Genomic DNA, 42,310 nt, shown 5'->3' with positions numbered 1-42,310 from the left:
CCGACACGACATCGGACCCTGAACACCCCCAGCAAAGGCCGCCACCCGTCGCTGCACCCACGCAAACCACCATTCTGTAACCATTAGCCTTCCGGGCAACAGATTACAGTATGGAAAACCACCGTCAGCGAAAAAATGTATACAGAAAAGGCTGATTATGTTTTTGCGGCGCCGTCTCGGGGCAGATTTCTGCGCGACAAGGGGCGGTTTTGAACACCGTGCAGGCGGTCGTTTCCCTGTCCGCCAGAGATCGTGTCCCATCCATTATTGCCGATGATGGTGTCCGAAACATCCGTGTCAGATGTGCCCGCAATCAACAGGTCAGGGCCGTTCCCGGCGCGGATCAGGCCCTGCCCGGCATTGATTTCAACCGCAGCGGTTTGGTCAGACAGGTTGATCCGGTCATCCCCGATCGACCCCAGATATTACAGCAAGGGCTGCCCCCCAAGGGCGACTAGCCAAGCTTTCGATCCGGCCGCGCAGGTCTACTTCTCCGTCGGTGGCCTGTTGCAGGCGGACGATGTCCTGAAAGGTGGTTGAACTGGCTCAGTTGCGCGACAGTGAGCTGCCCACCGCCGCGCAGAACCTCGATTGAACCAATGTCACCCCAAGACAGGTCATAGAGCGCGCCATTGTCCAAAATATCCTGCCCGTCACCGCCTGCAATGTGAAACCATTCAGGTTGCGGGTTTTCGGACAGGCGAAAGGTGTCATCACCGTTGTTCCCGAACATTTCGCTTTCGATACCTGCGGTCAGCAGATCATGCGCCTGCATGCCCCCCATGCCATTGATGGTGTCGTTTTCACTGGTTCCTTACAGAGTTTCGTCGCCCTCGGTGCCGGTAATTATGCTCATTGAAGTCTTCCTTGAATGAAAAGAGGGGCATCTTTTGGTTTGGGTCTGGGGTTAGGCCAGCAGGTCGTAGTCTATTCCGGCAAGGCGGATGTTGATGGCGTCCTGTGCGGCACCGTCCACGAGGGCCCACAGAATCTGCCCGGTGGGACGGAAGATCACGAAAGCCTCGTCAATGGTGGCGTCGCCCGCGCCGGGGGTGTTTGCGAGATTGACCTGAAACCAGCTTGCCTGTGCGCCGTCCCGGTTGGTGGTCAGGTGATCCCCCTCGACCGAGGAAAAATCCTGTATCCAGTCGCTGCCGTGATCGGGCAGCGATGCGTGAAAGAACGCGTCCGCTCCGGCGCCGCCATTCAGCCGGTCATAGCCCGAGCCACCATTGAGGAAATCACCCCCAGCGCCGCCAAACAGCACATCCCCCCAGGCCCCGCCGGTCAGTGCATCATTGCCCTCCTGACCAATCAGCGTATCTGCGCCGAGGCCACCATCCAAACTGTCATTACCCGTGCCACCATAGGCCAGATCATTGCCCATGCCGCCGCTGATCGTGTCATTTCCCTGACCACCAATGATCGTATCGGACAGGTCCGCCCCGATGGGTTGATAGGCGGCACGCAGGCTGGCGGTGAACAGGAAACTGTCATCCCCCATCAGCAGGTCGTCGCCATCGCCGCCGTTCAGGGCGTCGCGCCCGAACCCGCCGATCAGCGTGTCATTTCCCGCATCCCCGCGCAGCAGGTCATCGCCGTCAAACCCGATCAGGCGGTCATCGCCCGTTCCACCATCCAATGCGTCCGCCCCGTCGCCACCATCCAGCCGATCATTGCCCTCGCCGCCGGACAGGATATCTGTCCCCGTGCCGCCGATCAGCGCGTCATCGTCTCCAGATCCGGTCAGGCTGTCATTGCCGCCCTGTCCATTCAGGTGCCCGGCTTCGGTCAGGGTTTGGGCATCATCGCCGTCGCCCAGAAGGGTAAAGGCGGTGAGGTCGATTTCGCGGGTTTCCTCCAGATAGGTGACGACCAAACGCCCGTCCGCCGTCAGGGTCAGGAGGCTTTCGAAGCGGGACAACCCCATGTCATGCCAGACCACCTCGGGGCTGGTCAGGGCGGTGCCATCCTCGGCGAATTGTTGCAGTACCAGTTCATCATCGACAAGATGTGCCACCAGAAACCGCTCGTCGGACAGGGCGATGGCTTCGTGCAGGTAGCGGCCGATTGGCAGGGTGTACGCATCGCCGACCGGGGCGCCAGTGGCATCATAACGTTGTGCCTGTGTGGTCTCGGTGTTGAAGTGAAAGCCGCTTTGCCACAGGATGACGAACCCGCCATCCGAGGTCGGCGCGATGTCGCTGCGCCCGTTGTTGCTGCTGTTCTCCGGGCCCACCATGATCGGGCCACTGCGGGGGGTGCCGTCGGCTTCGACGATTTGCACCAGCACATTATCGGCTTGTACCTGTGAATAGGGCGGAACATCGGCCGACAGGGTGGTGTCTGTCCAGGAAACGGCAAAGGCTCCGTCGGCCAGTTGCACGATATCCTCGATATGGGTGCCAAAGCGATTGTCGCTTGTGACGGTCAAAAGCAGGATCGGAGCGGCCAGCGCGGTACCATCCGCCGCGTGATGCTGCAGATAGACATGTTGCGGTTCAAAGATATCGACCCAGAGCCGGGCAAAGGCGCCGGTGTCGCTGGGCAGGATTTGCGGATCGGCAAAGCTTTCATCTGCGAGCAGCGGAGTGCGGACCACATCCAGCAAATCCCGGGCGGCATCCAGCACCCGTACGTCCTGGGTTTCCACGTCATTGATGTTATCCGTGGTATAGCGCCGCCATGTCATTACCAGGCTGCCATCCTCCAGCGCGCCAAGCGCCAGATCGAAATGCAGGACGCGGCTGAGGGTGGGGTCGCTGGCTGAAATCAGGATTGGATCGGGCGTGTCACCGTCGGTCGGGTAGAGTTGCAGATAAAGGGCGGTCTGGAACCGATCGCCACTATCCAAGGAGTATAAAACCGCTGTGCCCCCTGAGGAGAGATCTATCCGGGCGGTTTGTGTCCCCAGATTGCTGAAATCGACTTGGGGAAGATAGGGAGCAGGGTCGGTCAGGAAATCAAAAGCGACAGTAATATCGGGCATGGAAAATCCCCTAAATTAGACAACAGCCTTATAATATCAGGCTGTGGTTTGTTATTTTAAAAGCAATTGAACCCTTTCATTTTACCACGCCAAGAGATCGTAATCTACCCCGGCGAGACGAAGGTTTATTTCATTCTGGCCGCCGCCATCCACCAGCGCCCAGATAATTTGTTGGGTCGGGATGTAGATTATGAATGCCTCTTGCACGCCGAGCTGTCCGGCATCGGTGGTTTCAGAAAAATTGGCCTGAAACTGATCGACCGTGGCGGCCGCCCCGAAGTGCAGCACATCCCCATCTGCGGCGGAATAGTCCTGTATCCAGTCTGACCCATGATCCGTAACCCCCAAATGGAAGAACCGATCCGCCCCCGCCCCGCCATTTACCCGGTCATAGCCAAAGCCGCCGTTGATGAAATCATTGCCGTTGCCGCCAAAAATTTCGTCTGACCAGGCCTGGCCGGTGAGCTGATCATCCCCGTCGCCGCCGATCACCGTATCCACACCATAGCTGCCGGCGATTACATCGTTGCCGACATCGCCGCGCAACTCGTCATTGCCGTAACTGCCGTCGATCGTGTCATCCCCATTGCCGCCATAAACGATATCGCGCAGGTCGGCCTGCGTGTCGCCCGCCAGTATCCAGTCATTGCCATCGCCGCCGATCAGCGTGTCATTACCATCGCCACCAGACAGGATGTCATCGCCCGCCCCCCCATCCAGCCTGTCCGCGCCGCCGCCGCCCAGCAGGGTATCGGCGCCTTCCAGCCCGCTCAGGATATCGTCCTGTTCTGTTCCTACCAGTTGCTCACTTTGGGCGCTGCCGTGCAGGATCAGGCCAGTGGCGAGAGCCAGTTCGCCCAAAGTGCCGCCGCGCATTTCATAGCCCCATAATCCAATGGCGCCCGTGTTGCCGGTGGTCGTGGCTAGGCTGTCCGGCGGTGTTTCAATCCATTCGGGTTCTGGCAATCGGGCCGAGGCCAGCCCTGCCTGCGCCCCGGTGTCCAAAAGCCCGCTGCCGATGGTCCATCCGATGTGTTCATACCGAAACACGATGTCGAAATCGCCCCCGCCCTGATCGATCAGTTGCAATTGAAACGTGTTGCTGACCGTCGCATTCCGTCGGTAAACGCCGACATCGTCCCAAGTGATGGTGACCGTATCGGTGCCGGTGTCGATATCAACCCAGATCCCCCCACTTTCGGCACCTTCACCATCCAGACGCGTATCCACATCCCCCCAAAACGGGGCAATCACATCCTGTGTGATCTGGACATTGTCCGCCGTGGGATAAGTCGGAAGAGGGGATACAAAAGACAGGGTGCCATTAGTGTTCACGAACACCGAGCTGGCGTCGTAAAATACGCCAAAATAGTTCAGCCCACCCTCGAAAACACCCGACAGATCCAGTTCCAGAGATCCGTCATCACTGCGTGGAATAGCGGTTTCCCCATATCCTTCTGCGCCGCCCAACCCGGTTTGTGCGACACCATTCCCTGTGACTGGCATGATCCCATCCTTTCTGTCGCACAGGATGGGCGCGGGATGTTCCGGGCGGGTTAATCGTGATTATCAAAATTCTGCATTTTTAAGACGAGTTTTAAAAAAACCGTCATGTCCAATTGCTAGCGCTGTGCGGGATTTTGTTTTTTTGAGGAACACTCTGATGACCTATACATTGCAATTGCTGCATGCGAACGATCTGGAAGGCGGAGTCGAAGCCTTGGGGCGGGCCGCCACCTTTACCGCGATCGAAGATGCGTTGGATGACACCTATGCCAACACGATCACCGTTTCGGCCGGTGACAACTATATCCCCGGTCCGTTTTTTTCCACGGCGGCGGATTTTTCGATGGGTGGGACACTAAGTGCCGCGCTGGAGCGTTATTTCGAAGAATTGCTGGGTTTTGACTTGGAAGCTGCAGGCATCACCATTGATGCAGGGCGTGGCGCGGGGCGTGTGGACGTGTCGATTATGAACGTGATCGGGTTTGATGCCTCGGCTGTGGGCAACCACGAATTCGACCCTGGCACGTCGGCCTTTGCGGAAATCATCGGGTCCGAAGGCGGCGATGGCGTGATCGAATGGATCGGCGCAACCTTTCCCTACCTGACCTCTAACATTGATTTCAGCGCGGACGGTGCGCTGGGGTGGGCGTTCACTTCGGATGTTCTGACAGCGGATGTGTTCAACGAAAGCGCAACCGATCTGGCGGCTGGACTTACCACGGCTGATATCGCGCCCTCGACCATCGTCGTTGAAAATGGCGAACAGATCGGGATCGTGGGGGCCACCACGCAGTTGATCGAAACGATTTCTTCGACTGGCGGAGCACAGGAAACCACGGGCGGGATCAATGATATGGCCGCGCTTGCCGCGGTGTTGCAGCCTGAAATCAATACGTTGATCGACATGGGCGTGGACAAGATCATCCTGACCACCCACCTGCAGCAGATTTCGCTGGAAGAAGAGCTGGCAACCTTGCTGGAAGGTGTGGACATCATCATTGCGGGTGGGTCGAACACGCTGCAGGCCGATGAAACCGACACCTTGCTGAACGGCGATGAGGCCGCGCGGAGCTATCCGGTCATGGCCACGGGTGCCGATGGGAACCCCACGGTGATCGTGTCGACGGATGGCGAGTACAGCTATGTCGGACGTCTGGTCGTGGAGTTCGACGATAACGGCGTGATCCTGCCCGACAGCATCGACGCTGCCGTTTCGGGCGCCTATGCCGCGCGCGATGACGTGTTGATCGCAACCGTCGGATCGGTAACCGGTGCGATTGGGATCGACACCACCGAAGCTGCTGAAGCCCCCGCCGGGACCGACACCGCCGCCACGGGCCAGGTCAGTATGTTCGTTGAGGGCAATATTCTGGTGGTTGAAGGCACGTTTGAAAACGTGGGCACCTTGCGCGATGTCAGTGCCGATGGGCTGGATGCCGAAGGCAACCCGGTTGATGCGGTTCATCTGCACACGGGCGCTGCCGGGGCGAATGGCCCGGTTATGCGGGCGCTGACCGTCACCGACAATGGCGACGGTTCGGGCCAGTACGAAGGTCGTTTCCTGCTGACCGGCGAAGAACTGGCTGAACTGGATGCGGGCAATGTTTACGTCAACATCCACACCGAAGCCGCCCCTGCGGGGCTGTTGCGGGCACAGTTGCCAGCTGCGGCTGACCTGACGGATGTCACCCCCACCGTCAACGCCGCGCTTGGTTTGTCGTCTGCCGCTGATATTGTGTCTGACCTGACCGACGCCGTGACCGAGATTGTCGAAGCTCGTGATGCCGTGACCTATGGCTATCACGAGGTTTATCTGGATGGGCGTCGCGCCACGGTGCGGACCGAAGAAAGCAACCTGGGTAATCTGGCAGCAGACGCCGCGCTGGAGGCGGCACAGGAGGCCGATGAAACGGTCACCGTATCGCTGCGCAATGGCGGAGGTATTCGCGCCGAGATCGGCGGGTCGGACAACGACGGGCTGAACGAAGGCGACGGGATCCTGTCGCAGTTGGATGTGGAAAACACGCTGCGGTTTAACAACAGTCTGGCACTGGTGACGGTTTCATCCGAAGGCCTGCTGATGCTGCTGGAGCATGGCGTGGCTGATACCGACACCGATGCAGGCAACACCCCCGGTCGGTTCCCACAGATTGGTGGGATGCGTTTCTCGTTCGACGAAAGCCAGACAGCACAGGAGCTGGCCACCGACGGGGATGGAAATTACCTGATCGACGCAGAAACCGGTATGCCGCAGGTCGCGGTTGAAGGGGGGCGCATCCAGACCGTCGCGCTGATTGATCCGGAAACCGGTGAAGACATCATCATCGTTGAAAACGGTGAACTGACCGACGCCGCTCCGGCGCAGATCCGCATGGTGACGCTGAACTTCCTGGCCGATAACAACGGCGATGGCTATCCGTTCCAGGAGCTGGCCATCGATATCCAGTACGTGACCGATGACGGGGGCGTGACCGCTGATGGGGATGCCGAAAACCTGTTGGGCGAACAGCAGGCCTTTGCCGACTATTTCACCGATCATTACGGCGATGAAGACGATGCTTATGCGACCCCGGAACTGGATGTGGCAAATGATACCCGCATTATACAGCTGGCCCGCAATGGCGGCGTAGACAACATCACGCTGGATCAGCCGGATGAAACCATCGCAATCACCCGTCTGGGCGAATTGCAAAGTGGCGAAACCGAATTGTTCACCGGTGGGTCCGAAGTGGTCAGCACCGATGCTGGGATGGCCTATGTCACCAACGGTGCGCAGGATTGGATTGACGTATTCGACCTGACCACGCAAGAGCGCGTGAATACGTTCGATCTGAGCGGGATCGCGAACTACGACGGCGTACAGTCGGTTGCTGTTTCGGGTGGTCTGGTTGCTGCGGCTGTCGCCCGCGAGGCCGCGGATGGCTCGGCCATGAATGGTGTTGTGGCGCTGTTCGATGTCGAGGGGGCATTGCTGGCCACCCTCGAGGTGGGCAACCTGCCCGACATGGTGACCTTTACCCCCGATGGCAGCCGTATTCTGGTGGCCAACGAAGGGGAGCCTACTGATGATGGCAACCCTGCTGGGTCGGTATCGGTGATCAGTGGGCTGGATACTCCGGCCGCTGCAACGGTCACCACTTTGGGCTTTGATGCCTTCAACGGCCAAGAAGCCGATCTGCTGGCGCAGGGTATTCTTTTGGAACCGGGCGTCAGCGTCAGCGCCGATCTAGAGCCTGAATATATCGCCGTCAGCCCCGATGGCACCACTGCATGGGTCACCCTGCAAGAGGCCAACGCCTATGCGGTGATCGACCTGACCACCAACACCATTACCGAACTGCGGGGGCTTGGCCTGGTGGATCACAGCCTGGCCGAGAACGCGATTGATGCGTCTGACCGGGATGGGGCGATCAATCTGCAGACCTATGAAAACCTGTATGGCATGCGTCAGCCCGACTCGATCACGGCCTTTGAATCTGGTGGTGTGCTGTATTTTGCCACCGCCAACGAAGGTGATGCACGTGATGACACAGAATCGCGCATCAAGGATCTGAATCTGGACCCAACCGCTTTCCCGAATGCCGACATTCTGCAGGAGAACGAAAACTTCGGCCGCCTGAACGTGCGCAGCGATCTGGGCGATGCTGACGGGGATGGTGATTACGATGCCCTCTATGCCTATGGCGGTCGCAGCTTTACCATCTACAGCGCAGACGGCGAGATCGTGTTCGAAAGCGGTGCTTTGCTGTCGCAGCTGATCGCAGAAATCCACCCCGACCTGTTCAATCAGGACGAAGGCGAATTCGACAAGCGTTCGGATAATAAGGGGATCGAACCCGAAGCCATCACCGTGGGTGAGGTTGAGGGCCGTATGATGTTGTTTGTCGGGCTTGAACGCGACAGCGGTGTCATGGTGTTTGATATCACCGACCCGGCAGCGCCAGCCTATGTCAACTATATCGACAGCGAAGCCGAAGGGAACGTCAGCCCTGAAACCATCGCCTTTATTTCTGCTGACGAAAGCACCACTGGCACCGCGCAGATCCTGATCGCCTATGAAGGTGATGGGAACACGGCCATCTACGGTCTGGACGATATCACCGTCCAGACCGGCACGGCAGATGCGGATCGTTTGGTGGGCACCGCAATGGATGACCGGCTGAGCGGACTGGACGGAGCCGATACGCTGAACGGTGGCGCGGGCGACGATCTGATTATCGGCGGCGCCACGGATGCGGATCTGTCGGATCTGGTCTTTGCCGGGGCTGGCGATGACACTGTATCGGGGGGGGCTGGGAACGACCGCATCTTTGGTATGGAGGGCAGTGATAATCTGCAAGGGGACGCAGGTGGTGATTTCATTGCGGGCCAGGCGGGCAATGATACCATATCGGGCGGAACCTTGGGTGACACGCTGTTTGGCAATGATGGTGATGATTTCCTGAACGGTGGCTTTGGGTATGATCAGATGGTGGGTGGCGCCGGTGCGGACCGCTTCTATCATGCGGGGACAACTGGCCATGCCAGCGATTGGATCGCCGACTTTGAGGCAACCGACACGCTGGTCTTTGGCGGCACTGCCGATGCGGCTGATGATTTTGTGGTGCAACTCGCTGAAACCGCAGCCGCAGGACAAGAGGGCGTGGCCGAGGCCTTTGTGACTTATCGCGACAGCGGTCAGATCCTGTGGGCGCTGGTTGATGGTGCCGAGCTGGACCAGATCAATTTGACTGTCGCCGCCACTGGCGAAACCTTTGATCTGCTGGGGTAATCCTGGCGTCAGGCACAAAAAAGGCGCGCATGCTTCCCCATGCGCGCCTTTCTCTTTTCGGCCTGTCCCGGAGAGGGGCAACCGTTTTAGTGGTGCACTCTTTTAAGGGGTTGGCATTTTTTCGGCATCGGTGATTGTTCACACCTGCCCTTCTGCGCTATCTCTGCACCCTGAAGCGCACTGCCAGACGATAGCCTCGAAGGAAGAGACACATGCCGCATTACCGTTCCCGGCGATCCACACACGGCCGCAACATGGCGGGGGCCCGTGGGCTCTGGCGTGCAACCGGCATGACCGACAGCGATTTCGGCAAGCCGATCATCGCCGTGGTGAACTCGTTCACGCAATTTGTACCTGGTCACGTCCACCTGAAGGATCTGGGCCAGATGGTCGCGCGTGAGATCGAAGCCGCAGGCGGCGTCGCCAAGGAATTCAATACCATTGCCGTGGATGATGGCATTGCCATGGGCCATGACGGGATGCTCTATTCGCTGCCCTCGCGCGAATTGATCGCCGACAGCGTGGAATACATGGTCAACGCCCATTGCGCCGATGCGATGGTGTGCATTTCCAACTGCGATAAAATCACCCCCGGCATGATGATGGCCGCGATGCGCCTGAACATCCCAGTGATCTTTGTTTCTGGTGGCCCGATGGAGGCCGGCAAGATCACCGTCGACGATCTGGAACAATCGCTGGATCTGGTCGATGCGATGGTTGTCGCCGCTGATGAAAGCTATACCGACGCGCAGGTGGATGAAATCGAACGGGCCGCCTGCCCGACCTGCGGGTCGTGTTCGGGTATGTTTACCGCCAACTCGATGAACTGTCTGGCCGAGGCGCTGGGTCTGGCGCTGCCGGGCAACGGGTCAATGCTGGCCACCCATGCCGACCGCAAGGAATTGTTCCTTGAGGCCGGTCGCAAGATCGTGGACATCACCAAGCGCCACTATGAAAGCGAAGAACAGGGTCTGTTGCCGCGCGATATCGCCAGCTTCGCGGCCTTTGAAAACGCCATGAGCCTTGATATCGCCATGGGCGGGTCCACCAATACCGTTCTGCACCTGCTGGCCATCGCCTATGAGGGCAAGGTGAATTTCACCATGGACGATATTGACCGGCTGTCGCGCAAGGTGCCGGTGCTGTGCAAGGTCGCGCCCGCCAAGCAGGACGTGCATATGGAAGACATACACCGTGCAGGCGGCATCATGGCCATTCTGGGCGAGATGCTGCGTGGAGGGTTGCTGCATGGCGAGTGCCCCACCGTGCATTCGGCCACCATGGCTGATGCCATCGCCAAATGGGACGTGTCGGTTGCCAATGATCCGGTGATCGAAGAGTTTTACCGCGCGGCCCCCGGTGGTGTGCGCACCACTCAGGCCTTCTCGACCCAGAACCGGTACAAGGAACTGGACCGCGACCGCACCCACGGTGTGATCCGGTCTGTCGAAGGGGCCTTTTCCAAAGACGGCGGCCTAGCAGTTCTGTTCGGCAATATCGCCGAAAACGGCTGTATCGTGAAAACCGCAGGAGTGGATGACAGTATTCTGAAATTCACCGGCAAGGCTAAGGTGTTTGAATCCCAAGACGACTCGGTCTCCGGCATCCTGACCGGCAACGTCGAGGCCGGCGAGGTCGTGATCATTCGCTATGAAGGCCCGCGCGGCGGTCCGGGGATGCAGGAAATGCTCTATCCGACCAGTTATCTGAAATCCAAAGGTCTGGGCAAGAAATGCGCGCTCTTGACGGACGGGCGTTTCTCGGGCGGCACTTCGGGTCTGTCGATCGGGCACGTGTCGCCTGAGGCGGAAGAGGGTGGCCTGATCGGTCTGGTGGAAGCCGGCGATCTGATCGAAATCGACATTCCTAACCGGACCATCAACCTAGCGGTGGATGATGCCACGCTGGAGGCGCGCCGCACCGCCAAGGGCCCGCTGCCGTGGAAACCCGCCGCGCCGCGCCCGCGCGCCGTGTCCACCGCGCTCAAGGCCTATGCGATGCTGGCCTCTTCGGCGGCCAAAGGTGGCGTGCGGATCATTCCCGGCGACGACTAAACCGCCATTGATGCAGTTATAAAGGCTCGCCAAATGGCGGGCCTTTGGCTGAAACAGGGTCGAAAACCAGCGCGCGCTGTGCGAATGGATCAGAACAGGAAATCATCTGGCTCCCACATGTCGATATCAACCCGCGCCCCATTTTCGAGGTAGAGATCGATCCTTTCATTCCGCCAAATGATGCGCCCGCCCCATGAGGTTGATGTCAGTGTCAGGGCCGAGATGTCATAGACCATTCCCCAGTCATCCAGATTGACCCGGTCCAGCCCAGGCTGGAAATCGGTGATCCTGTCGGTCTGTCCGTCAGCAGTAAAGACGAACACATCTGCCCCAGCCCCACCTGTCAGCGTATCCTGCCCCGGTCCGGCGATCAGCGTGTCATCTCCGGCGTTTCCGGCGATCTGATCATCCCCCCAAAGCCCCATTAGCAGATCATCCTGCCCGGCCCCCGATAGGGTGTCGGATTGGCCCGAGCCTTGGACCAGATCGCCCAGATTGCCCAAAGGCAGCACCAGTTGCGCCACCCCAGATCCGTCTGCACCGGCCATCAGGACTTGCAGCTCATCGCCAATCACCACGGCGGTGAGTGATAGGATATGCCCGATATCCCAATCCGCCGATTGGGCCAGACTTTGATGATGATAAAGCTGCCCACCGGGTAACAATTCGAACAAGGACAGCCCGGCATCGGTTCCGCCAGTGACGATGAAACTGCGACCGGCGGCTTCGAAACTGTCCAGCGCCATGGCCCCAGCGAATCGGGTGGTTTGATCATCTAGGGCAATATCAGTGACAAACATCGCCCCCATTGGGTTCAACCTGATGGCAGATAAAGTATTGCTGGCGGCCGACACTCCGGCAATGAACCACTGCCCCCCCACGGACAGGGCGGTGATGTCTTCCAGCCCGTTGATCCAGAGCCCGTCCTTTGGACCGAGCGTATCGCGCAGCTCCAGATCGGTTTCGGTCACGACAAAACTGCTGAGCCCGTCTTCGGATGACGAGCTGCTGACCACAAATTCCTGTGTGCCGATGGACAGACGGATCAGATCCGAAACACCCGCAAGGATGGCCTTGGGCGTGTCTTTTTCTACGTCTTGCAGGGTAGCGACCTGCAATCCCGCATCCAGCCTGTACAGCCGCAGTTTGGCCGCCGCCGATGCGGGAGTGGCCAGAAGTAGCGGGGTACCGGAGGTGGGGATGACAACCATCTGTGAGAGGGTCAAAGGATGGCCTTGCGGATCCTCCAGTCTCCATTCCATCTGTAAGCGCCCCGAGCCGGTTTCACGGGCTAAAGATACCGCGCCGGTGGTGCCGCTCGACATCAGGGTCCAATCCTGACCGGCATGGTGGAGCGTGACCATATCGGCGAACGGGTAAGGGGCTTCGGTCGTGCCTATCCACAAGGTGCTTTGGGTCTGGGGCGTCTGGTTTTCGTCCAGGGTCAGAGCGTGGACCTCGCCCGTGGCACTGCTGGCGGCCCAGGCCCGGACCTGTCCCGTTTCCGGGTTCTCTAGTGACCAAATCCAATCGAACAGCCCCATTGATTGGGCATTTATGATTGCACGTATATTCCACGATTCCATACCAGCCCCTACAGCTCATTTTCTCAAGCATAAGCTGCTGCCGACATGGGGCCGGAGGGGTTTGGGTTTTGGGTTTTTTCTGGGAGATTCAGCGCAATATATTGAAAATTCTACTTAAATACGTCGTAAAAGGGCCGCCAGATACAAGGATAGATTGCCTTGCAGGCCCTGACGGTACAGACCGGCGCTCCAGACGAGGCGCAACCGGTGCGGGGCTGAACGATTACGCTCATGCGCGAATTGTTCCAACAACTGACGGTTTTCCGGCGCTAGCCTGTGGCTCGAAGCGGTCAGGGCTTTTATATTATAGGTATTCCATCGCCGGAACCGGCCAGAGATCAGCATCTTGAGGCGTTTTTTCTTGGCGGCAAAGCCACGATTGGCCCCGATCAGGTTGCTGCCATGCTGGCGGTATAGAATCTGGGGGACCTCATCAAACAGGACTTGGCCCCCTGCCCCCGCGATGATTTGATACAGCCACCAGTCATGGACCACGATTTTACGCGCCTCATGGCTGGCCGCACAGACAAGATCCAGCGCCGCGCGATTCAGAATCATGGTATTGCCTCCCGCCACGTTCTGCACCAGGGCGTGCCGGAATGAGGCAGGGCGCGACATCCCGCGGGACAAGCGATGGTTGTTGAGATCCTGATCGCATTCCCAGCTGCGCCCGCAATAGAGTAGTGGAGCGGAGGGATTGGGCGCCTTTTGCAACCGCGCCAGCCCCCGTTTCAGTTTGTGCGGCAGCCAGACATCGTCTTGATCAGATAACGCGATCACATCAATCCAGTCAGGGGTTTGCCGGAGCAGGTTGAGGAAGTTCTGTGCCGACCCGCGCTTGGGCCCCTTTAGCAGGGTGACGGGTAAATCGGGGTGGGCATTGGCGAAGCGGGTCAGGATATCCCATGTCTGGTCAGAGGAGCCATCGTCGCTGACCAGCAGTAAGTCAGGCCGGCAGGTCTGTGTCAGGTAACTGTCCAGCTGCTCTTGCAGATTGTCCGCGCCATTATACGTCGCCAGCAGAATGGCGATTGTCGCCGGTGCCCCGGTGTCAGTCTGGGGCATATTGAGATCGCTGGTCATGTTCGGAACATATCTGCTTTTTCTTTATCAAGGGGCTGTGGCTAGCTGTGACACAACCATAAGATAGTCCTTTTGACAATTCGCATAGCATAGGGGCACAGGGCCGCAAGCCTGGAGGCTCCTAACACTGCGGAAATATGAAGAAATCGTAAACACAGCAATCCTGCAATACAGTCTTCTTTCATCCCACCCCGATACACCTTCAGCAGTCCACTGGCACCACTGAACTCGGGAACGTATCATGTCACAGCTTTCTCCTAGGGTCGAACTTCCCTATTTGCAGCCATCGCAGGCGCAAAAACACGTCACCCACAATGAGGCGCTGCAGCGTCTGGATGCGGTGACGCAGCTTTCTTTGCAGGCGTTTTCAGAGACAATTCCGCCTGAACCCTCCCTCGCAGGAGAGATGTACGGGATTGGTCCTGGCGCGACCGGGGGCTGGGCCGGACAGGACGGGACGCTGGCCTATTGGGACGGGGCGGCATGGCTGTTCATCACGCCGCAAGAGGGGTGGCGCGCCTGGGGCGTGACGGAACAGGAGTTGCGGGTCTGGCGGGATAATATGTGGCAAAGCGCTGTCGAGATGTTGCAAAACCTGACGATGCTGGGCATTGGTACCAGTGCGGACAGTAGCAACCGGCTGGCGCTTGGGGCAGAGGGCGCTCTGTTCAGCCATGCCGGTGCCGGGCACCGGATTAGTATCAATAAGGCATCGGCGGAGGATACTGCCTCGGTTCTGTTTCAGTCAGGCTGGGCTGGGCATGCGGAAATGGGTCTGGCAGGGGACAACGCGTTTGCGTTGAAAATCAGTTCTGATGGACAGAGCTGGCAAACCGCATTGCGGGCGGATCCAGACGCGGAGGAAATAGCTCTGTCCCCGGCAGGCACTCCGCGCATGGTCTTACAGGACGGGGCCTTGCAGGTGGATGTGCCAGTAACCGGTACTGCGGTGCAATCCAGCGTGAAAGATACCAGCGTCGGGCGGTTGCTGAAGGTTGGCGCCTTTGGTCTTGGTGGGGCCGCTGCTGGCCTGACCGCCGCAGAAAATCTGGACGATATAGCGGCCAGTGGGCTGTACTATAATCCGCTTTCAGCAAACACGACGGACAATAATTACCCAGAAGCGTCCGCCGGGTCGTTGCTGGTGATTTATAATGGGCCGGGCGCATGTGTGCAGTATTTTACGGTATATGGGGCCAATCGTACCTATATCCGGTCGCGCGTGAGTGGTGGCTGGTCAGACTGGTCAATGCTGTACGGTCGGGACACGCTCGTCGGCACTGTGTCGCAGGCCGCTAGCGTGCCTACGGGCGCGATCATCGAGCGCGGCAGCAATTCCAACGGTGATTATGTGCGCTTTGCGGATGGGACACAGATCTGCACCATCGAGCGGATTGATACGTCTGTGCCAATCGACATCGAGTACTTGGGGGGGTATCGGTCCGTCGACGTATCGTGGACCTATCCTGCATCGTTCCTCGGTGTTCCTTTCTCCATCGCTATGCCCGTATCAGGCAGCGCTTTTGGTGTCTCCGCGAGAACCTATGGAAGTGCAGGGATTGCGAACTTTGTGTTCACCGCCGTGACCGCTCAATCAGCCACGGATCGAAGGTTTCGCGCCGCTGCCATTGGCCGCTGGTTCTGAGGAGAAAAACCATGAAAATCACACTGATCCCGCAGCGCCGCAATGAGGTTCTTGACCTGTCAAGATCCGGAGATACCCTGACCATCAACGGCGAGACCTTCGATCTGTCCGGTATCCCCGAGGGCGCGAGTCTGCCCCGCGATGCCGTGTCCTGTGACTGGCTGGCCTCGGATATCGAGCGGGTAGATGGCACGCTGCGCCTGTCGCTAATCCTGCCGCACGGGGCAACTGCGCCGGATGCGGCGACGTTCCCCACCCCAATTACGGTTACAGAGGACGGCCCGATTGACCTGCCGACCCATAGCATCGAGGAAGACGCCTGATGCCGAATATCGACCTTTCCCAACTGGTCACCGCAGAGGACAAGGCCACAACTGCCCGTGCGGCAAAATACGCCGATCTGGCCGATCTGCGCTGGCAGCGCGAAACTGGCGGTCTGGACCTTCCTGACGGGCTTTCTGTCACCACCACCCGTGAAGCGCAGGCCCAGATCGCCAGCACGGTGCAGAACATCAGCGCAGGCCTGATCACGGAACCGGTCGCGTGGAAACTGGCCAGCGGCTGGGCCGATCTGACTGCGGCCCAGATCACCGTCATCGCCGGGGCGGTCACAGATCATGTGAGATGCTGTTTTACCGCTGAACGCAATGTGGCCGGTCAGCTTGCCGCACAGCCCGGCTCCCTGTCCGGAATCGATCTTGATACCATTTTTGGCACAGCCTATGCGCAGGCGGCGCAACAGTGGTCATAATGACAAGGTCTGAGTGGCTTCGACCTGTGTTTCGGGGCATGCGATGGTGATATTGCTCTGCTCCAAAAGGTTAAAAAAGGCGTCCGGGAATTCAATAGCATACCCGTAAGCACGATCCGTGAAACAAGGATCGGGAACATGGCTGATCCCTATATGTTTTTCGGGCGCGTTTTGCGCAATATGGCCAATTTCATCCAAGACCTGTGGGTTGCTGCAATCGGCCCGGATCAGGACATCTACTTTCGTCACCGGTGGTGCATGAGGTTTGATGGCGGTGGGCAGCATGGCCCATTTCCGGGCTGCTTGTTCCGCATTCAGGCCTTGCGGGGCGATCCGGTGCCAATATTGGCTGATTCCACGATAATAGTGACGCAATCCGTGATAGGTGGTGCGTACGTGGGTGTCTGGGTTTCGGGTCAATGAGTGCACATCATCCAGCGCCAAGGCCAAGGGAACATCCGGCAGAATACGGCGCACAGCGCCGACGCCATACGCAGCCTCGACCCGCCAGATAAATTCCATATCCCCGGAGACTCTGATCTCATCCCAGCCGCCCAGAGCATCGGTGACGCCGCGCCGCACCAGAAACGAAGAATGGCTCCATTGCAGCAGGGCATGACCAAGCCGCCAATTCGTGGTGAAATGAAACGGCGGCCGGATCCGCGCCCAATAAGTCAGGACCCCCATCAGATCCGGATCCACGGCCAGCTCGGCCAATTGTGTGGCGATCTTTTGCGGATGTGACCAGTCGTCGGCATCATGGGTGGTGATGAAATCCCCCGTCGCGATGGCCAGCCCCCGGTTGCGCGCCGCATAGGCCCCCCCGTTCTGAGGGGCCTGAACCGGAATGATCCGTGGGTCCGCCTTGGCCAGTGCTACAATCTTTTCGAACGTATCATCGGGGCTGGCATCATCGACCACGATGATTTCCAGATTACGGTGGCTTTGTGTGCATACTCCCCGAAGCGCAGTTTCGATATGGTCCGATGCCTTGTAAGCGGGCATGATCACCGACACTTTCCCCATGTCTTCCGTGTTGGGATCGGACAGGCAGGGCACGGTGTTCAGGTTCCCCATCGCCAGAGGGAGTGAGGCGTTGCGACGTCGCAATGGCATCAGGCCGCGAGCTTCGAAAAGCGTATTGATCCGTCTGAGCTTGTCGCCATCCGGCTCCAGATTAGCCAGAGCCAGTTGCCGATCGGCCTTGTGATCGCCCGGGGGAATACGACCTAGTGCACGACGGGCTGCGGGCACCAGCCCGTGGCGCGCATAAATTACGCTTTTCGGGATCAACCGCATCGCCGAATGGGCATATTGCGCTGACATCCCGCCGATCCGCTCCAGGGCCATCAGGGCTCCGTCTTCATCCCCCTTGAAATCCAGCCAGACTGCCAGATGGCGCCCGGCTTCGAACCGGACCTGTTCGGGCAGCTCGGGCGTGTCGCACAGCGATCGTAGGTTTTTTTCGGCCAGATCAGGCAATCCTCCCCAAAGCTCAGCCTGCAATTTGCGCACGGTTTTTATGCCTGCGTGAATCTCGGCAGCGGCCCGGGTCGGGAAACGGGTCTCGGCCTGACCCTGCATCAGGTAGTGCACCAAGGGGTCGATCTGATGCTGAGAAATATCTGGGTAGCGGTCACGGTAAAATACCGCATCGAAATCCGGCCCCGGATTGCGACCCCACCTGCTGCCGTATTTGAGGTAATGCACGGCAGGATCTAGGCCGCTCAGGGGCACGTCAGAATAGTTTTCACAATACCATTGCGGATTGAAAAGCCCCGATTGGCTCAATAAACTTATCTGCTCATGTAGCGTCATGTGGTCTCATTTTCGAAAAGAACAGACACACCGACCGCAACACGGGGCCGGATATTGATTGCTGCGATTTTGACCGGTGTTGCGGGAAACGGCAATGCTATAGCCGCCTGCGGGCAGGTTCTGTCGAAAACCCGGGATATGACAGATGCGAAACCTCATACGGCTTTACAGCTCGGCAGGCGGGAAAAACCGGCTGCTGCTGATTTCTGCGGGGGATGGCTGGCCTTCGCACGACAAAATGACGATAAGTATCTCTAGCAGTTGAATCGCCACAATATTTTGATGGAGTAGTCTTCCAATGCCCGAAGCCCAAGAAGCGTCTGTTCTGAAAACCGCTGCCGAAAGTCACGCGGAAATCCAGAAGCTTTTGCGTAACGAAATCAATTCACTAAAGTCCCATCTGGATGCCAGACTCAAAGAAATCTCTGCCCTGACCGAGCAGATGGAAACCGTCGAGACGCAGACAGAGGCTGTTCTGGTTGATCGGATCGACGCCTTGAAAAAGCGCCATGCTGTCGAATTGCGTCTGGTTCATGTTCTGTATGCCAGCTGGCGGGACGGCCCCGCACATGGAGTGCCGCCTTTTGAGCAGCAGATTGATGCCCTTTCGGCTACGGATTTGTTTGACTCCGCTTGGTATCTGGAAACCTACCCCGATGTGGTAGAAGGCGGCAAAAGACCCAAAGAGCACTACGTGCGCTCCGGGGCATTTGAGGGGCGCAACCCCGGCCCGGATTTCGATACAATATCTTATTATATTGCAAACCCCGATGTCGCAGATACGGGTTGGCCGGCTTTGGTGCATTATGCCTTGTTTGGTAAAAACGAGGGCCGGGCGATCGCCTGACACCCACAGCCGGATCATGTGACCAACAAAGCAGACTTAAATGCCACATAGCCCTCAGGAGCTTTCCGAACCAGATAACTTTGATCCAATCTGGTATTTGCAGACCTATGCCGATGTGCGGGCCGCAGGAATCGATCCTTGGGATCATTATACTCAGGTCGGGCGTTCGGAAGGGCGGCATGGGGGGCCGGTCCAGGCGCGGGAACTGGACCACATATTGTGGCGCGGCTACGCGGATACCGCCGCTCCGGAACTGCGCCGCCTTCTGCACAAAGGTCCACCCCGCGAGCAGGCCGTGGCCGGCTGGGCACTGGCCCGCTGGGAAAAGGAACAGGGCAACCTGACAGCCGCGTTTGACGCAATCCAGGTGTTTCACGCTCATCCCGAAGGGATGCAGATTATTCGCCATCCGGGGCCTTACCTTTTGGGTGTACAGCTGGCACTGGCCTGCGAGGACCAGCCTGAGGCCGAAAAGATCCGTTCTGCAGGGATCGAACGCTTCGGCCCCCTACCTGATTTCGAACTGGCCGGGATGCTGTGCGCCGGGGCCCGCGGGCAGGATGACTGGGAACTGTCGCATTACCTGATCCGGCTTTATGTGCCACACAACGTGATGCCGATCACCCTGCGTCCGGATTGGGATGGGTCGCGGTTCGACCGGCTGGACGGGCAGCCCGGACCGTGGCTGGGGGCGCCTGCGGATACATTGCCTCGGATCAGCGTGATCATACCGGTGTTCAATGGTGCGCGCGGCCTGCCCACCGCGTTGCGCGGGCTGCGGGCGCAAACCTGGCCCAATCTGGAAATCATCGTGGTAGATGACGGATCAACGGATGATAGTCTGGCCATTGCCCGCCAGCAGGCTGACGAAGACCCCCGCATTCGCGTGATCCCCCATGAGCAAAACCAGGGGGCCTATCCGGCCCGCAACACCGGCTTTGCCGAGGCGCGGGGCGATTTCATCGCCGTCCATGATGCCGATGACTGGTCGCACCCACAGAAATTGGAACTGCAGGCCCGCCACCTGATAGATCAGCCCGAACTCAAGGCCACTGTGTCTCATTGGGTGCGGGTGGGGAATGATCTGGATATGACCCGCTGGCGCATGGAAGAGGCATGGATCTACCGCAATGTCTCGTCGTTGATGGTGCGGGCGGAATTGCGCGAGACGCTGGGGTATTGGGACCGGGTTCGGGTCAATGCTGATACCGAGTATTATTATCGCATCCTTGCCGCATATGGGCCAGATGCGATCCGCGAGGTCTGTGCCGGGCTGCCGCTGTCCTTTGGCCGGACGGAAACGCAATCCCTGACCATGCAAAGCGCCACCCATCTGCGCACCCAGTTCAAGGGCGTGCGGCGAGATTACATGGAGGCGGCGCATGACTGGCACGCCCGCGCCCATACAGCTGAAAACATGTATATGCCCTGCATCCCAGGTCAGCGCCCGTTCCGTGTGCCCGAGGCAATCGGGCTGGGCGATCCGCAAGGGCCAACCAGCGCCTATGACCTGCTGTCTGCCTCAGAGCTGTTTGACCCGGATTGGTATCGGCTCAGCAATCCCGATGTCCTGTTGGCTGATCTGAACCCCGTGCGCCACTACCTGAATGGCGGCGCCGGGGAAAACCGCGATCCGGGGCCTTTATTCAGCTCGGGCGGATACCGACGCGCGCAGGGGCTGGACGAAGATGCCATTCCGCTTCTGCATTATGAAGAAAATGGGCGCGCGGCAGCGGCAAAGCCCCTACCCGTTTTCCTTGGGGCTCTGGCGGATATCTCTGCGGATCTGCCGCGCACGCTGGTCTTTGCGCATACTTCAGGCAAAACTCTGTTCGGGGCGGAACGTAGCCTTTTGGGGGTGGTCGAACGCATGGCGCGGCGCGGCCAATGCCCGGTGGTTGTTCTGCCAACCCTGCGCAACATGGGCTATCTGGATCAGTTGCTGGAAATTTCGGCGGCGGTCGAAGTCCTGCCACAAATCTGGTGGCGTGTCTCGTGCCCGCCACAGCCGGAAACTGTCACGGCCATTCGCGGACTGATCCGTAAATACGGGTCGAAAGAAATCCATGTGAACACAATGGTTCTGGATGCGCCTTTGGTGGCCGCCCGCGCCGAAGGTTGCGAAAGCATTGTTCATGTCCGTGAATTGCCAGCTCAGGATGTGGCCCTGCGCCGCAATCTTGGGGCAGATGCCGAAACCCTGCGCCGGATCCTGTTGGAACAGGCTGACCGGTTCGTTGCCACCTCGCAGCCTGTCGCGGATTGGCTGGGCTGCCCGGATCGCACGGTGATCCGTCCCAATTCGGTGGATGAAGATCTGTTCAGCCTGCCATTTCAGCCGGAACAGTGCCTGAATGTGGCCCTGATCAGCAGCAACATTGCCAAAAAGGGCGTGGCTGATTTTCTGGCCGTCGCGCGACTGATCGCGGCTGAAGGGCGCCCCATCCGGTTCCGCCTGATCGGCCCCAACACACAGGATTTACATCTGCTGCGGCCCTGGCCCGACAATGTTGAATTCCGGGACTATGCAGCAACCCCGGCAGAGGCGCTGGCGCAGGCCGACATCGTTCTGAGCATTTCCAAATTTGCTGAATCATTCGGGCGCACGGTGATGGAGGCCATGGCCGCCGGGCGCCCTGTCGTTTGTTATGATCGCGGCGCGCCGCCATTCTTGGTCGAAAGCGGGGTGAGCGGATTTGTCGTGCCAAAGGACGACCCGCAAAGCGTGGCGAATGCGATCCTCGCACTGGAGGCCGCGCGGGGACAGTTGCTACACATGAGCAACGCCGCACGCCAATGCGCGCGCCTTTTGCAGGAACAGGCGATGCAGGCCTGACAAGGCAGTGTGGCAGGTCAGGCCTGCGCCATTTGAGTGGTCAGTTGGATATGTTGTTGACCGCATTGCTCACACCGACAACCGAGCCGATCAGGCCGAGAACCGTCCGGGCCGAGGTCACGACAGCCTCGGTGGCGAACACAGTGTCTTGCGGGTTGATGCCGAATTTGCGCGCAGCAAACAACCCATCTGCCGAAGTCAGGTCAAAGGTAAAAATAACCTGTTCCTGCGTGGGGCCTGCGGTGTTTTTGTGCAACGCTTTCGCTGGATAGTCGCGCAAAATCAGAACAGATTTCAGGTTGGCACGCCCATCGGACAGGCCGCCAATTGTCGAGAGGGCCTCCATCGCGGTGATATGTTCCCGTTCGAAATACACAAGTTCTTCGCGGCCGGTTGCGCCAAGCGCAGTAAAGAACCGTTGGTCTTCTTCGACCACAATCTTATCGTCGCCGCGCAGTGTGGTGTTCAGCTGGGGCTCGGACATCAGCCGCTCGGCCCGGATTTCGTAGCTGCTATTGCCACGGTTCAGACGCACGACCGGGTTGCGCAGATTGGCGCTGATGCCCCCCCCCTGCGCCAAAAGACTGACAATCGTATAATTGCGATCCGGAAGAGGATAGGTTCCTGGGCGGGACACGCCACCAACCAAATCCACCGAATTGCGCAACCCCGCTTGCAAAGACAGCTGCACCTGAGCCGAGGGGACAATAGGTTCGAGCGCCGCCTGAATTTTTTCGCGGGCCGCATCGGGGGTCATATTCCGCACCTGCACCGCGCCTAGATAGGGAATGAAAACCTCGCCCTTGGTGGAGACGGCCAGACTATCCAGCTTCGCCTGTTTGGTGCCGGTCGAAATCAGCAGCGAGTTTTCCTGACTGTCCCAAATGACAAGGTGCAACAAGTCGCCAGTTCGAATCAAAGGGCTTTGCGGACCACGCTGCGCATTGATCCAGTTATACGACCCTTTCCACCCGGTCACAGGCCATTCCCCGAGCACGTTGATATTGTCACGCGACACCGAAACGACTTGAAAACTTGGGTGTTCCCGATGTTTCTCGGCTAGGATTTCCGAGGACAAAGCCGCCCCCCGTGGCAAAGAGCACCCTGCGGTCAAAAGGAGCGAAAGGCATAAAGCCACCAAGGGCATAAAGCGCTGCATATTTACTGTCCTGAAAACTGCTTTATTTGAGAGGTTTGTATCGTCATATGCGCTGCAAAGACAGACCCAATCTAGCCCTGAGCCGAAGCCCTGCGGCCTTCTGCCCGTTGGATTTGCACTCTGGTCCATACGGCGTGCCGGGGCTATTTTGCATAGGGTGTACGCTGGTGCCAGCGCCAGGCGTCTGTGATCATCTGCGCCAATGTGGAACGATCCGGACACCAGCCCAGTTCGTCTTTGGCGCGCACCGAGCCAGATACCAGTTTGGTGCAATCGCCCGCCCGCCGCGGCCCTTCGGTACAGGGCACAGTCTGGCCTGTAGCACGGGCAGCCTCTTGCATGACTTCGCGGACGGAAAACCCGCTTCCAGTGCCCAGATTGAACACCCGGCTGCCCTTGCCCTGTTCCAGCCACTTCAGCCCCAGAACATGCGCATCGACCAAATCCATCACATGGACATAGTCCCGGATACATGTGCCATCAGGCGTGTCGTAATCCGTGCCGAAAATGGTCAAGTCATCGCGTTTTCCCGAAATCGCATCAAGGATCAGCGGGATCAGGTGCGTTTCAGGATGGTGCTGTTCGCCGACCTCGGCCGCTTCATCCGCGCCAGCCACGTTGAAGTATCGGAAAATCACCGCGTTCAGGCCATGTGAGACGCTGAAATCGCTCAACATATCCTCAATCGCGCGTTTACTGGCGCCATAGGCGTTGATGGGCAACTGCACGCTGCTTTCGTCCAGCACCACATTGTCCTGCTCGCCATAGGTTGCACAGGTCGAGGAAAATACAAAATTTCCACATCCGGCTGCGGCTGCAGCCTCGATCAGGTTCAGCGACCCATATGCGTTATTCAGCCAGTATTTCCCTGGGTCGGACATGCTTTCGCCAACCTGAGACAGGGCCGCGAAATGCATCGCGGCCGCGGGTTTGTATTTGGCAAACACTTCGTCCAGACGCGCGCGGTCCAGCAGATCACCTTTTTCAAACGGGCCGAATTTGACCGCGTCTTCCCAGCCGGTATACAGGTTGTCGAATGTCACGGGCGTATATCCCGCTGCCTTCAGCGCCTTGCAGGCGTGGCTGCCAATATAGCCAGCCCCGCCTGTGACCAGAATATTCGTCATAGGGTTTAGTTCCTTGTCACTGGACCGTTCATTGCAGGATCTCTATCAGATCCCCACACAATTCCAAACGCAACAGTCCAAAGAACACGGTTATCTGTAAATATGTACTCACCCTGAAACCACGTGAGAGGGAACAACTTATGCGGTCTTTATACCCGCCTTTGTGCCTAATACGTGCTTTGCATCTCGTACGCCATTTCGTAGAAATCTCAAATATTGAGTGTTTATTCTTCGCCGTCAGTGGCAGGACCGTGGGACAGCACACAAAGCAGGAGCATACAATTGGACGCCCAGACACGGCAGAAACAGGATGAAATCTTAGGGTTGTTTCAGGATGAATTGACCGCTTTCCGGCTGTTGGCGCAGGAACGTCTGGATGAACTGGAAGTCTTGGCGAAAGCCCTGACAGAAGCCGCTCGGCCTGCAGAAACGAGCCAGATGCAAGAGCTGGCCCGCCGTCATGAGATCAACAAAGCGTTGATCCATACCCTTTACACCACTTGGCAAAAAGGGCCGCCTGCGGGGCTGCCGTCAATAGCAGAGCAAATCGCCATATTGGAAAGGTCCGACCTTTTCGACGGCGCGTGGTATCTGGACGCCTATGTGGATGTGGGCCCAAGCGGCATGAGCCCGCATGAACACTACGTACGTTCGGGCGCATTCGAACACCGTGATCCGGGGCCAGGGTTCAGTACGACAGCCTATTACATGGCTAATCCCGATGTGGCCTTTTCAGGATGGTCGGCGCTGGTGCATTATGCCCTGTATGGGCAAGCTGAAAACCGTCCATTGGTCTGAAATCAGCGCTCCAACACACCTGAAAATTCATCAAACAGCGCCGCGCTCAGGCGCGCAAGTTCGGCATGCAGGATATCACGGTCACCAAACAGCCGCGCCAACCCGGCCTGTTGTTCAGCATATACCTCAAAAAACGCTGGTGTCATTGCAAAGTCGGCCATCAGCTCGGGGATTTCTTGAAACGGAACATCCAGCAGGTTCAGCCATGTACCGGGCAGAGCAAGCTCATGAACACGGTGAGGAGTCCCCGCGACATAAAGCGGAACCGCACCCACGGCATAGGCATCGAACAGTTTTTCGGTCACATAGGAATACTGGTGAGTGTTCTCAATGGCCGAGACAAAACAATAGCCCCCGTCAAGCGTCAGGAATTTATCCAAATGCCAATCCGTCAGCCCCTGCCGGGGCGGCGTATCATGCCACCCCTGCCCCAGATGCACCATTTCCACCCCCTGACAGGCTTCCGCGATAGCCGTGCGCTGGTTACAGATGGAAAATACCCCGGCCTGCGGAAAGGTCACTTCATACCGCGGTGATTTGCGCCGTGCCATCATGAACACCGCTTGCCCTAGGGAGCTTGTGAGATGCTCTTTCCAGCCGGAAGCGCTGCGCATAGAATTCCGGCTAAACCAGCGGGTGTAGCGCGTGGAGAAGTGCGCACTGGTCAGCGGAAAATAGGGGATTTTGTCGAAGTCATAAATCGCGCTTGTAACATGGTTCAGCTGCGTCAGCGGCAGCGGCCCGTCGGGCGTGTCATGCACCAGATCCCGCTCAAGGGGGGACGTGCCCCAGCACGTATCCCAAAATGGTTCTTCCGATAGTAAAATCAGGCGCTGATCCCGCGACAGGCTGCGGCGCAGACCGGCACCGAAAATCTCCAGATCCTTGGTATGGGAAACCGCCACAATATCGGCCCGGCCCGGATCCTCGGTCACCCGTATCTGGGGCAGGCAATGCGCGCGGATCTGGGGATACGCCAACGGTTGCCGATGGGCATATGTCCCGATGGCGCAAAAGGTGATCACGACGGTTTAATCCGACCCGAAAAGATCGCGGGTAAATACCTTTTGGGACACATCTGACAACTCGTCGGTGCTCCGGTTGGCGATGATTATATCGGCCCGCGCTTTAAACTCGGACAGATCGCGCACAATTTCGGAACCGAAGAACTGATCTTCCGCCATTGTCGGCTCATAGATGATGATCGGAACACCTTTGGCTTTGATCCGCTTCATGACTCCCTGCACCGAGCTTTGCCGGAAATTATCCGATCCCGCTTTCATCACCAGCCGGTAAATGCCAACACAACTCGGCGCGGACAGCAACACCTGTTCAGCGATAAAATCCTTGCGGGTGCTGTTGGCTTCAACGATAGCGCGGATCAGGTTTTGCGGCACTTCGGAATAATTTGTCAGAAGCTGCTTAGTATCCTTTGGCAGGCAATAGCCGCCATAGCCAAAGGACGGGTTATTGTAATGGTCCCCGATCCGCGGATCCAGCCCCACCCCGCTGATGATCTGACGCGTGTCCAACCCACGGCTGAGTGCATAGCTGTCCATCTCGTTGAAGTAGGCCACGCGCATCGCAAGATAGGTATTGGCGAACAGTTTGATCGCCTCGGCCTCAGTAGGATCCGTGAAGAGAATGGGAATATCGGTGATTGCAGCGCCCTGTTTCAGCAGATCGGAAAAGGCGCGGGCGCGGTCCGATCTTTCGCCCACGATGATCCGGCTGGGGTACAAGTTATCATACAGGGCCCGCCCCTCGCGCAGAAACTCGGGGCTGAAGATCACCCGGTCCGTTTCCAACGTCCGGGACAGCGTGTCGGTAAACCCGACCGGCACGGTCGACTTTATCACGATTGTTGCCTGTGGCGCCTGGGACAGCACGGCGCGAACCACCTCCTCCACACTGGAAGTGTCAAAGAAGTTGGTTTTAGGATCGTAATTCGTGGGCGTTGCCACGATTACAAAGTCCACTCCCTCAAAAGCTTTGTCCGGGTCCAGTGTGGCGATCAGGTTCAGCGGCTTTTCAGCCAGATAGGTTTCCAGGTCCTTATCCACGATCGGACACTGCCGGGCGTTCAGCTGGTCCACACGCCCGACATCTATGTCCAGCGCGCGCACTTCGTTATGCTGTGCCAGAAGTACAGCGTTGGACAGGCCCACATACCCGATGCCGACGACGGCGATTTTCATTCCGGCCCTACCTTCACGTCGCAACATCCCCTGATCGGCCCGGCCTCTTAACCGCACCGGACCAATATGTGACCCTCACTTACTCAGGGCAAGCCCTTACCCTTTGGCACCCTGCCCGCGAGCATAGACGTCCTCATAGCGGATGATGTCATCCTCGCCCAGATAGGAACCTGTCTGGACTTCGATTAGAACCATGGGCACTTTGCCCGGGTTTTCCATACGGTGGACTGCCCCCAGCGGAATATAGACCGACTGATTTTCCGTCACGAGATTCACCTCGTCATCGACCGTCACTTTGGCGGTGCCTTCCACCACGATCCAATGCTCCGATCGGTGGTGATGGCTTTGCAGGGACAAGGCCGCACCGGGATGAACATGGATACGTTTCACCTGAAACCGGTTGCCTACGACCAGGCTTTCGTACCAGCCCCAGGGGCGGTAATCGCGCGGCAAGGTTTCGGCCTGCACGGCACCTTTGGCCTTCAGCGCGGCCACAGCTTTCTTGACATCCTGCGCGCGGTCCTTGTGCGCCACCAGAACAGCATCCGGCATCGCCACGACGATCACGTCGCTCAGCCCGATCCCAACCAGTTGCTGGCTCTCGGCCTCGGCCCGCAGCAGCGTATCGGTGCAGTCGATCGAGGTGGCAGGCCCATTGGTCACGACGCCTGTCGCGTCCGGGCCGCTTTCGCGCCAGACCGCATCCCAGCCCCCCAGATCTGACCACACCCCGCCATAGGGTATCACAGTCAGGTTGTCGGCTTTTTCCATCACGGCATAATCGATCGAGATGTCTTCCAGATCAGCCCAAGGACCGGGTGCCAGACGGATAAAGCCCAGATCCTTTTCTGCCCCATCCACAGCCTGGCGCACAGTCGCCAGCATGGCGGGCTCATATTTTTCAAAGGCTGAGATTATAACCGAGGTCGAAAACAGGAAAATACCTGCGTTCCACAGATGTTCCCCCCCCGCCAAAAGCGCCTGTGCCTTAGCCTCGTCGGGTTTTTCGACAAAACCTTTCAGAGGTTGTGGTACGGGGGCAAAATCCGCAGTCGGTTTTTCAGACATGGCCAGCCAGCCATAGCCGGTTTCGGCCCGGTCCGGCCGGATCCCGAAGGTCACCAGTTGCCCAGCCTCAGCGGCCGGTACCGCAGCCAAAACAGCCTCACGGAACTGGTCCGCCTCGGGGATGACATGATCCGACGGTGCAATCAGCATCAGCGCGCCCGGGGTCTGGGCCTCAAGCACCAACGCAGCCGCCAGAATTGCGGGGGCGGTGTTACGCCCCTCGGGCTCAATCAGCGTGGCCGCCGACGCGGTTTCCACCGCCGCCAACTGTTCCAGCACGATAAAGCGAAAATCCGATCCGGTGATAATCATCGGCGCGGCGAATCCTTCCCCCGACAGACGCAGCGCCGAAGCCTGAAACAGGCTTTCCTCGCCAGTCAGCGTAGCAAACTGCTTGGGATAGGACTTACGTGAAAGGGGCCAGAGCCGTGTACCGGAGCCGCCGCACAAAAGAAGGGGGTGAATATTTTGCGTCATGCACAGAAATTCCCTGAATATAATTTAACGACGGAAATTGTCTTGGTTGTCCAGAAACCACTGATAGGTCTCGGTCAAGCCGTCTTCTAGGCTGACGCGGGCCCGCCAGCCCATATCGGCCAGTCGGCTGACATCCATCAGTTTGCGCATAGTCCCGTCCGGTTTCGTCGGGTCGTTCGATATATTACCAGTGAAACCCGTGACTTTGGCCACCATCCGTGCCAGTTCCATGATCGACACATCCGTGCCGGTGCCCACATTGATATGGCTCAGCATCGGTTCAGTATTGGCAGCATAGGTGGCTTTGTCCAGCTCCAGTACGAACAGGCTGGCTTCGGCCATGTCATCAACATGCAGGAATTCGCGCATCGGCTTGCCCGAGCCCCAGATCACCACCTCATCCAGCCCTTCTTGCGCTGCCTCATGAAAGCGGCGGATCAGGGCGGGCAGAACATGGCTGTTTTCCGGATGAAAATTATCGCCGGGCCCATAAAGGTTCGTCGGCATCACCGACCGGTAATCCACGCCGTGTTGCCGGTTATAGCTTTCGCACAGCTTGATCCCGGCGATCTTGGCGACGGCATAGGGTTCATTGGTGGGCTCCAGCGTGCCGGTCAGCAGCGCGTCTTCTTTCATCGGCTGCGGCACAGCCTTTGGATAGATGCAGCTGGATCCCAGTTGCAGCAGGGTTTTGACCCCCGCCGCATAGGCCTGATGGATCACGTTGCATTCGATCATCAGGTTTTCATAAATGAAATCGGCGGGATAGGTGTTGTTGGCGTGAATGCCGCCCACTTTGGCCGCGGCCAGGATCACCACATCGGGCTGTTCGGCCTGCATAAATTCGCGCACGGCGGCCTGACTGGTCAGATCCAGTTCGGCATGGGGGCGGGTGATCATGCTCAGATCCTCGCCCGCGGCCTTGCGTGCCTCAAGCTGGCGCAGGATTGCGCCCCCTACCATTCCGCGATGGCCTGCGATGTAGATCTTCATCTCACAACGTTCCTTTCGAGATTACATCTTTTCTCAATACTGCTGAACGAAGGACAGCTTGTTTTTCGGTATGCTGCAATGGTCTCAGCCTTCCTGCCACTTGGCGCGCATTTTTTTCCGTTCTTCGTCGGACCAGAAATGTCGAGCGAAACGACTTTCATACATTTTGTCGAGGAAGGCTTTCGGAAACGTGGCCATACTTTTCACCTTTCGGTAAGCTTCGGCATAGTCTTTGCGCGATCCGTCGTTTTCCCGTTCGATAAGAATTTTCTCACCCAGCATTTCGGTCAGCACTTCTTGTTTGGTTTCGTCGGGACAATCCAGGCGGAACAGCAAGAAGCGGTGCTCTGGAAAATAGACCTGTTTTTGATCCTTAGGGAATGTGCTCTGGTAGACATCAAGACCTAAAAAGGTTTTGACCTCATTATCGAACCAATTCAGCGGTAAGTTATGGTTATACTCGGAAACGAACCGATCAAATAGCGCTTGGGCATCACCGGCTGAAGGCGTCACTCCGTGTAGAAACTGGAAGGTTTCGAAAAAAGCACTAAGATTTCGTTCTAGCGGGTCCCTGACCAGCGAGATGAAAAGGTAATCTTCGGGATGCTCTAGATAGTCTTTCTTGTTTGCCATCGCTTGAGTAACAAACAAATACGGCATCTGGTTGCGATCGGTGGAACGTTTTGCCAGCGCGATTAGCGTTTTGTCGTTCAGATTATGGATCTGGTGGCATTTCATTCCAGTGGTTTCGATCCCTCGGGTAAGGGAAGTCGAGGCCACTTTGCCCATTGTATAAAGGACCGGTGTGACCTGATAGCGTGAAATATGAAGAGTCATGTGGAAGTTTCCTTTCCCGCGATCAAAATCCCACGAATCTGAACCTCGCTTGGTAGGTTCTGCGGTTCAATCATGTTGAAAAATGGGTGAAACGGCTCTTGTTTGGTATCGTGGACGCTGAGTTCTATAGTTTGGCTGCCCAATTCAGGCAGTTCCCAATCATGCCAAAGAAGAGGAGCGTTCATGAACAAGGCCGATCCGTTTCGGAGCACTTCCTTGTGCAAGGTAGGGATGAAAGCATTTCCATTCCGATCGGATAATTCAAGGATGCCCGATTTCGGTCGCGAAAGAAAAGAAACCGATATGATTTCGCCCGGTACCGTCAGGGTAATTGACTGTCCGGCCTTCATCACTGCCGTGTCGAATTTGAAAATCGAGTTGCTGAAAGGCCGCTTTTCCATGCTTTCAAAACTGTCGGCACCCACCAGAAAAGGAGCATCGAACGGATTTGCTGTGAGCGGGGCTGGTAAAGCCGTATCGCAATTTTGCGCCTGCATCCCGTCGCATATGATTTCGGCTATTGGGCCAATGGCTGCCTCGCCGTAATGCATGTTGTCGAAATAGGGGACTGCTCCTGAAAAACGCGCCTCCAGCTCATCATGAACGTTGATGAGAGAGAAGCCGTCGTAATGCTCCGCCCAAGCTTGCATGCCAGCAAGCAACTGCCGCGAAGGTGCCCGATGGTGTTCAATCTGCGATGCAAAGAAGAGGCCGTACACAGCCGCAGTCGGATAAGTCCGACGAACCAAGCGTATAAGGCCTTCGTAGCATTTTTGCCAAAAGGTCAGGTCGCCATGCCCCATGAGTGACACGTCGTTTATAGAGTATTCCAGAAAGATGATCTCGGGATCATCCTCGAGACCGCAAGCCAGAAATTGCTCTAAACCCATCACCGATCCGCTAATGCCGACAGCATAGTTCTTGGCAGTTACCGGACGGTCGGTTCGCTCTTGCATGCTTTCAATCAAAGCCGGAACATATCCGTTGGCCATCCGGGTGTTGGAGCCGCCTAAAAAGACGACTTCCAACGCTTTATTCTCTATTCCGCCGGTCACAGGCCTTACCCTTCAACGCTCACAGGCACGTCGTGGCCGTGTTCTTTCAGGAAGGCGTGGCGTTTTGCGACCTTCAGGTCTTCGGCAACCATTTCGGCGCACATTTCCTGCGCGGTGATCTCTGGCACCCAGCCCAATTTTTTCTTGGCCTTGGCTGGATCGCCCAACAGGGTTTCCACTTCGGCAGGACGGAAATAGCGGGGATCGATGCGCATGACGACGTCGCCAACCTTCAACGCCGGGGCGTTGTCGCCCTCGATCGCGGTAACGGTTGCTATTTCGTCGACACCGGTGCCGGTAAATTCAAGCGTCACACCGATTTCAGCGGCAGACCAAGTGATGAATTCACGTACCGTATATTGCACGCCGGTGGCGATCACGAAATCATCGGGTTCATCCTGTTGCAGCATCATCCACTGCATCCGGACGTAATCTTTGGCATGGCCCCAGTCACGCAGGGAATCAATGTTGCCCATATACAGGCACTGTTCCAGACCTTGGGCGATATTGGCCAGCCCGCGGGTGATCTTGCGGGTCACAAAGGTTTCGCCGCGGCGCGGGCTTTCGTGATTGAACAGGATGCCGTTGCAGGCATACATTCCGTAGGCCTCGCGGTAGTTCACCGTGATCCAATAGGCATACATCTTGGCAACCGCATAAGGAGACCGCGGGTGGAACGGTGTTGTTTCCGTTTGCGGGATTTCCTGCACGAGCCCGTAAAGTTCTGAGGTGGAAGCCTGATAGAAGCGGGTCGTCTTTTCCATGCCCAGAAAACGGATCGCTTCAAGCAGCCGCAATGCGCCAGTTGCATCGACATCGGCGGTGTATTCAGGTGCTTCGAAACTTACGGCAACGTGCGACTGTGCGCCAAGGTTGTACACCTCGTCGGGCTGCACTTCTTGCAGGATACGCGTGAGGTTGGATGTATCCGTCAAGTCACCATAGTGAAGCTTGAAATGGGCATTATTCACATGCGGGTCCTGATAGATATGATCAACGCGCTGCGTATTAAACAAAGATGCCCGACGTTTGATACCGTGGACCTCATAGCCTTTCTGCAACAATAATTCAGCAAGATAGGAACCATCTTGTCCGGTAACACCCGTAATCAGTGCTTTTTTCATTATTTTCTTTCCATTCCTTAAATAGTCTTAATATTTGGGTTCGGATGCCCAAACGTTCTTTTAGGCACGAGGATGCGCAGCACTGCCGGGTTGGTACAAACGACGAACACGCTGCAAGTGGACAAGTGCAGGATCGTCCGCCGCGAGCTCCGTTTCGGCCCTCTTGATCACTTCAGCGATGCTCGTGTCCGAGTTCAATGCTGTCAAGGGACGTCGACCCAGAAGGATCTCAGCGCTCAGAATAACGATATCCTCGCGCAGGGCACTTGCCTGATCCACGCCCGTAGCGTCGGTCGGAACAAAGGACCGAAGGGCGGGGGCCGCGAGGCTAGATGTACTGGCGCTCTTGACGGCCTGCGAGATGATGTCGGCGAAAACTTCGCGCAGTTTGTGAATATTGTGACGCTCCACCGCACGGGCCCGTCCCGCAGCAGCTATGCCAAGCCGGGTCTCTGGAGTTTCGTAGAGTTCCTTGATCGCTGCGCTCAGCGCCACCACATCGGACTCCGCGACGACCTTGGCAATCCCATCGCCACTCAGATATTCGATCGTCGCCGTGCCCATCGGACCATGCGCGAGGACGGCCGCCCCCGAAGCGAGGCATTCGGGCATCTTGTTGGCCATACTGTATTGCACGTAACGCAGGCTCGTCTCATCGAAATTATAAGCGATCAACAGCAGATCGGCCTCACTGATCCAACGCCGGTATTCAGGGATGGTCTTGTCCGCGAGTTCGAGCGTCGTTGAGGGGAAGGAAGCGAACAGCGGATCGCATTCCTTCTTCCACCACGATTGCGTGCTAATCTCAAAGCGGATGTCGAGCCCTGATTTTGCCAGAATGTCCACAGCCTCGGCCACCCGCAGTAGGCTGGCGCGATTCATGTCCGGAGCGATGCCACCGGCGTAACGGATAACAAAGGTGCGCCGCTCGGGCCGCCGCAACAACGGCCAGTCGGCTGGGTCAATGCCATTCGCCAAAGGCCGGAAGGCACACGCGTAACGCTCCGCGAAGGCAGCTGACATCTTTTCGCAGATCGACAGGTTGGCCGACGAACGAGCGATAAGATTCAAGAGGTCCGGGCGCATCGCGTCCCAATCCGCCGACGCCTCGATTTCCATCCGGGCCGGCCAGTCGTCCATGATCCAATTGATCACCGGCACACCCAAGCGGTCGATCTCGGCCATCGCGAGCCGGTGCAACGGCGCCGTTTTCGGTGTCGGGCGATAGAGGATCGCCTCCGGTTTGAAGGCGTCAATCATTTCGAGAGCTTTGGCTGTGTCAACCCGGGTGCGGACATAACGGCCGTCGCGGCGCTGAATCGAAGCCAGCCCATCGGGGCCGTCGGTAACGAACTGCAGCAACGCTTCGTCCGGCCATTTCGCGAGAAAATTAGCCTTGATCTCGCCGGTGGCGGTGCCATTACCGATAGCGGTCATGTCAAACACCAAAAGCCGCGGGACTGCGTGCCGGGTTTTGCCCCTCGAGACCTTAGGCCGCTCGGTCAGAGCATCGGTGCTCAGTGCCTCGACCATGAGCTTCTGCGCCACACGGTTGTGCATCATGTCAATGCGCGGGAAAGCCTCGCGGAGCCGCTTGATCAGCGCACCGTCAGTGGCCTTCAAATCGCTCGCCGCAGAAATGTTCTGCGTCCATTCGGTGTAACGGAAACGATGGGCAAGCGACTTCCACAGCGCAAGCCGTTCCGGATCGCGCAGCGCATCCTCACTGAATAGGATTTCGAGGATGCAGTCATAGGCCAACCGCTTGTCGACGTCGCGGATCATCCCCCAGCTCTGCGGCTCCCAAAACTCGGCGATGAATGCTTGAAAATCCGGATCGCCAGTAGCGTAGATCGCGTTGCCGTTGATGTGGCGGGTGTTGGCCTTCGACAGCATCTCGCCGCCGCGATAGGCGCTACCGAGAATCCAGAAGTCCTCGGCACCGTCAACGATGGTTCGCAGCCGCTCCAGCCAGCCGCGGCGCAGCGGCAGGCAGTCCACTTCCATCAAGAAGGAGTAATGGCCGTATTTCGCCATGCAATCCATCGAGCGGAAAAACTGGTTGTTCGGCCCCGACTTGAATCCCTCGCCACCGACCTCCTTGGTGTAATCACGCTGGTAGAGGTCAGTCTTGCCTTCGAGTTGAAGATATTCAAAAGCCGGGCCGCGGAAGAACCGCTCCATCCCGGTTTCTGCAAAAGCCTTCTCGATCGCCGGTTGATGCTCGCGCCCGCTGACGTTGTTGAAGACGAAAACCAGCATTGGCCGTTGCGCCATTTCCGGCTCTACAGAAGGGCTTAGCTCAACGCTCGCCCAAAGTTTAAAATTGGTGAGAATGTCATCGACTTCGCGGAAGTTACAGGGCACGAATACAGCGCCCAGTCGGCTTTCCCCCAGCGCCTTGTCGATCGGCATCAACGGAAAGACATTACGGTCCGACAGGGTCGATTTCGGGTTGGTATTGTAGATCTGACATTCGAGCTCATTGGTCTCGAAATCCTTGGCAACAAGTTCGAAAGCACGCGGGTGCAGGTCGCCCTGATGCGCGGCCGGGTTGGGGATGTTATAAAGATCGCCCGCTTTTTGGTAGCCATCGAAGAAATAGTTCGGATTCTGCTTCGGAGTCCTGGCGATCTTCAGCCCGACGCCTTCGGTGGGTTCCGCTTCCGGCAGGATTTCGACATAGCGTAGATCAATGCCCATCAGCAGCAGCTGGCGATAGCCCATGTTCGCCACGAAGCGGACTGCGTGCGAGCCGGTGGTGATCTTTGAGGTGTCGGAGATGCGGAACGCAGGTTCGTCGAAAAGCGGTGGAAGACCGAGCTTCTGGGCGTTGCGTGGATACCAGTGGCGCGAGGTTTGATCGAAGATGACGAAATCCGGATTGCCGATCCGATGAGGGTGGTGTTCGAAGAACCCGCGGTGCAGAAACAGTTTCTTGACCAGACCGTCGCGGTAAAGGCGCTCAATCTCTGTGTGATGGCTGCGAATGACCTGATCATCAAGGCAGGCGTAATAGCTCGGATACCAGCCGATCCGGTCCCAGTAGCGATAAGCCGCGTTCATCCCTAGCGTTGAGAAGCCATTCAGCCGATGAAGATCAAAGCCGCGTAGCGAAGGGCCGTTGCCGATAACCACGCAGGTTTTCTTGGGGTCGAAATCGTTCATTGCGCCGTCTCCGTTCTTGCCGCATCGAGGTTCCCGAAGAACCCCGCGAGCCGCCTGATCGCCTCATGGCTGGCCCGGATCACCGCATCAACCGTGTTCGATCCGTTGTGCGACCCGAAAATACAACGCTCCATGCCGCGCAGCGGGCTGTCCATGGACAGCGGCTCGATCTCGAACACATCCAGCGCGGCGGAATGAACCCGCCCTGATTGCAGGGCTTCAATCAGGGCCGCCTCGTCGATCAGCGGCCCGCGAGCCACGTTGACAACGCGAAGGCCCGGCTTGCACGCAGCAAGAACACCAGCGTTCAGCATATGGAAATTTTGTGTGTTCAGGGCGCAGGTGAAAACCAGGAAATCCAGACCTTCTACTGCCTCGGGCCAGGCTGCCCGCTCCAGACCTTCGAACCCGGCATCGCCTTCAACACCCGGATCATAGGCAACAACCGTCAGCCCCAGCGCCTGCAGACGCTGCACGGTGTTGCGCCCGATATCGCCCAGACCGATCACACCGGCGCGTTTCCCGGTCAGGCTGATGCCCGCCGGTTTCGGCCAGCCACCCGCCCGCACACCGCGGTCGATCAGAAACAATTCCCGTGCAAGACCGATCACAAAGCCGGTCGCCACATCGGCCACTTCGGCGCCGAACATCATCGGCGTGTTGATGATCGGAAGACCCAGATCCTTGCAGGCGGCGAAATCGACATTATCAACCCCGATCCCCCACTTCACGGCTGCCGTCAGGCGCCCGCCCTGCGCAGTTTCGAATACGCGACGGGTGGCCGGGTCGTCGCCGATGATCCAGCCGTCATATTGCGGCAGCTGCGCGCACAGTTCATCCTCGGTCATCACCTGGGTCACATTCGCGCGATGCAGGCGCAGGCCACGCTCCGCAGCATAATCCACAAACAGGTCGAACTGCCCCAGCATCGGGGGGCATGTCACAAGAATGTCTTTCATTATTTTGCCGCCTCTCTTGCCATGCGTATCCCGGCCAGTGCTTCGGCCAGTTCCCAATCTTCGGGAGTGTCGATATCCGACGCCTCCATCTTATCCATCTCATGTAACAGAGGTTTTTTTCCAATCCGCGCATTGGTTTTGGCAAAGCTGTCGCGCGAGAAGATATAGAGGTTCGAATTTTCCTCGTACCACGGCTCCAGATCCTGGGTCTGAATTAGGTTGTCGGGATCATGATTCACCGCGCTGGCATCCGCCTGATAAAACCGCGTCTGGATCTTGTTCACGGTGAATACGCTGTCTGCATCCCCGGTGGCCACACCTTCAGCATACCGCTCCAGCGCCGCCCGAACCGTGTCTGCGGTCAGCAGTGGGTTCGTGGTGTGGGTCATCAGATAGGTGTCTGCCCCGACCGCAGCGATATCATCCGCCAGGATCAGATTCATCGACACGGTATCACCGCACAGTTCGGGCTTGCGGTCGCGGATGCGCACCCGGTCCGTTTCCACCAAACCGTTTTCGGCCAGAATATGACGGGCGTCGGTGTTGATCACCACTTCGTCAATCTCATCGACAGCCAGCAGCGTATCCAAAATCCAGCGAAAAAGGGGTTTCCCATGCAGCGGGCGGAAATTCTTTCCCTTAACCCTTTGACTGTTGGCCTTCATGGGGAGGAGTGCGATACAACGGCTTGAGCCACTCATCTTTATCTGCCTTTTCCGTAACTTCCGGATAGAAGTAATATTGTTTCAATTCCTGAGACATGCGCCGGTGATCGTGGTTGCCCTTGTAAGACCCCACAAACTGGTTCCAACGATAACGCAGCATGTCCTGCTTGCTGGTCGAGGTGATGCCGTGGCGTCGGGCGGCCCGCCAGTCCTTCCATGTGCTTGACGCAACCCAGCGCAGCACATCCATCGGCGTCACATGCAATTCTGGCATAATGGCGCGCAGGGCGATGGCCTCACGCTCAAAACGGCGGCGAACCTGCGCCCAGCTTTCCCGGTGGTGATGGAAAACCGGCGCCTCGGCGACATAGGCGATCTTGTGCCCCTTGGACCAGACCCGCTTGGCCAGCTCCATGTCTTCCAGACCGGTCAGCTCTTCATCGAACTGATAGTCCTGCCAGACCGGCCGCAGGATTGCCGAATTCGCATTGTTGCAGAAGAATTCCTTCTGCGGGATCATGGATTCCGCCGGGTAGTATTTGGCAAAGATCCGACGTTCGCTATAGTTGCTGCTATCATCCCCGATCTGACGCCCATAGGCGTAAGACGCTTTGCCGTCGATCAGCGGATGGCACAGGTTCGCCAGCCAATGCTCGTCAGCGGGTACGCAATGGCCCGAGATCAGAACCAGAATATCGCCGCCGCTAAAATCGCACCCTCGGTTCAGTGACCGGCCAAAGGAAAACTCAGATTTGTCGATCGTGGTGATCCGTGCGCCCCGTGCTTCAGCGATCTCAACCGTGCCGTCCGTTGACCCTGAATCGATCAGTACCATCTCAACGTCAAAATCGGTTTTCTGGCGACCAATCATCACCAGCAAATCATCAAGATGAAGCGCCTCGTTAAGTGTGCGAATGACAATACTTACAATCATTTCAACCTTCTACGTCGTAACGTTCTAGTCATAAATTCACCGCGTTTAAGACATCTCACTGCACTTCAAACATCAATGCAGTCCCGCAGTACAATCAATATCAGTCAAATACCCTATAGCACGTTCCCTATGACAACAGTCTGTTCTTGTCCAGCAACTAACCGCCACTCCCACTTCCGTTGCACAAAAAATGGGCACCCAGAGTTCATCCTTCGTCACATCATAGACATTCATTTTTGCACCCGGTGGCGTAGGGTGACGTTGAGCTTTTCAGCGTTGTAGCTTAGGCGACGCGAACGGTATTAACGATCCTCCCGCCGAACCCCTGCTATTGTTGCGACCATAGATTGGGAGGGGTGTATTTGATAGATATCGACGTTCTGGAGATCAATCTGGGAAAAACCATTTGTAGCCTTGCTGGGCGAGACGCAGGGGAGCCGTCCGGGTTTCGGCAATCAGCAATGAGACTTCGTACGTGTGTGGACGCCCCCATGAATGCAAGCACTTTTTTGGCACGATCGGGCATGTGATCAGGTGCGGTCGTGTGTCCGGCCTCGAAGTTGCGGCCTTTCAAGCGCTGCGGGCCTGTATGGAGATATGCAGATCGGGTCCAGTTCGCTTACCCGCGCTCGATGGCGCGTCGTCCGGAATAATGGTTCTCCCGATCCGGTCTCTTGATCGTTTGCCCTTACGTTCCTCCGTCCTGCTCACATCCGCGGCAACACACCGGCGATTTTGACCTATGCGGTCACCATCGCCGGATCTCTGTAATCTTCACCTTTACGCATCAGCGCCCAAGCTGTTCGGGCCATGCGGTTGGCCAGCGCCACCGCGACCAGCATCTTCGGCTTACGCTCCAGCATCCGCGCGAGCCACGACCCCTCGGGCGCACCCTTCCGGGCAGCCCACCGAACCACCGCAACGGCCCCGATGATCAGTAGCCTTCGGATATCGCGCTGGCCCATCTTCGACGTCCGCCCGAGCCGCTCTTTGCCGCCGCTTGAATGTTGCCTCGGCGTAAGACCGACCCATGCCGCAAAATCGCGCCCCTTCGAGAAGGTTTCCATAGGTGGCGCAAATGTGGTGATCGCCGCCGCGGTGATCGGGCCTACTCCCGGGATCGTCGCCAGCCGGCGCGCGGTGTCGTCGACGCTCGCACGTCGGCGCAGTTCAGCATCCAAATCCGCGACCTTCTCGCTCAAACCTGCGATCTGGTCCAAAAGCAGTCGCGCCAGATCCCGCACCGCCGCAGGCAGCGCGCCGTCGTCGCTGTCGATGACCGCGGCGAGACGTCCGACATGGGCGGGACCGGTCGGCGCGACGATGCCTTGTTCGGCCAGATGAGCCCGCAGCGCGTTGATCGTCTGGGTGCGTTGTCGAACCAGTAGGTCGCGGGTGCGATAAACCATCGCCGCCCCCTGCTGTTCTTCGCTCTTCACCGCGACAAACCGCATAGTTGGCCGAGACACGGCCTCGGCAATCGCCTCCGCATCGGCCATGTCGTTCTTCTGGCGCTTCACAAACGGCTTCACGTAGGCCGGTGGGATCAACCGAACTTCATGGCCAAGATCACCGATTACCCGGCCCCAGTGATGGGCGCTCGCGCAGGCCTCCATCGCGACTACACAAGACGGCTGCTGCGTTAGAAACTTCAACAGCTGCACGCGTGATAGCTTTCGGCGGAATATAGCCGAGCCATCAGCTCCGGCACCGTGCGCCTGAAATACGTTCTTGGCCAAATCCAGGCCGATGATGCTAACCTCGTTCATGGACGCTCTCCTTCGAAGCGGTGTTTCAACACCCACTACCTTGGCACATTAAATGCCGCCGGGGGGCGTCCACCCCATCGCTTACGTTATCTTGGTGAGCGACGCATACGCCTAGGGTCAGGATGCATTGATTTCGTCCGCTCCGCGTGATTCACGGCTCTTAAAACGGAGCGGTGACATGGACAATCTTTTCTGGCTGACCGACGCGCAAATGGCGCGTTTGAAACCCTTCTTTCCGAGGTCGCACGGAAAGCCTCGAGTTGATGACAAGCGTGTGCTGAGCGGCATAATCTTTATCAATCGTAATGGCTTGCGCTGGCGTGACGCCCCTGCCGCCTATGGCCCCCACAAGACGCTCTACAGCCGGTGGAAGCGTTGGAGCGAGAAAGGTACCTTCGCGCGGATGATGGCGGGTCTGGCCGCCCTGCACGGCGAGAAGAACACAGTGATGATCGATGCGACCTATCTGAAAGCGCATCGCACGGCGTCCAGCCTGGGCGTGAAAAAAGGGGGCGTGGTCGCCTGATCGGTCGCACCAAGGGCGGCATGAACACCAAACTGCAGGCCATCTGCGACAGCCAGGGGCGCCCGCTCGACCTGTTCGTCACCGCCAGTCAGGTCAGTGATTACATCGGCGCGCGGGCATTGCTCAGCGGCCTCCCAAAAGCCAACTGGCTGCTCGGAGATCGCGGCTACGATGCCGACTGGTTTCGAGAAGCTTTGAAAGACAAAGGGATACGCGCCTGCATCCCAGGTCGAAAGCAACGCAAGACCCCGGTCAAATACGACAAGCGCCGCTACAAGCGGCGCAACCGCATCGAGATCATGTTCGGCAGGCTCAAGGACTGGAGGCGCGTCGCGACGCGCTATGACCGCTGTCCCAAGGTATTCCTCTCTGCCATCGCCCTCGCAGCTGTTGTCATCTATTGGTTATGAATCCTGACCCTAGGTACCCGCGTTCGGCACTTAGATGTCGCTCACCCATCAACTGCGCAAAGGAAACTCTCGAACTGCTGGGCATAAACAGCCCCCGAAAGCAGGGAACTTCAGCCCCAGAATTTGAGCTTAAAAATGTTGCCGGAGAGGCTCATGCAGGGCTTTCAATAGCGCTGGATTATCTTTGATGAGTATGTTCTTTTACAGGTGTATTATTGTTTTATGGAAAGCCGGAATGCAAGATATTACGCTGAAAACAGGCCCTGAAACGAATGAAAAGGGTCCTATGTTGCATCTCGTACTGCCTCACAGCGATCATGCTTCCCGCCTGCGCCTGCTGGCAAGCTCCGCTTTTCCAGGTTTCGGAATTTTACCTCATAACAGCCTGCAAGATGCGCTTTTTCAAAACCCGCCTGAGCTCATCATCATCCCTCTTGAAACACCTATGGAGGCGCTGGCGCAGCGCCTTGCCGCCGGGCAAGCGTATGATACAGCTCTGCAGGATTGGATGGAGGAAACGGCGACCGGGCTCAGCGCCTACCGCAAGGCGCGGCGGCGTATTCAACTGCTTGCCCGCACCCCGTTTCTGGTCGGCGACCCGGAAAGCTGGGCTGCCTTGGCAGCACGGCAGGGCGTGACGACCCGGCCCTTCGACGCGGATATGCCCCCACCTCCCAAAAACAACGGGATCGATGCGCTGTACTATCTGCTTGCCGGGCATCTTTTACAGACCCATCCCCGCGCTCAAGCTCTTGCCGCCGAGGTCGAGGCCATGATCAGCGGTCCTTGCCCCTCTTTGGAAAATAGCCCCTGGCTGGTGCAAACCGCCCTGCAAGACGTCCGCGCGCAGCATGCCCAAGTTGATACCCTGTTAACCGAACGCGATTTGCTGCACAATAACCTGTCAGAAATTCTGGTGCAGCTCAGCACGACGCAGGCCGAACAGGCCAGACTGGCAAAAACACGGCAAGAGCTGGAAAATACGCTCAACGCACAAAGCAGTATGCTGAAAACCAGTCAAAAAACAACGACGCAGGTCCGGAAATCCATTCACGATATCAACAAAGAACGGGACCTTCTGCGCGAAAACATGTCCGGCCTTCTTGAACAGTTGAGCACCGCACAGGCCAAGCTGGCCACACTTGTAGATACCCGGC

At 57.8% G+C, this 42,310-nt stretch carries 32 protein-coding genes; 11 read left to right on the top strand and 21 right to left on the bottom strand.

Features of this window, described 5'->3' with window-relative positions; all coding sequences use genetic code 11:
- Positions 1-155: 155 nt before the first annotated feature.
- The 4 genes from BSF79_RS20335 to BSF79_RS18565 all read right to left on the bottom strand — a co-directional run bounded on the left by BSF79_RS20335 (position 156) and on the right by BSF79_RS18565 (position 4,495).
- Positions 156-275: a hypothetical protein gene (locus tag BSF79_RS20335; RefSeq protein WP_425443247.1), complete on the bottom strand. Its 120-nt coding sequence runs from the start codon at positions 273-275 to the stop codon at positions 156-158.
- Between the two features lie 179 nt (positions 276-454).
- Entirely contained in the window at positions 455-784 is a 330-nt protein-coding gene (locus BSF79_RS18575; RefSeq protein ID WP_090271330.1) for a hypothetical protein, read from the bottom strand.
- 123 nt (positions 785-907) lie between these two features.
- Entirely contained in the window at positions 908-2,989 is a 2,082-nt protein-coding gene (locus BSF79_RS18570; protein ID WP_090271329.1) for a calcium-binding protein, read from the bottom strand.
- Between the two features lie 81 nt (positions 2,990-3,070).
- On the bottom strand, positions 3,071-4,495 hold the full coding sequence (locus tag BSF79_RS18565; protein WP_090271328.1) for a calcium-binding protein: 1,425 nt from the start codon (positions 4,493-4,495) through the stop codon (positions 3,071-3,073).
- A 157-nt stretch (positions 4,496-4,652) separates the two neighbouring features.
- Between BSF79_RS18565 and BSF79_RS18560 the strand changes: the two genes are divergently transcribed.
- Together BSF79_RS18560 and ilvD are read left to right on the top strand one after the other, a co-directional pair.
- Entirely contained in the window at positions 4,653-9,266 is a 4,614-nt protein-coding gene (locus BSF79_RS18560) for a choice-of-anchor I family protein (RefSeq protein ID WP_245776454.1), read from the top strand.
- Positions 9,267-9,478: 212 nt separating this feature from the next.
- On the top strand, positions 9,479-11,320 hold the full coding sequence (gene ilvD, locus BSF79_RS18555; protein WP_090271327.1) for a dihydroxy-acid dehydratase: 1,842 nt from the start codon (positions 9,479-9,481) through the stop codon (positions 11,318-11,320).
- 89 nt (positions 11,321-11,409) lie between these two features.
- On the opposite strand, the gene BSF79_RS18550 is transcribed toward ilvD, so the two are convergent.
- On the bottom strand, positions 11,410-12,864 hold the full coding sequence (locus BSF79_RS18550; RefSeq protein WP_090271326.1) for a calcium-binding protein: 1,455 nt from the start codon (positions 12,862-12,864) through the stop codon (positions 11,410-11,412).
- Between the two features lie 156 nt (positions 12,865-13,020).
- Complete coding sequence (locus BSF79_RS18545) at positions 13,021-13,989, bottom strand: glycosyltransferase family 2 protein (protein WP_245776453.1); 969 nt, start codon at positions 13,987-13,989, stop codon at positions 13,021-13,023.
- A 241-nt stretch (positions 13,990-14,230) separates the two neighbouring features.
- Here BSF79_RS18545 and BSF79_RS18540 point away from each other — a divergent pair, with 241 nt between their 5' ends.
- From BSF79_RS18540 to BSF79_RS18530, 3 genes are read left to right on the top strand one after another with little or no spacing between them, the layout of a single operon-like run.
- Positions 14,231-15,634 carry a DUF2793 domain-containing protein gene (locus tag BSF79_RS18540; RefSeq protein WP_090271325.1) on the top strand — a complete coding sequence of 468 codons (1,404 nt, stop codon included), beginning with the start codon at positions 14,231-14,233 and terminating at the stop codon, positions 15,632-15,634.
- A gap of 11 nt (positions 15,635-15,645) precedes the next feature.
- The gene (locus tag BSF79_RS18535; protein WP_090271324.1) at positions 15,646-15,957 is read left to right on the top strand and encodes a hypothetical protein; all 312 of its coding nucleotides are present in this window, start codon (positions 15,646-15,648) and stop codon (positions 15,955-15,957) included.
- Positions 15,957-16,385, top strand: a complete 429-nt coding sequence (locus BSF79_RS18530; protein ID WP_090271323.1) for a DUF4376 domain-containing protein — start codon at positions 15,957-15,959, stop codon at positions 16,383-16,385. The genes BSF79_RS18535 and BSF79_RS18530 overlap by 1 nt, the downstream gene beginning before the upstream one ends.
- Here BSF79_RS18530 and BSF79_RS18525 read toward each other — a convergent pair.
- Positions 16,380-18,203, bottom strand: a complete 1,824-nt coding sequence (locus tag BSF79_RS18525; protein ID WP_090271322.1) for a glycosyltransferase family 2 protein — start codon at positions 18,201-18,203, stop codon at positions 16,380-16,382. The genes BSF79_RS18530 and BSF79_RS18525 overlap by 6 nt on opposite strands.
- Before the next feature lie 54 nt (positions 18,204-18,257).
- On the opposite strand from BSF79_RS18525, the gene BSF79_RS19605 reads away from it, so the two are divergent.
- The 3 genes from BSF79_RS19605 to BSF79_RS18515 are packed head-to-tail and all read left to right on the top strand — an operon-like array spanning position 18,258 to position 21,886.
- Positions 18,258-18,461 (top strand): hypothetical protein, encoded by a 204-nt coding sequence (locus tag BSF79_RS19605; RefSeq protein ID WP_139246496.1) that lies wholly within the window; start codon positions 18,258-18,260, stop codon positions 18,459-18,461.
- Between the two features lie 40 nt (positions 18,462-18,501).
- Entirely contained in the window at positions 18,502-19,050 is a 549-nt protein-coding gene (locus BSF79_RS18520; RefSeq protein WP_090271321.1) for a LuxQ periplasmic sensor domain-containing protein, read from the top strand.
- 40 nt (positions 19,051-19,090) lie between these two features.
- Positions 19,091-21,886, top strand: coding sequence for a glycosyltransferase (locus tag BSF79_RS18515; RefSeq protein WP_090271320.1), 2,796 nt, complete (start codon positions 19,091-19,093; stop codon positions 21,884-21,886).
- A 40-nt stretch (positions 21,887-21,926) separates the two neighbouring features.
- On the opposite strand, the gene BSF79_RS18510 is transcribed toward BSF79_RS18515, so the two are convergent.
- Both BSF79_RS18510 and galE read right to left on the bottom strand, forming a co-directional pair.
- Complete coding sequence (locus BSF79_RS18510; RefSeq protein WP_281248654.1) at positions 21,927-23,033, bottom strand: polysaccharide biosynthesis/export family protein; 1,107 nt, start codon at positions 23,031-23,033, stop codon at positions 21,927-21,929.
- 155 nt (positions 23,034-23,188) lie between these two features.
- Positions 23,189-24,172 carry a UDP-glucose 4-epimerase GalE gene (galE, locus tag BSF79_RS18505; RefSeq protein ID WP_090271318.1) on the bottom strand — a complete coding sequence of 328 codons (984 nt, stop codon included), beginning with the start codon at positions 24,170-24,172 and terminating at the stop codon, positions 23,189-23,191.
- Between the two features lie 282 nt (positions 24,173-24,454).
- Here galE and BSF79_RS18500 point away from each other — a divergent pair, with 282 nt between their 5' ends.
- Positions 24,455-24,970: a hypothetical protein gene (locus BSF79_RS18500; protein WP_139246495.1), complete on the top strand. Its 516-nt coding sequence runs from the start codon at positions 24,455-24,457 to the stop codon at positions 24,968-24,970.
- 2 nt (positions 24,971-24,972) lie between these two features.
- On the opposite strand, the gene BSF79_RS18495 is transcribed toward BSF79_RS18500, so the two are convergent.
- The 12 genes from BSF79_RS18495 to BSF79_RS18440 form a co-directional block, all read right to left on the bottom strand.
- Positions 24,973-25,905 (bottom strand): glycosyltransferase family 10 domain-containing protein, encoded by a 933-nt coding sequence (locus BSF79_RS18495; protein ID WP_139246494.1) that lies wholly within the window; start codon positions 25,903-25,905, stop codon positions 24,973-24,975.
- A 96-nt stretch (positions 25,906-26,001) separates the two neighbouring features.
- Positions 26,002-27,168: a nucleotide sugar dehydrogenase gene (locus BSF79_RS18490; RefSeq protein ID WP_090271315.1), complete on the bottom strand. Its 1,167-nt coding sequence runs from the start codon at positions 27,166-27,168 to the stop codon at positions 26,002-26,004.
- A gap of 96 nt (positions 27,169-27,264) precedes the next feature.
- Complete coding sequence (locus tag BSF79_RS18485; RefSeq protein ID WP_090271314.1) at positions 27,265-28,713, bottom strand: mannose-1-phosphate guanylyltransferase/mannose-6-phosphate isomerase; 1,449 nt, start codon at positions 28,711-28,713, stop codon at positions 27,265-27,267.
- 24 nt (positions 28,714-28,737) lie between these two features.
- The gene (fcl, locus tag BSF79_RS18480) at positions 28,738-29,706 is read right to left on the bottom strand and encodes a GDP-L-fucose synthase (protein ID WP_090271313.1); all 969 of its coding nucleotides are present in this window, start codon (positions 29,704-29,706) and stop codon (positions 28,738-28,740) included.
- 84 nt (positions 29,707-29,790) lie between these two features.
- Complete coding sequence (locus BSF79_RS18475) at positions 29,791-30,543, bottom strand: putative capsular polysaccharide synthesis family protein (protein ID WP_090271312.1); 753 nt, start codon at positions 30,541-30,543, stop codon at positions 29,791-29,793.
- Positions 30,540-31,598 (bottom strand): SGNH/GDSL hydrolase family protein, encoded by a 1,059-nt coding sequence (locus BSF79_RS18470; protein ID WP_139246493.1) that lies wholly within the window; start codon positions 31,596-31,598, stop codon positions 30,540-30,542. Before BSF79_RS18470 ends, BSF79_RS18475 begins: the two co-directional genes overlap by 4 nt.
- A 5-nt stretch (positions 31,599-31,603) precedes the next feature.
- Positions 31,604-32,722: a GDP-mannose 4,6-dehydratase gene (gene gmd, locus BSF79_RS18465; RefSeq protein ID WP_090271310.1), complete on the bottom strand. Its 1,119-nt coding sequence runs from the start codon at positions 32,720-32,722 to the stop codon at positions 31,604-31,606.
- Between the two features lie 60 nt (positions 32,723-32,782).
- Positions 32,783-35,890 carry a glycosyltransferase family protein gene (locus BSF79_RS18460; RefSeq protein WP_090271309.1) on the bottom strand — a complete coding sequence of 1,036 codons (3,108 nt, stop codon included), beginning with the start codon at positions 35,888-35,890 and terminating at the stop codon, positions 32,783-32,785.
- Entirely contained in the window at positions 35,887-36,819 is a 933-nt protein-coding gene (locus BSF79_RS18455; protein WP_425443246.1) for an NAD(P)-dependent oxidoreductase, read from the bottom strand. The genes BSF79_RS18460 and BSF79_RS18455 overlap by 4 nt, the downstream gene beginning before the upstream one ends.
- 29 nt (positions 36,820-36,848) lie before the next feature.
- Positions 36,849-37,514 carry an acylneuraminate cytidylyltransferase family protein gene (locus BSF79_RS18450; RefSeq protein ID WP_090271307.1) on the bottom strand — a complete coding sequence of 222 codons (666 nt, stop codon included), beginning with the start codon at positions 37,512-37,514 and terminating at the stop codon, positions 36,849-36,851.
- Positions 37,489-38,448 carry a glycosyltransferase family 2 protein gene (locus BSF79_RS18445; protein WP_090271306.1) on the bottom strand — a complete coding sequence of 320 codons (960 nt, stop codon included), beginning with the start codon at positions 38,446-38,448 and terminating at the stop codon, positions 37,489-37,491. The genes BSF79_RS18450 and BSF79_RS18445 overlap by 26 nt, the downstream gene beginning before the upstream one ends.
- A 740-nt stretch (positions 38,449-39,188) precedes the next feature.
- Positions 39,189-40,217, bottom strand: coding sequence for an IS110 family RNA-guided transposase (locus BSF79_RS18440; protein ID WP_090271305.1), 1,029 nt, complete (start codon positions 40,215-40,217; stop codon positions 39,189-39,191).
- Between the two features lie 178 nt (positions 40,218-40,395).
- On the opposite strand from BSF79_RS18440, the gene BSF79_RS18435 reads away from it, so the two are divergent.
- Positions 40,396-41,153 (top strand): IS5 family transposase gene (locus BSF79_RS18435; protein WP_090271304.1). Its coding sequence is split into 2 segments (ribosomal slippage): positions 40,396-40,732 and positions 40,732-41,153, totalling 759 coding nucleotides; the frame shifts between segments, so codons are not numbered across the junction.
- A gap of 187 nt (positions 41,154-41,340) precedes the next feature.
- A partial coding sequence (locus BSF79_RS18430; protein WP_139246492.1) for a hypothetical protein occupies positions 41,341-42,310 on the top strand: 970 nt, incomplete at its 3' end.

This window comes from Thalassovita taeanensis (assembly GCF_900110775.1).
Lineage (GTDB): Bacteria > Pseudomonadota > Alphaproteobacteria > Rhodobacterales > Rhodobacteraceae > Litorimicrobium > Litorimicrobium taeanense.
The sequence above is the reverse complement of the archived record's forward strand: the minus strand, read 5'-3'. Positions and strand labels throughout refer to the sequence as shown.

Excerpts from the sequence above, each read along its gene's own strand:
- BSF79_RS18575 (WP_090271330.1), bottom strand. The coding sequence starts at position 784 with ATGGGGGGCATGCAGGCGCATGATCTGCTGACCGCAGGTATCGAAAGC.
- BSF79_RS18570 (WP_090271329.1), bottom strand. The coding sequence starts at position 2,989 with ATGCCCGATATTACTGTCGCTTTTGATTTCCTGACCGACCCTGCTCCC.
- BSF79_RS18565 (WP_090271328.1), bottom strand. The coding sequence starts at position 4,495 with ATGCCAGTCACAGGGAATGGTGTCGCACAAACCGGGTTGGGCGGCGCA.
- BSF79_RS18560 (WP_245776454.1), top strand. The coding sequence starts at position 4,653 with ATGACCTATACATTGCAATTGCTGCATGCGAACGATCTGGAAGGCGGA.
- ilvD (WP_090271327.1), top strand. The coding sequence starts at position 9,479 with ATGCCGCATTACCGTTCCCGGCGATCCACACACGGCCGCAACATGGCG.
- BSF79_RS18550 (WP_090271326.1), bottom strand. The coding sequence starts at position 12,864 with ATGGGGCTGTTCGATTGGATTTGGTCACTAGAGAACCCGGAAACGGGA.
- BSF79_RS18545 (WP_245776453.1), bottom strand. The coding sequence starts at position 13,989 with ATGACCAGCGATCTCAATATGCCCCAGACTGACACCGGGGCACCGGCG.
- BSF79_RS18540 (WP_090271325.1), top strand. The coding sequence starts at position 14,231 with ATGTCACAGCTTTCTCCTAGGGTCGAACTTCCCTATTTGCAGCCATCG.
- BSF79_RS18535 (WP_090271324.1), top strand. The coding sequence starts at position 15,646 with ATGAAAATCACACTGATCCCGCAGCGCCGCAATGAGGTTCTTGACCTG.
- BSF79_RS18530 (WP_090271323.1), top strand. The coding sequence starts at position 15,957 with ATGCCGAATATCGACCTTTCCCAACTGGTCACCGCAGAGGACAAGGCC.
- BSF79_RS18525 (WP_090271322.1), bottom strand. The coding sequence starts at position 18,203 with ATGACGCTACATGAGCAGATAAGTTTATTGAGCCAATCGGGGCTTTTC.
- BSF79_RS18520 (WP_090271321.1), top strand. The coding sequence starts at position 18,502 with ATGCCCGAAGCCCAAGAAGCGTCTGTTCTGAAAACCGCTGCCGAAAGT.
- BSF79_RS18515 (WP_090271320.1), top strand. The coding sequence starts at position 19,091 with ATGCCACATAGCCCTCAGGAGCTTTCCGAACCAGATAACTTTGATCCA.
- BSF79_RS18510 (WP_281248654.1), bottom strand. The coding sequence starts at position 23,033 with ATGCCCTTGGTGGCTTTATGCCTTTCGCTCCTTTTGACCGCAGGGTGC.
- galE (WP_090271318.1), bottom strand. The coding sequence starts at position 24,172 with ATGACGAATATTCTGGTCACAGGCGGGGCTGGCTATATTGGCAGCCAC.
- BSF79_RS18490 (WP_090271315.1), bottom strand. The coding sequence starts at position 27,168 with ATGAAAATCGCCGTCGTCGGCATCGGGTATGTGGGCCTGTCCAACGCT.
- BSF79_RS18485 (WP_090271314.1), bottom strand. The coding sequence starts at position 28,713 with ATGACGCAAAATATTCACCCCCTTCTTTTGTGCGGCGGCTCCGGTACA.
- fcl (WP_090271313.1), bottom strand. The coding sequence starts at position 29,706 with ATGAAGATCTACATCGCAGGCCATCGCGGAATGGTAGGGGGCGCAATC.
- BSF79_RS18475 (WP_090271312.1), bottom strand. The coding sequence starts at position 30,543 with ATGACTCTTCATATTTCACGCTATCAGGTCACACCGGTCCTTTATACA.
- gmd (WP_090271310.1), bottom strand. The coding sequence starts at position 32,722 with ATGAAAAAAGCACTGATTACGGGTGTTACCGGACAAGATGGTTCCTAT.
- BSF79_RS18460 (WP_090271309.1), bottom strand. The coding sequence starts at position 35,890 with ATGAACGATTTCGACCCCAAGAAAACCTGCGTGGTTATCGGCAACGGC.
- BSF79_RS18455 (WP_425443246.1), bottom strand. The coding sequence starts at position 36,819 with ATGCTGGGGCAGTTCGACCTGTTTGTGGATTATGCTGCGGAGCGTGGC.
- BSF79_RS18450 (WP_090271307.1), bottom strand. The coding sequence starts at position 37,514 with ATGAAGGCCAACAGTCAAAGGGTTAAGGGAAAGAATTTCCGCCCGCTG.
- BSF79_RS18445 (WP_090271306.1), bottom strand. The coding sequence starts at position 38,448 with ATGATTGTAAGTATTGTCATTCGCACACTTAACGAGGCGCTTCATCTT.
- BSF79_RS18440 (WP_090271305.1), bottom strand. The coding sequence starts at position 40,217 with ATGAACGAGGTTAGCATCATCGGCCTGGATTTGGCCAAGAACGTATTT.